The sequence below is a fragment of the Kribbella sp. NPDC023855 genome (assembly GCF_040639475.1).
Taxonomy (GTDB): domain Bacteria; phylum Actinomycetota; class Actinomycetes; order Propionibacteriales; family Kribbellaceae; genus Kribbella.
The window spans coordinates 57,672-114,835 of sequence record NZ_JBFAAA010000014.1 but is presented as its reverse complement, the minus strand read 5'-3'; the positions used below and the strand labels follow the sequence as shown (position 1 = coordinate 114,835).

50 protein-coding genes and 1 pseudogene (2 of these 51 cut by a window edge) are annotated in these 57,164 nt (G+C 68.6%); 21 read left to right on the top strand and 30 right to left on the bottom strand.

Translation table 11 applies throughout. From position 1 onward, the window contains the following. Positions 1–624: the 3' portion of a hypothetical protein gene (locus AB0F51_RS34275; protein ID WP_360286785.1), read on the top strand. 756 nt of this gene lie to the left of the window's left edge; only the last 624 of its 1,380 coding nucleotides appear in the window; the start codon falls outside the window, past its left edge; its stop codon occupies positions 622–624. A 75-nt stretch (positions 625–699) separates the two neighbouring features. Then, positions 700–1,785, top strand: a complete 1,086-nt coding sequence (locus tag AB0F51_RS34270; protein ID WP_360286782.1) for an epoxide hydrolase family protein — start codon at positions 700–702, stop codon at positions 1,783–1,785. A gap of 33 nt (positions 1,786–1,818) precedes the next feature. Here AB0F51_RS34270 and AB0F51_RS34265 read toward each other — a convergent pair whose 3' ends face one another. From AB0F51_RS34265 to AB0F51_RS34255, 3 genes are all read right to left on the bottom strand, one after another. Further along, entirely contained in the window at positions 1,819–2,127 is a 309-nt protein-coding gene (locus tag AB0F51_RS34265; protein WP_360286780.1) for a hypothetical protein, read from the bottom strand. After that, positions 2,124–3,713 carry a citramalate synthase gene (gene cimA, locus AB0F51_RS34260; RefSeq protein WP_360286778.1) on the bottom strand — a complete coding sequence of 530 codons (1,590 nt, stop codon included), beginning with the start codon at positions 3,711–3,713 and terminating at the stop codon, positions 2,124–2,126. The genes AB0F51_RS34265 and cimA overlap by 4 nt, the downstream gene beginning before the upstream one ends. A 219-nt stretch (positions 3,714–3,932) precedes the next feature. Then, positions 3,933–4,334 (bottom strand): hypothetical protein, encoded by a 402-nt coding sequence (locus AB0F51_RS34255; protein ID WP_360286776.1) that lies wholly within the window; start codon positions 4,332–4,334, stop codon positions 3,933–3,935. Positions 4,335–4,435: 101 nt separating this feature from the next. On the opposite strand from AB0F51_RS34255, the gene AB0F51_RS34250 reads away from it, so the two are divergent. Next, a complete protein-coding gene (locus AB0F51_RS34250; RefSeq protein WP_360286773.1) occupies positions 4,436–4,957 on the top strand; it encodes a hypothetical protein in 522 nt (173 codons plus the stop codon). Between the two features lie 61 nt (positions 4,958–5,018). Here the strand turns inward: AB0F51_RS34250 and AB0F51_RS34245 are convergent, their stop codons facing one another. From AB0F51_RS34245 to AB0F51_RS34235, 3 genes are all read right to left on the bottom strand, one after another. Next, a complete protein-coding gene (locus AB0F51_RS34245; RefSeq protein ID WP_360286771.1) occupies positions 5,019–6,110 on the bottom strand; it encodes a branched-chain amino acid aminotransferase in 1,092 nt (363 codons plus the stop codon). 111 nt (positions 6,111–6,221) lie between these two features. Next, on the bottom strand, positions 6,222–7,271 hold the full coding sequence (locus tag AB0F51_RS34240) for a 3-isopropylmalate dehydrogenase (RefSeq protein WP_360286768.1): 1,050 nt from the start codon (positions 7,269–7,271) through the stop codon (positions 6,222–6,224). Next, positions 7,268–7,420: a hypothetical protein gene (locus AB0F51_RS34235; protein WP_360286765.1), complete on the bottom strand. Its 153-nt coding sequence runs from the start codon at positions 7,418–7,420 to the stop codon at positions 7,268–7,270. Before AB0F51_RS34235 ends, AB0F51_RS34240 begins: the two co-directional genes overlap by 4 nt. 258 nt (positions 7,421–7,678) lie before the next feature. Between AB0F51_RS34235 and AB0F51_RS34230 the strand changes: the two genes are divergently transcribed. From AB0F51_RS34230 to AB0F51_RS34220, 3 genes are all read left to right on the top strand, one after another. Then, complete coding sequence (locus AB0F51_RS34230; protein ID WP_360286763.1) at positions 7,679–8,245, top strand: class I SAM-dependent methyltransferase; 567 nt, start codon at positions 7,679–7,681, stop codon at positions 8,243–8,245. Between the two features lie 91 nt (positions 8,246–8,336). Beyond that, positions 8,337–8,861 carry a SigE family RNA polymerase sigma factor gene (locus AB0F51_RS34225; RefSeq protein ID WP_360286760.1) on the top strand — a complete coding sequence of 175 codons (525 nt, stop codon included), beginning with the start codon at positions 8,337–8,339 and terminating at the stop codon, positions 8,859–8,861. After that, positions 8,858–9,991, top strand: a complete 1,134-nt coding sequence (locus tag AB0F51_RS34220) for a hypothetical protein (protein ID WP_360286758.1) — start codon at positions 8,858–8,860, stop codon at positions 9,989–9,991. The genes AB0F51_RS34225 and AB0F51_RS34220 overlap by 4 nt, the downstream gene beginning before the upstream one ends. Before the next feature lie 191 nt (positions 9,992–10,182). Here AB0F51_RS34220 and serA read toward each other — a convergent pair whose 3' ends face one another. From serA to AB0F51_RS34170, 10 genes and pseudogenes are all read right to left on the bottom strand, one after another. Beyond that, complete coding sequence (gene serA, locus AB0F51_RS34215) at positions 10,183–11,781, bottom strand: phosphoglycerate dehydrogenase (RefSeq protein WP_360286755.1); 1,599 nt, start codon at positions 11,779–11,781, stop codon at positions 10,183–10,185. 112 nt (positions 11,782–11,893) lie between these two features. Next, on the bottom strand, positions 11,894–13,018 hold the full coding sequence (locus tag AB0F51_RS34210) for a trypsin-like peptidase domain-containing protein (protein ID WP_360286752.1): 1,125 nt from the start codon (positions 13,016–13,018) through the stop codon (positions 11,894–11,896). A gap of 200 nt (positions 13,019–13,218) precedes the next feature. After that, positions 13,219–14,286, bottom strand: a complete 1,068-nt coding sequence (gene ilvC / locus AB0F51_RS34205; RefSeq protein WP_360287030.1) for a ketol-acid reductoisomerase — start codon at positions 14,284–14,286, stop codon at positions 13,219–13,221. Positions 14,287–14,448: 162 nt separating this feature from the next. Then, positions 14,449–14,952: pseudogene (ilvN, locus tag AB0F51_RS34200) on the bottom strand (acetolactate synthase small subunit); the annotation flags it as partial. Continuing rightward, positions 14,952–16,700 carry an acetolactate synthase large subunit gene (locus AB0F51_RS34195; protein ID WP_360286750.1) on the bottom strand — a complete coding sequence of 583 codons (1,749 nt, stop codon included), beginning with the start codon at positions 16,698–16,700 and terminating at the stop codon, positions 14,952–14,954. The gene AB0F51_RS34195 and the pseudogene ilvN, both read right to left, overlap by 1 nt. Before the next feature lie 319 nt (positions 16,701–17,019). Then, complete coding sequence (ilvD, locus tag AB0F51_RS34190; RefSeq protein WP_360286748.1) at positions 17,020–18,696, bottom strand: dihydroxy-acid dehydratase; 1,677 nt, start codon at positions 18,694–18,696, stop codon at positions 17,020–17,022. Between the two features lie 106 nt (positions 18,697–18,802). Next, entirely contained in the window at positions 18,803–19,087 is a 285-nt protein-coding gene (locus tag AB0F51_RS34185; protein ID WP_360286745.1) for a ubiquitin-like small modifier protein 1, read from the bottom strand. Beyond that, positions 19,087–20,178 (bottom strand): exo-alpha-sialidase, encoded by a 1,092-nt coding sequence (locus AB0F51_RS34180; protein WP_360286743.1) that lies wholly within the window; start codon positions 20,176–20,178, stop codon positions 19,087–19,089. The genes AB0F51_RS34185 and AB0F51_RS34180 overlap by 1 nt, the downstream gene beginning before the upstream one ends. Before the next feature lie 52 nt (positions 20,179–20,230). Continuing rightward, a complete protein-coding gene (locus AB0F51_RS34175; protein WP_360286741.1) occupies positions 20,231–21,160 on the bottom strand; it encodes a 2-hydroxyacid dehydrogenase in 930 nt (309 codons plus the stop codon). A gap of 49 nt (positions 21,161–21,209) precedes the next feature. Beyond that, a complete protein-coding gene (locus AB0F51_RS34170; RefSeq protein WP_360286739.1) occupies positions 21,210–21,746 on the bottom strand; it encodes a TIGR03086 family metal-binding protein in 537 nt (178 codons plus the stop codon). A 326-nt stretch (positions 21,747–22,072) separates the two neighbouring features. Here AB0F51_RS34170 and AB0F51_RS34165 point away from each other — a divergent pair, with 326 nt between their 5' ends. Both AB0F51_RS34165 and AB0F51_RS34160 read left to right on the top strand, forming a co-directional pair. Then, the gene (locus AB0F51_RS34165) at positions 22,073–23,314 is read left to right on the top strand and encodes an FAD-binding oxidoreductase (RefSeq protein ID WP_360286737.1); all 1,242 of its coding nucleotides are present in this window, start codon (positions 22,073–22,075) and stop codon (positions 23,312–23,314) included. Continuing rightward, positions 23,311–24,600 carry a cyclopropane-fatty-acyl-phospholipid synthase family protein gene (locus AB0F51_RS34160; RefSeq protein WP_360286733.1) on the top strand — a complete coding sequence of 430 codons (1,290 nt, stop codon included), beginning with the start codon at positions 23,311–23,313 and terminating at the stop codon, positions 24,598–24,600. The genes AB0F51_RS34165 and AB0F51_RS34160 overlap by 4 nt, the downstream gene beginning before the upstream one ends. A gap of 80 nt (positions 24,601–24,680) precedes the next feature. Here AB0F51_RS34160 and AB0F51_RS34155 read toward each other — a convergent pair whose 3' ends face one another. Beyond that, on the bottom strand, positions 24,681–25,421 hold the full coding sequence (locus tag AB0F51_RS34155; RefSeq protein ID WP_360286731.1) for a peptide deformylase: 741 nt from the start codon (positions 25,419–25,421) through the stop codon (positions 24,681–24,683). A gap of 149 nt (positions 25,422–25,570) precedes the next feature. Here AB0F51_RS34155 and AB0F51_RS34150 point away from each other — a divergent pair, with 149 nt between their 5' ends. Beyond that, a complete protein-coding gene (locus AB0F51_RS34150; RefSeq protein ID WP_360286728.1) occupies positions 25,571–26,704 on the top strand; it encodes a PQQ-dependent sugar dehydrogenase in 1,134 nt (377 codons plus the stop codon). A gap of 291 nt (positions 26,705–26,995) precedes the next feature. Here AB0F51_RS34150 and gatB read toward each other — a convergent pair whose 3' ends face one another. From gatB to gatC, 3 genes are read right to left on the bottom strand one after another with little or no spacing between them, the layout of a single operon-like run. Further along, positions 26,996–28,498: an Asp-tRNA(Asn)/Glu-tRNA(Gln) amidotransferase subunit GatB gene (gatB, locus tag AB0F51_RS34145; protein ID WP_360286725.1), complete on the bottom strand. Its 1,503-nt coding sequence runs from the start codon at positions 28,496–28,498 to the stop codon at positions 26,996–26,998. Beyond that, positions 28,495–30,000 carry an Asp-tRNA(Asn)/Glu-tRNA(Gln) amidotransferase subunit GatA gene (gatA, locus tag AB0F51_RS34140; protein WP_360286722.1) on the bottom strand — a complete coding sequence of 502 codons (1,506 nt, stop codon included), beginning with the start codon at positions 29,998–30,000 and terminating at the stop codon, positions 28,495–28,497. Before gatA ends, gatB begins: the two co-directional genes overlap by 4 nt. Then, positions 30,000–30,299 (bottom strand): Asp-tRNA(Asn)/Glu-tRNA(Gln) amidotransferase subunit GatC, encoded by a 300-nt coding sequence (gene gatC, locus AB0F51_RS34135; RefSeq protein WP_360286719.1) that lies wholly within the window; start codon positions 30,297–30,299, stop codon positions 30,000–30,002. The genes gatA and gatC overlap by 1 nt, the downstream gene beginning before the upstream one ends. 233 nt (positions 30,300–30,532) lie before the next feature. Between gatC and AB0F51_RS34130 the strand changes: the two genes are divergently transcribed. Next, positions 30,533–31,177, top strand: a complete 645-nt coding sequence (locus AB0F51_RS34130) for an amino acid-binding protein (RefSeq protein ID WP_360286716.1) — start codon at positions 30,533–30,535, stop codon at positions 31,175–31,177. A gap of 116 nt (positions 31,178–31,293) precedes the next feature. Here the strand turns inward: AB0F51_RS34130 and AB0F51_RS34125 are convergent, their stop codons facing one another. The 8 genes from AB0F51_RS34125 to AB0F51_RS34090 all read right to left on the bottom strand — a co-directional run bounded on the left by AB0F51_RS34125 (position 31,294) and on the right by AB0F51_RS34090 (position 39,475). Next, the gene (locus AB0F51_RS34125) at positions 31,294–31,515 is read right to left on the bottom strand and encodes a hypothetical protein (protein WP_360286714.1); all 222 of its coding nucleotides are present in this window, start codon (positions 31,513–31,515) and stop codon (positions 31,294–31,296) included. 6 nt (positions 31,516–31,521) lie between these two features. Beyond that, positions 31,522–32,991 (bottom strand): PT domain-containing protein, encoded by a 1,470-nt coding sequence (locus tag AB0F51_RS34120; RefSeq protein WP_360286711.1) that lies wholly within the window; start codon positions 32,989–32,991, stop codon positions 31,522–31,524. An 81-nt stretch (positions 32,992–33,072) separates the two neighbouring features. Then, positions 33,073–35,202 (bottom strand): NAD-dependent DNA ligase LigA, encoded by a 2,130-nt coding sequence (ligA, locus tag AB0F51_RS34115; protein WP_360286709.1) that lies wholly within the window; start codon positions 35,200–35,202, stop codon positions 33,073–33,075. Positions 35,203–35,234: 32 nt separating this feature from the next. Continuing rightward, positions 35,235–36,242: a methionine synthase vitamin-B12 independent gene (locus tag AB0F51_RS34110; protein ID WP_360286706.1), complete on the bottom strand. Its 1,008-nt coding sequence runs from the start codon at positions 36,240–36,242 to the stop codon at positions 35,235–35,237. Next, positions 36,239–36,475 (bottom strand): DUF1272 domain-containing protein, encoded by a 237-nt coding sequence (locus AB0F51_RS34105; protein ID WP_360287027.1) that lies wholly within the window; start codon positions 36,473–36,475, stop codon positions 36,239–36,241. Before AB0F51_RS34105 ends, AB0F51_RS34110 begins: the two co-directional genes overlap by 4 nt. A gap of 14 nt (positions 36,476–36,489) precedes the next feature. Further along, positions 36,490–37,578, bottom strand: coding sequence for a tRNA 2-thiouridine(34) synthase MnmA (gene mnmA / locus AB0F51_RS34100; protein ID WP_360286703.1), 1,089 nt, complete (start codon positions 37,576–37,578; stop codon positions 36,490–36,492). Then, positions 37,578–38,780, bottom strand: a complete 1,203-nt coding sequence (locus AB0F51_RS34095) for a cysteine desulfurase family protein (protein ID WP_360286699.1) — start codon at positions 38,778–38,780, stop codon at positions 37,578–37,580. Before AB0F51_RS34095 ends, mnmA begins: the two co-directional genes overlap by 1 nt. 38 nt (positions 38,781–38,818) lie before the next feature. Beyond that, positions 38,819–39,475 carry a hypothetical protein gene (locus AB0F51_RS34090; protein ID WP_360286697.1) on the bottom strand — a complete coding sequence of 219 codons (657 nt, stop codon included), beginning with the start codon at positions 39,473–39,475 and terminating at the stop codon, positions 38,819–38,821. Between the two features lie 98 nt (positions 39,476–39,573). Here AB0F51_RS34090 and AB0F51_RS34085 point away from each other — a divergent pair, with 98 nt between their 5' ends. From AB0F51_RS34085 to AB0F51_RS34040, 10 genes are all read left to right on the top strand, one after another. Further along, positions 39,574–40,974 (top strand): serine hydrolase domain-containing protein, encoded by a 1,401-nt coding sequence (locus AB0F51_RS34085; RefSeq protein ID WP_360286694.1) that lies wholly within the window; start codon positions 39,574–39,576, stop codon positions 40,972–40,974. Positions 40,975–41,000: 26 nt separating this feature from the next. Then, a complete protein-coding gene (locus AB0F51_RS34080) occupies positions 41,001–42,608 on the top strand; it encodes an ABC transporter substrate-binding protein (protein WP_360286691.1) in 1,608 nt (535 codons plus the stop codon). A 112-nt stretch (positions 42,609–42,720) separates the two neighbouring features. Next, positions 42,721–43,671, top strand: coding sequence for an ABC transporter permease (locus AB0F51_RS34075; RefSeq protein ID WP_360287025.1), 951 nt, complete (start codon positions 42,721–42,723; stop codon positions 43,669–43,671). Next, the gene (locus tag AB0F51_RS34070) at positions 43,671–45,584 is read left to right on the top strand and encodes a dipeptide/oligopeptide/nickel ABC transporter permease/ATP-binding protein (RefSeq protein ID WP_360286688.1); all 1,914 of its coding nucleotides are present in this window, start codon (positions 43,671–43,673) and stop codon (positions 45,582–45,584) included. The genes AB0F51_RS34075 and AB0F51_RS34070 overlap by 1 nt, the downstream gene beginning before the upstream one ends. After that, positions 45,581–46,585: an ABC transporter ATP-binding protein gene (locus AB0F51_RS34065; protein ID WP_360286685.1), complete on the top strand. Its 1,005-nt coding sequence runs from the start codon at positions 45,581–45,583 to the stop codon at positions 46,583–46,585. The genes AB0F51_RS34070 and AB0F51_RS34065 overlap by 4 nt, the downstream gene beginning before the upstream one ends. Positions 46,586–46,623: 38 nt before the next feature. Beyond that, a complete protein-coding gene (locus AB0F51_RS34060) occupies positions 46,624–49,974 on the top strand; it encodes a serine hydrolase (RefSeq protein ID WP_360286682.1) in 3,351 nt (1,116 codons plus the stop codon). Continuing rightward, a complete protein-coding gene (locus AB0F51_RS34055) occupies positions 49,974–51,095 on the top strand; it encodes a M20 family metallopeptidase (RefSeq protein ID WP_360286679.1) in 1,122 nt (373 codons plus the stop codon). Before AB0F51_RS34060 ends, AB0F51_RS34055 begins: the two co-directional genes overlap by 1 nt. After that, entirely contained in the window at positions 51,092–52,024 is a 933-nt protein-coding gene (locus AB0F51_RS34050) for a GNAT family N-acetyltransferase (protein WP_360286676.1), read from the top strand. Before AB0F51_RS34055 ends, AB0F51_RS34050 begins: the two co-directional genes overlap by 4 nt. Beyond that, positions 52,024–53,127 (top strand): o-succinylbenzoate synthase, encoded by a 1,104-nt coding sequence (gene menC, locus AB0F51_RS34045; RefSeq protein WP_360286673.1) that lies wholly within the window; start codon positions 52,024–52,026, stop codon positions 53,125–53,127. The genes AB0F51_RS34050 and menC overlap by 1 nt, the downstream gene beginning before the upstream one ends. Before the next feature lie 88 nt (positions 53,128–53,215). After that, positions 53,216–54,865, top strand: coding sequence for a helix-turn-helix domain-containing protein (locus tag AB0F51_RS34040; protein ID WP_360286670.1), 1,650 nt, complete (start codon positions 53,216–53,218; stop codon positions 54,863–54,865). A gap of 146 nt (positions 54,866–55,011) precedes the next feature. Here the strand turns inward: AB0F51_RS34040 and AB0F51_RS34035 are convergent, their stop codons facing one another. Both AB0F51_RS34035 and AB0F51_RS34030 read right to left on the bottom strand, forming a co-directional pair. Further along, the gene (locus tag AB0F51_RS34035) at positions 55,012–55,968 is read right to left on the bottom strand and encodes an electron transfer flavoprotein subunit alpha/FixB family protein (protein WP_360286667.1); all 957 of its coding nucleotides are present in this window, start codon (positions 55,966–55,968) and stop codon (positions 55,012–55,014) included. Between the two features lie 14 nt (positions 55,969–55,982). After that, positions 55,983–56,777, bottom strand: coding sequence for an electron transfer flavoprotein subunit beta/FixA family protein (locus AB0F51_RS34030; protein WP_360286664.1), 795 nt, complete (start codon positions 56,775–56,777; stop codon positions 55,983–55,985). A gap of 302 nt (positions 56,778–57,079) precedes the next feature. Between AB0F51_RS34030 and AB0F51_RS34025 the strand changes: the two genes are divergently transcribed. Continuing rightward, on the top strand, positions 57,080–57,164 hold the beginning of the coding sequence (locus AB0F51_RS34025; RefSeq protein WP_360286661.1) for a class I SAM-dependent methyltransferase. Its footprint extends 650 nt past the window's final position; 85 of the gene's 735 nt are visible here — the first part of the coding sequence; its start codon is at positions 57,080–57,082; the stop codon falls past the right edge of the window.

The window sequence follows — 57,164 nt, the reverse complement described above, 5'->3', positions numbered from 1 at the left end:
GTGGCCGCGACACTGCGGGCCACGGGCAACGACTTCGTTGTCGCGGGCAAGAGCTTCATCGATTTCGGCTACGTCAAGGACGGACGCCGGCTGGCCAAGGGCACTCCGCTTGCGGGCGGTCGGCCCTGGCAGGCCGAGTTCGAACGCTCCAACGGCCTGGAGGTACTGGAGGCCGTCGACGGCAAAGCGCGGGCGCTGTACGACAGGCAGGCCGTCTTCGTCGAGCCGGAGACCGGCGAGGTGCGCGAGGTGCCACTCGTCGACCGCTGGTCCGTGAACTGGTACGACGGCCGCGTCGGCGGACGCTACGTCGCGGTCGAGCAGCGCGATCATGACCGCAAGGTCGAGGCCTGGGCAGTGGCCGACACCGTCACCGGCAAGCTGGTCGATCTGAAGGGACGCGGCCAGACGGTCGAGTTGACCATCGCGCAGTACTCCGGCGACACGGCGATCTCCTGCACCACGGTGATCGACGCGGTAGGGGCCGAGAGCAACCGCTACACCTGGATCACCGACGGCACCGATCACGGCGAACTCACCATCTCCGACGCCAACCAACTGGTCGAATTCGCCGGCACCGCAGCCCAGCTGGGCAACCGCATCGCCGTACTCCGGGACAACTAGCCAGCTTCCGAACTTATTGTTGGCGCGACCAACGACTCTCGTCTATTGTTGGTCGCACCAACGATAGGAGCTGTCATGATCGAGCCGTTCACCATCGACGTTCCGCAGGCCGACCTCGACGACCTGACCGATCGCCTTGCCCGGACGCGCTGGCCGGACGAGTTGCCCGGGGTCGGCTGGGACTACGGCATCCCGCTCGCCCGGGTCAAGGAGCTTGCCGAGTACTGGCGCACGACGTACGAATGGCGCAAGCAGGAAGCCCGGCTGAACGAGCTACCGCAGTACACGACCGAGATCGACGGGCAGCGGGTTCACTTCGTGCATGTCCGGTCAGCTCGCGAGGACGCACTGCCGCTGATCCTGAGCCACGGCTGGCCGGGGTCGTACCTGGAGTTCCTCGACGTGATCGAGCCATTGTCGGCCGAGTTCCACCTGGTGATCCCGTCGATCCCGGGCTTCGGCTTCTCCGGGCCGACACACGAGACGGGCTGGGGTGTCGGCCGGGTCGCCCGGGCCTGGGCCGTGCTGATGGAGCGACTCGGCTACGACCGGTACGGCGCGCACGGCGGCGACTTCGGGTCGGGGATCTCCCGCGCGCTGGCCGTCGCGGCACCGGAGAGCGTGGTCGGGGCGCACGTGACCTATCTGCCCGGCCCGCCACCGCCGGGCGTCACGTTCGAGCTCGACGAGGAGGACACCCGGCGACTGGCCCGGATCAAGGAGCTGATCGCCAACCGTCCGGCGTACCAGGCTCTGCAGGCGACGCGACCGCAGACGATCGCGTACGCGCTGACCGACTCCCCCGTCGGCCAGCTCGCCTGGATCGCGGAGAAGTTCACCGAGTGGACGGACCCGGAATCGGACATCTCGATCGACCATCTGCTGACGACCGTCTCGCTCTACTGGTTGACCGCCACCGCGGGGTCGGCGGCCCGGCTGACCAAGGAGACCGCCGGCGGCGCCTCACCGGTCTGTGCGGCACCCCTCGGCATCGTCGTCCTGCCGCACGACATCACCAAGGCCGTCCGGGCTCACACCGAGTATGTGCACAACGTGGTCCGATGGACCGAGTTCGAGCACGGCGGCCACTTCTCCGCACTCGAGGTCCCCCAAGCCCTGGCCGCCGACATCACCGCCTTCTTCCGCCAACTCGAGAGCTAGATGCGGCTGCGCAGGCCGGTGAGGCCCGCGACTTCAGCTGGACAGCTGCCCTGGCACTGGACCTCGAGCGGAGCTGACCTCGAGCACCCCGATGATCTTGTCGAGGCGGGCGGCGACCCGGCCGGCGTCGAAGCCGTTGCCTTCGACAACGATGCGGAGGGTGCCGGTGTCCAGGCAGAGGGTGAGCTCGCGGACGTCGTAGGGGTTGAGCTGGACGGCGATCCGGGCCAGCAGGCCGCGGGTCTCCACCACCTGGGCGGTGAAGACGGTCTGGATCCGCTCCGGTACGACGTACGTGGGATCGGGTGCCGTGCGGGGCGCGAGGGTTGCCAGGGCTGTCATCGGACGACCTCCTTGTGGCGAAGCAGGCCGTAGGTGACGCCGTCCACCAGCGCCTCCCAGGATGCCTCGACGATGTTGTGACCGACGCCGACGGTGAGCCACGAGCCCTCGCCGTCGGTGGTCTCGATCAGGACCCTGATCACCGCGTCGGTGCCATGGCCCTGGTCGAGGATGCGGACCTTGTAGTCGACCAGCTCGAACTTCTTCACCACCGGGTAGGCGCGCTCGATCGCGGTCCGCAGCGCGTGGTCGAGCGCGTTCACCGGGCCGTTGCCCTCACCGGTGACGATCTCGCGGTCGCCACCCGCGACGAGCTTCACGGTCGCCTCGGAGACCGCCTCGGCGTCGGCCCGCGACTCGGTGATCACTCGCCACGACTCGACATCGAAGAAGCTCACCCGGCGCCCGTCGACCTCCTCGGTCAGCAGCAGCTCGAAGGACGCGTCCGCCGCCTCGAAGGTGTAGCCGCGGGACTCCATCTCCTTGACCCGGTCGGTGACCCGGCTGACCAGGTCGCGGTTGTTGCCGAGGTCGAAGCCGAGCTCGCGGCCCTTCAGCTCGACGCTGGCCCGGCCGGCCATCTCCGAGACAAGCATCCTCATGTCGTTGCCCACCAAGGCTGGATCCGTGTGCTGGTAGAGATCGGGATCCACCTTGATGGCACTGGCGTGCAGTCCCGCCTTGTGGGCGAAAGCAGACACACCGACGTACGGCTGCCGGGTCGACGGCGGCACGTTCGTCACTTCGGCGATCGCGTGAGCGATCCGGTACGACTCGGCCAGCCGGCCGGGCGGGAGCAGTCGCATCCCCCGCTTGAGTTCGAGGTTGGCCACGACCGCGAGCAGATCGGCGTTGCCGGTGCGTTCGCCGTACCCGTTGATCGTGCCCTGGACGTGGGAGCAACCGGCCTCGACGGCGGCGATCGAGTTCGCCACCGCGCAGCCGCCGTCGTTGTGGGCGTGGATGCCGAGCCGCGCGCCGGTCGTCTCCAGGACGTCGCGGACGATGTCCTGCAGCTCGCGGGGCAGCGTGCCGCCGTTGGTGTCGCAGAGCGCGACCACATCCGCGCCGGCCTCGGCGGAGACCCGTACGACCTCCAGCGCATAAGCGCGGTTGGAGCGGTAGCCGTCGAAGAAGTGCTCGGTGTCGAGGAAGACCCGCAAGCCGTGCTCGCGGAGGTGCTTGACGGTGTCGGCGACCATCCGCAGGTTCTCGTCCAGCGTGGTCCGCAGCGCCCGCTCGACGTGCGCATCGTGGCTCTTGGCAACCAACGTGACGACTCCGGCGCCCGAGTCGCGCAGCGCGGCGACCTGCTGGTCGTCGGCGGCCGGCGTACCGGGCTTGCAGGTCGCGCCGAACGCGGCGAAGGTCGCGTGCCGCAGGGTCAGTTCCGTTCGCGCACGCTGGAAGAACTCGGTGTCCTTGGGCACCGCGCCCGGCCAGCCGCCCTCGATGAAGCTCACACCCAGGTCGTCGAGGTGGTGGGCGATGGCGATCTTGTCGGCCACGGACAACGCCAGACCCTCCTGCTGCGCGCCGTCGCGCAGAGTGGTGTCGTAGACGTGGAACTCGTCGCTAGTGCTCACGAAATCGCCTTCCGAGGTACGGGCTTCAGGCAAACAAAAAACCTCCCGCAAAGTGCGAGAGGTCTGCGCGCTCAGGTACTGCCGGCTGAGCGCGCCTAGTTGATAATGATCTGGTAGCTCTTCATGACATTTCGCAGTCTGCCACACGATCTCGGCGGCACGGCCGATCGTCTCGAAAAGCGAACATCCAGTACTACGGAGCGTGGCGGAGTACTGGAATCAGGCGGTGAGCGACCAGCCCGGGTCGTCCCAGGCCGTGTAGAAGTCCTCCCGGCTGAGCTCCCGCAGACCCCACTCGTCCCGGTTCAGGGCCTGCTCGGTCAGCGCGCCGTCCTCGTCCTCGAGCCGCTGCCACCAGTACCGCAGTACGGTGCCGTCCTCGCCGACCTGCAACTGCCGGACGACGACCCACTCGCGCTCGTGCCAGACCGCCTCGAACAGCCAGTCCGTCCCGTACTCGTCGGCGCGCGCCCCGAAGGTCCGGGCGCCGGTACCCCGGTCGAGGTCGCGGATCAGCTCGACCGACGCGCGATACGCCTGCACGGTCTCCGGCTGCCAGCCACGCTGCTCGGCCAGCTCCGCGTAGTACGCCTCGACTTCGTCCGGAAAGCTGCTGCTCATGCCCTCGCCCTCAGTGTGGAAACGGTTCCCCGACCCTATCCAACCGGTGGGCCCGGCGGCTGAGAGGATCCTGTGAAGTCCAGCCAGGCCGAGAGGAAACGATGAGCCAGTCCGACGACGTCGCCCGCCGCGACGCCTTCGAAGACGACGTCCGTACTGCGTTGTACCGCCCGAACGGCGAGCTGCGAAGGCTGCAGTTCCGCCTGATGGGCTTCGCCCTGGCCGTCGGGCTGCTGGTGACGCTGGCACCGACCTGGTTCCTGGCCGAGGGCCGCTCCGGGAGGACCATCGAGAGCTACAGCGGTATCAGCCTGAGCCTGTTCGGCTTCACCATCGGCGACCCTGCCCCGGTGAGTGGTCTCGCCATCGCGCTGATGCTGGGCTACCTGTTGCTTGTCCTCGTTCTCCTGCTGCTCCCACCCGGCCACATCAGCGTCGTGATCCTCGGGACCGCGGGCCTGCTGGCCACCTTCCTTGCCGTCGTGAACCTGCAGGCGTCGGACGAGGACGGGCGATCGGCCTCCGTCGAGGCCCACTGGACCGGCGCACCGATGGTCGCCATCTTTCTCTGGCTCGCCCTGATCACCAACGCGGCCATCGCCAACAAGACCCTCAGCGACTGAGCGCACAACAAAACAGCGCCCGGAGAGCCGTGGGGTTCTCCGGGCGCTTTGCTGGGATGTTTCAGCAGACCTTGGTCATCCAGCCGTGGGGGTCGGCGGCCCGGCCGTACTGGAGGTCGAGGAGGGCGGTGCGGATGGCGGCGGTGACCTTGCCGCCCTCGCCGTCGGCTACCTGGGTCTCGCCGCCGCGCCACTTCAGTGAGGCGACCGGCGTGATCACCGCGGCCGTGCCGCAGGCGAACACCTCCTGGATCCGCCCGGAAGCGGCACCTTCGCGCCACTCGTCGATCGAGATCTTGCGCTCGGTGACGGTGTGGCCGAGATCGGTGACCAGCTTCAGGATCGAGTCGCGGGTGATGCCCTCGAGGATCGTGCCGGACAGCTCCGGCGTGACCACCGAGCCGTCGTCGAGGACGAAGTACAGGTTCATCCCGCCGAGCTCTTCGACCCACTTCTTCTCGACCGCGTCGAGGAAGGCGACCTGGTCGCAGCCGTTCTCGATCGCCTCGGCCTGCGCGAGCAGTGACGAGGCGTAGTTGCCGCCGGTCTTGGCCGCGCCGGTGCCGCCAGGGGCCGCCCGGGTGTACTCCTCGCTGAGCCAGATCCGGACCGGCTTCACGCCTTTGGCGAAGTACGAGCCGGCCGGGGAGGCGATCGCGCAGTACGTCACCTGGGCCGACGGCCGGACGCCGAGGAACGGGTCCGAGCCGAACATGAACGGCCGCAGGTACAAGGAGGTCTCACCGCCGCTGGGAACCCAGGCCTTGTCCAGCTCGATCAGCTTGTGCAGCGAGTCCAGGAAGGCCCGCTCGGGCAGCTCCGGCAGCGCGAGCCGCTGGGCGGAGCGGTTGAACCGCGCCGCGTTCGCCTCCGGCCGGAACAGGTGGATCGAGTCGTCGGGGTGCCGGTAGGCCTTCATCCCCTCGAAGATGGTCTGGGCGTAGTGGAACACCGAGGTCGCGGGAGACAGCTCCAGCGGCCCGAAGGCGGTGATCCTCGCGTCGTGCCAGCCGTTCTCCGCGGTCCAGGTGGCGATCGCCATGTGGTCGGAGAAGTGTTGCCCGAACCCTGGGTTCGCCAGGATCTGGGCGCGCTGGTCGTCGCTGGCCGGTTGGGTGTTTGGCTCAACGGTGAACTGCAAATCCGCGCTCATAGCGGCACCGTACCTCTTGACGAAGTGGTCAGGCGAGCGTGCCGAAGCCGCTCGCCGCGGCTCCGGCGCCGGGTGGCGCCGGCCGGGCGGGCGTCGTACGAGTCCATCAGCTCAGCCGGCCGCGCGCTTCGCGATCGCGTCACCGATCTCGGCGGTGGTCCGCGGGGCGCCGGTGCGCTCCTCGATGTCGGCCGTCACGGCGGCCTCGATCGCGGCCGCCGCCTCGGTCAGGCCGAGGTGGTCGCACAGCAGGGCGGTGGACAGGATCGCTGCCGTCGGGTCCGCCTTCTGCTGGCCGGCGATGTCCGGAGCCGAACCGTGCACGGGCTCGAACATGCTCGGCGCGGTCTTGTCCGGGTTGATGTTGGCGCTCGCGGCCAGCCCGATGCCGCCGCTGATCGCCGCGGCCAGGTCGGTGATGATGTCGCCGAACAGGTTGTCGGTGACGATCACGTCGAACCGGGCCGGGTCGGTGACCAGGAAGATGGTCGCCGCGTCCACGTGCAGGTAGTCGACCGTCACGTCCGGGAACTCGGTCGCGACCGCGTCCACGGTCCGCTTCCACAGGTGACCGGCGTACACGAGCACGTTGGTCTTGTGCACCAGCGTCAGCTTCTTGCGCGGCCGCGCCTGGGCCCGGGCGAACGCGTCCCGGACCACCCGCTCCACGCCGTACGCGGTGTTGACGGAGACCTCGGTGGCGATCTCGGCCGGCGTACCGACGCGGAGGGCGCCGCCGTTGCCCGTGTACGGACCCTCGGTGCCCTCGCGGACGACGACGAAGTCGACCTCACCCGGGTTCGCCAGCGGGGAGCCGACGGACGGGTAGATCTTCGACGGCCGCAGGTTGACGTAGTGGTCCAGGGTGAACCGCAGCTTCAGCAGCAGGTTCCGCTCCAGTACGCCGGACGGAACCGTCGGGTCGCCGATCGCACCGAGCAGGATCGCGTCGTGGCCGCGGATGCTCTCCAGCTCGGCGTCCGGCAGCGTGTCGCCGGTGGCGTGCCAGCGCTTCGCGCCCAGGTCGTACTCCGTGCGCTCGAACGTGACGCCGAAGTTCGCGCTGACCGCGTCGAGCACCTTGAGCGCCTCGACGGTGACCTCGGGACCGATCCCGTCGCCACCGACAACAGCCAGCTTGAAAGACTTGTTGCTGCTCACTTCTTGGGTTCTCCCCCGTTGTCGCGGCGGTTCATGGCCTCTTGGACTGGCTGGTTCTCGGTCCGGCGTGGCGCGGGGCGGCGACGGCGGGCGGCTTTGCGCTCGCGTCCGTCGACAACCTGCCAGTTGGCCGGATACATGTCGTACATGCTGTCTCCCGTTTGGTCTGGTGCTTGTCACAAACGGCCGACGACTGGCACTACCGGGCGGGAGGTACGCCGAAACCCGCGCCGGGGAGGTCGGCCTTAGCGGACCCCGGCGCGGCAGCGAATAAGGCGTACCACGAACTGCATGATGGGTCCGAAGATACTCTGACGTCCGACTATCTCGCCACAATGCGGGCACTCTGTCCCGCGATGTGAGATGTCAGTGACACGGCTGAGCCAATGCTGTGCAACTCTCAGGCGGTGAGTGCTCCCCCAGAACTGCCACCGCTGGTTTCCGCGGCCCTCAGCCTGTCCGGCCGGCGCGGATTCGTCAGCGCGACCCGCAACGAGACCGGCCGGCTGCTCGCCACCTTGGCGGCGTCACGGACCGGAACCCTCGGCGAGGTCGGCACCGGTTGCGGCGTCGGCTCGGCCTGGCTGCGCCACGGCGCGACCGACGAGACCAAGATCGTCACCGCCGAGAGCGACCCCCAGCTGGCCCAGGTGGTCAAGGAACTCTTCGCCGACGACGGCCGGATCGAGGTCCTGTCGGCGGACTGGACGGCCCTGATCGAACGCGGCCCGTTCTCGCTGCTGTTCGTCGACGCGCGCGAGGCCAAGCTCTCGGCCCGCGACGTGATCGCCGAGGCGGTCGAGCCCGGCGGGTTCGTCGTACTGGACGACTTCACTCCGTCCGCCGTCTGGCCGCCGATGTACGAGGGCCGCGTCGACACCCTGCGCCAGGAATGGCTCCAGGACAAGCGCTTCACCACCGTCGAGATCATGGTCGCCACCGACGCCGCGGTCCTGCTCGCCACCCGGCGCTGAAACTGTCCGCACCGCCCTGCCAACACTTCGGCGACCCCGAAGCGTCAGGGAGGCAGAACGGCGCGAGGGGCGCCGGGCGGAAAGGACTCAGATGGCCATCGGGCGTGAATTCGAGGAGTTCACGGTCAGCAGACAGCGAGCCTTGTTCAGGTATGCCTATCTGCTGGTCGGCGAGCGGGGACTCGCCGAGGACCTGTTACAGGAGTCCCTGACCAGGACGTACGTGCGCTGGAACAAGCTGCGCGACTCGGCCAACGCCGAGGCCTACACCCGCCGGGTGATGACGAACACGGCGATCAGCTGGTACCGGCGCAGGTCGTGGCGCGAACGCCCCCACGACACGCTGCCGGCCAGCCTGGCGACGCGGTCCGACGACGGGTCCGGCGAAGTGACCGCGCGGATCTGGCTGTGGGCCGAGCTCGGCAAGCTGCCGCCGCAGCAACGCGCAGTACTGGTGCTGCGGTACTACGAGGACCTGACGCAGGCCGAGACCGCACGCGTGCTCGGCTGCACCGAAGGCACGGTGAAGAGCCAAGCCTCCCGTGCCCTGAAGAAACTGCGCGCGGGCCTCGGTCCTGACGCGCTCCTGATCGTGGAAAGCGTGGTGACGGCATGACCGGCCTGCTCAAGGAGACCTTCGCCGAGGAAGCCGAAGCCATCGGCGACCCGAACCTCGACCTGGACGCGATCGTTGCGATCGGCAACCGACGGATCAAGCGCCGGCGTCTGGCGGTGCTGATCACCGCGGTTGCCGCGGGCGCTGCCATGGTCGCCGGCGGCGTGACAGTGGTGCAGCAGTTGGGCGGCGGCTCGGAGGCACCGGTGGTCAGCGCCGAGCTGGGTTTCAAGGAACGCCGGCCGTCATGGGCCGACGGCAACGAGATCCACTTCGGATCCGAGGTACTGCGCGTCCGGTCCGCGATCAGCTCGTTCGTCCAGACCGATGTGGGGTTCGCCTACGCGGGTGCCGACGGTTCCGTCTACCGGGTGGTTGGACGAGGCACCCAACTGATTGGCAAGGGCAACAACACTCATCTGCTCGCCGTGGATCCGGACCGGGCGCTCGTCGGCTGGGTCGACGCGACGCCGAAGGTCCCCGAGTTCGTCCTGTATGACCTGGCCGGCGACCGCGAGGTGGCCCGCACGGCAACCGGCAACAAGGCCGGCGCCGCGACCGCCGACGTACCGGTCCGGGTCGCCGCGATCGACGACGGCGTGGCGTACTTCGGCGCCTCGGACGGCCTGCGCCGCTGGACCATCGCGACCGGCAAGAGCGAACTGATCAAACCCAAGGCAGCCCCGACCTTCGTCCAGGCCGCCGACGCCGGACAGATCGTGTGGGAGCACACCGCGGCCGGCAAGGACACCGAGCTGGCCATCGGCCCGGACGTCAACGCACCGGCCGTCCAACACATCGCCGGCTGGCGAGGAAACCTCTCCCCCCAGGCCCGCTACCTGCTCACCGACAAAGCAGACGTCGTCCGCCTGGCCAACCTGCAAACCGGCCACACCGCAACCGTGACCATCCCCGACTACCAACTGATAGTCCCCACCCAATGGCAAGGCACCAACACCTTCTACGCCGCAGGCTTCCGCCCCGAAGAATCCGCCCCCCTGGACCTCCTCACCTGCACCATCACCCCAGACAACACCACCACCTGCAAGGTGGCAGTCCCCCACTTCGCTCCCCCAATCACCAACAACTCCACAACCCAATTCCCGGTAGGCGTCCCCATCCAGCAGTAGCCGCGCAGTACCCCGGAAATGCAGGTGGGCCCGAGCGCGCTCCCGGGTGGGAGGGCTCGGGCCCTGGCCGGCCGCCATGCGCCTGCGGGCGGCAGGCCGGATTCTGCGATCAGTTCTCGTGGGAGAAGGATCCGTTCCAGTGTGCCTTCACCCCGGGGTCATCAGCCAGTCCCGGGGTGCATCGAAAGGCTTCAGACCTCGAGGTCGACCGCGCGGGCGGTGTCGGCCTGTACTGCGGTGGCGATGTCGTCGAGGACCGTGGTCGGGATGGTGGAGTCGACGCTCAAGGCGACCAGGGCCTTGCCGCCCTTGCGGTCGCGGCTGACCTGCATACCGGCGATGTTGATGTCGGACTCACCAAGGATCCGGCCAACGGCGCCGACGATGCCCGGCCGGTCCTCGTAGCTGAGGAACGCCAGGTGCGCCGCGAGCTCGACCTCGAGGTCGAAGCCGTCGATCTCGACCAGCCGCTCGGACTGCTTGACGCCGACCAGCGTGCCGGACACGGACACCTGGCCACCGTCGGCCAGCGTGCCGCGGAGGGTGATCAGGTTGCGGTGTTCCGGGCTGTCGTGGTCGGTGAGGAGGCGGACCTCGAGGCCGCGCTCGGCCGCGAGCAGCGGGGCGTTCACGTAGGAGACGTTGTCCTCGACGACGTCGGCGAACACACCCTTCAGCGCGGCCAGCTCAAGCACCTTCACGTCGTACTGCGTGATCTCGCCGCGGACCTCGACGTCGAGCTGCTGGGCGACTCCACCGGCGAGGGCGGTGAAGATGCGGCCGAGCTTCTCGGTCAGCGAGATGCCGGGCCGGACGTCCTCGGCGATCACGCCGCCCTGGACGTTGACCGCGTCGGGCACGAGTTCGCCGGACAGCGCGAGCCGGACGGACTTGGCGACCGCGATACCGGCCTTCTCCTGCGCCTCGTCGGTGGACGCGCCCAGGTGCGGCGTGGCGACCACGTTCTCGAACTCGAACAACGGCGAGTCGGTGCACGGCTCCTTGGCGAACACGTCCAGCCCGGCCGCGGCGACCCGGCCTTCCTTCAGCGCGGAGTACAGCGCCTGCTCGTCGACGATGCCACCACGGGCCGCGTTGACGATGATGACCTCGGGCTTGACCTTGTGCAGCTGCTCGTCACCGATCAGGCCGATCGTCTCCGGCGTCTTCGGCAGGTGCACGGAGATGAAGTCGGACGCGGCCAGCAGCTCGTCCAGCGACGCGAGCCGGACGCCCATCTGGGCGGCGCGGCCGGCCTGCACGTACGGGTCGTAGGCGATCACGTTCATGCCGAAGGCGGCCAGCCGCTGGGCGACCAGGACGCCGATCTTGCCCAGGCCGACGATGCCGACGGTCTTCTCGTACAGCTCGACACCGGAGTACTTCGAGCGCTTCCACTCGCCGTTCTTCAGCGACTGGTCGGCGGCCGGCACCCGGCGGGCCGCGGCCAGCAGCAGCGCGACGGCAAGCTCGGCGGCGCTGACGATGTTGGAGGTCGGCGCGTTGACCACCATCACGCCGGCCTGGGTGGCGGCCTTGACGTCGACGTTGTCCAGGCCGACCCCGGCGCGGGCGACGACCTTCAGCTTCTTGGCGGCGGCCAGCGCCTCGGCGTCCACCTTGGTGGCGCTGCGGATCAGGATGGCGTCGACGTCGGCGATGGCCGGGATCAGCTCGGCGCGGTCGGCGCCGTTGGCGTGCCGGATCTCGAAGTCGGGGCCGAGGGCCTCGACGGTAGCCGGGGAGAGTTCTTCGGCGATCAGGACGACGGGTCGGGCTGCGACTGTCATGGAGACATCTCCTGCGGAAGCGGTTGGGTGCTCGAAAAGTCAGAGCACAGCGCTGTGCCCGCTGGTGACGATGTTACCTGGTCGCGGATCCGGCCGCCCGCTGGGTCTCATCTCAGTCGCAGGCACGCAGCGGCTGGACGGCGGGCGCCGAGTCGATCACCAGCCGGCCGTTCTCGCGGACCATCCGGTACCGCTTGTCGAGCCGGTGGCAGGTCTGGCCCTGGGCCCCCGGACTGTTCGGCGAGAACAGCGCGGTGTACGTCATCCGGGCGTTCACCTCGGCGCCGGGCTGGGTCACCTCGATGATCCGGGCCCCGAACAGGTACGACGTCTGGTGGTTGTCGCGGTCCCGCTTCTCGGTGAGGTGGCGGGCCAGCCCCTTCGAGTAGAACTGCTGGACCGCCGCGAAGTCGTGCTTGTTCGTCGCGGTCAGGTAGTCGCCCAGCAACTTCTGGACCTCGCCCGCCAGCGGCGTGTTGGCCACCGCCAGCTCGGGGACGATCGCGAGCTGCGGGCCCCGCGAGCGTGGGCACTTGCCGCCCGGCTCCGGGGTGAGGCCTACCTGCCCGGGACCGGCGTACTGACGGAGTTTCTCGAGCGGGACGATCTTGGCGGTGGGCACCGTGTCGCCGGTGATCAGGCCCACCACGCGGCCCTTGTTGTCCAGGGCCGGAGCGCCGAGCTTCGTCGCGTTCAGCAGCGTCCGAAGCGGCTTCGGCTCCTCCGCGGGGCCGAGCAACTGGATCGTCTGCAACCCGTTGGCGATGAAGGCCACGACCGCCCGCTCGGCAGCAGCCGGCGGATCCTTCGGGGCGAGCTGAGCCTTCCCGGGCAGTTGACCGACCATCCGCAGTACGGCGACGCCGTCCGCGCTGCTGCCGAGCACATTGGCCGGGCGTACCTCACCGGTGTTGGTCACCAGCGCGACGGACATCGGCTGCTTGATCGAGGAGGACGCGGTCAGCACCAGCCCGTCGTCGAGCAGTACGCCGCTGGCGATGCCAGTGCCCTCGCAAGTCGTCGCAAGCACCTTGACGATGCTGGGGCCGGCCTTCTCGAGCACCTCCGCGGTGTCGAGGGTCAGGCTGTTCTGACGCACCAGCCATCCGGCGCCCGCGCCCAGAACGAGCGCGAACACGACCAGCGGCAGCACGAACCGCAGCCGGAACTTCGGCGGCAACGGCGGCTCGGCCGTCGTGGCAGCGGCAGGCCGTCGCGGGGCCTCGATCGAGGTCAACTGCGAAGGCAGTCCGGGCGGGACGCGTCGGGGCGGCCTCGGCAGCTCACTCCTGCCGCTGTCCACCATCGACTACCCCCTGCTCACCTGCCTCGGACTGTCCGTTCCGATTGTCTCAAACACAAAGCCGACGTCCGGGCCACCACGAGGCGACCCGGACGTCTTCTTTGCTGCGAGCGGCTGGACAGCCGGTACTACGGTCAGCGGGCGGAGGTGCCCTCGACGTAGTCGTCGTCGTGCGACTTGACCCACGCCATCAGACCGCGGAGCTCCTTGCCGACGGCCTCGATCGGGTGCTCCTCGCTCTTCTTGCGGAACTCGGCGAACTCGGGCGCGCCGGCGTCCTGGTCGGCGATGAAGCGCGCCGCGAAGGTGCCGTCCTTGATGTCGGCCAGTACGTCGACCATCCGCTGCTTCACCGACGCGTCGATGACCCGCGGGCCGGACACGTAGTCGCCGTACTCCGCGGTGTCGGAGACCGACCAGCGCTGCTTGGCGATGCCGCCTTCGTAGATCAGGTCGACGATCAGCTTGAGCTCGTGCAGGCACTCGAAGTACGCGACCTCGGGCTGGTAGCCGGCCTCGGTGAGCACCTCGAACCCGGACTGGATCAGCGCGGAGACACCACCGCAGAGCACGGCCTGCTCACCGAACAGGTCGGTCTCGGTCTCCTCGGTGAAGGTGGTCTTGATCCCGCCGGCCCGCAGGCCGCCGATGCCCTTGGCGTAGGACAGCGCGAGGTCCCAGGCCTTGCCGGAGGCGTCCTGCTCGACCGCGACGAGCACGGGAACGCCGCGGCCCTCGCTGAACTCACGGCGGACCAGGTGACCGGGGCCCTTCGGGGCGACCATGAAGACGTCCACACCGGCCGGCGGCTTGATGTAGCCGAACCGGATGTTGAAGCCGTGACCGAAGACGAGCGCGTCGCCGTCCACCAGGTTCGGCTCGATGGCCTCCTTGTACAGGGAGCGCTGCGCCGGGTCCGGGGCGAGCACGACGATGACGTCGGCCTCCTCGCACGCCTCGAACGGGGTGAGCACCCGCAGGCCCTGCGCCTCGGCCTTGGCCCGGCTCTTGGAACCCTCCGGCAGGCCGACGCGGACGTCGACGCCGGAGTCGCGCAGGGACAGCGCATGGGCGTGGCCCTGGCTGCCGAAGCCGAGCACGGCCACGTTGCGGCCCTGGATCACCGACAGGTCGGCGTTGTCGTCGTAGAACATTTCTGCTGCCACTTGGAGCTCGTCTCCTTGGTTTTGCTGTTTTGAGATAGGGGGTCAGGCCTGGCGGGCCGGGGCGGGACGGTGGCCCGGCGGCGGCGCCGGCACCGGGTGGGACGCTGAGTTGTTCGCGGCTGCGCCCGCAGTACCGGCGGGGCGGGCCTGCAGGGCCGGTGCTCCGGAGGCCACGTGCGGCGGCGGGACCGGGACCGGGCGCAGGGTGCGGTCGGAGATGGAGCGGCTGCCCCGGCCGATCGCGACCATGCCGGACTGGACCAGCTCGCGGACGCCGAAGGGTTCCAGCACCCGGAGCATGGCTTCGAGCTTCTCGGGATTGCCGGTGGCCTCGATGGTGATCGCGTCCGGAGCGACGTCCACCACTTTCGCACGGAACAGCTGGACGGTCTCCAGCACCTGCCCCCTGCTCAGGGTGTCCGCCTTGACCTTCACCAGCAGCAGTTCGCGCTGCACGGTGGCGGTCGGCTCGAGCTCGACGATCTTGATCACGTTCACCAGCTTGTTCAGCTGCTTGGTGATCTGTTCCAGCGGCTGCTCGTCCACGCTGACCGCGATCGTCATCCGGGACACCTCGGGGTGCTCGGTCGGGCCCACAGCGAGTGAGTCGATGTTGAAGCCGCGGCGCGAGATGAGCGCGGCGACGCGAGCCAGCACACCGTGCTTGTTCTCGACCAGGATGCTCAGGGTGTGTTTCGACATTACAGCTCCTCCCCGTCCCACTTCGGCGCCATGTCGCGGGCGATCTGGATGTCGTCGTTACTGGTGCCGGCGGCAACCATCGGCCAGACCATCGCGTCGCGGTGCACGACGAAGTCGACCACCACCGGCTGGTCGGTGACCGACATCGCCTTGTCGATGGTGGCGTCGACCGACTCCTTGTCCGAGCAGCGCAGCCCGACGCCGCCCATCGCCTCGGCCAGCTTGGCGAAGTCGGGGATCCGGGCCGAGTGCAGGTCGGTGTTGGAGTACCGCTTGTCGTAGAACAGGGTCTGCCACTGCCGGACCATGCCCAGCGACTGGTTGTTGATCACCGCGACCTTGATCGGGATGCCCTCCAGCGCGCAGGTGACCAGTTCCTGGTTCGTCATCTGGAAGCAGCCGTCACCGTCGATCGCCCAGACGGTCTTGTCGGGCCGCGCGACCTTCGCCCCCATCGCCGCGGGCACGGAGTACCCCATCGTGCCGAGGCCGCCGGAGTTCAGCCAGTGCAGCGGCTTCTCGAACGGCAGGTAGTGCGCCGCCCACATCTGGTGCTGGCCGACGCCGCTGGTGTAGATCGCGTCCGGTCCGGCGATCTGGCCGATCCGCTGGATCACGTACTGCGGGGAGAGGCTGCCGTCCTCCGGTTCGTCGTACCCGACCGGGTATTTCGCCTTGACCGAGTCGAGCAGGCCGCGCCAGGCGGAGTAGTCCGGGGTCCGGCCGCTGCTCGCGATCTCGCTGTTCAGCGCGGCGATCAGGTCGACGATGACCTCTTTGCAGTCACCCACGATCGGCACGTCGGCGTGCCGGTTCTTGCCGATCTCGGCCGGGTCGATGTCCGCGTGGATCACCTTCGCCTCAGGGGCGAACGAGTCCAGCTTGCCGGTCACCCGGTCGTCGAACCGTGCGCCCAGGCAGATCAGCAGGTCGGACCGCTGCAGCGCGCCGACGGCCGAGACCGAGCCGTGCATGCCCGGCATGCCGAAGTGCAGTTCGTGCGAGTCGGGCAACGCGCCGCGCGCCATCAGGGTGGTGACCACCGGGATGCCGTGCTGCTCGGCGAGCTGCTTCAGCTCGGCGTACGCCTTCGCCCGGATCACGCCGCCGCCGACGTACAGGACGGGCTTTTCCGCGGCGGCGATCATCCGGGCCGCCTCCCGCACCTGCTTGGGGTGCGGGCGGGTCACCGGGCGGTAGCCGGGCAGCGAGAGCTCGGTCGGCCAGCGGAAGTCGACCTTGGCCTGCATCGCGTCCTTGGTCACGTCGACCAGCACCGGGCCGGGGCGACCGGTGGAGGCGATGTGGAAGGCCTCGGCGATCGTGCTGGCGATGTCGTTGGGGTCGTTGACCAGGAAGTTGTGCTTGGTGATCGGCATCGTGATGCCGCGGATGTCGGCCTCCTGGAAGGCGTCCGTCCCGATCGCGGCACTGGCCACCTGACCGGTGATCGCGACCATCGGCACCGAGTCCATGTACGCGTCGGCGATCGGTGTCACCAGGTTGGTCGCGCCCGGGCCGGAGGTCGCCATGCAGACGCCGGTCTTGCCGGTCGCCGAGGCGTAGCCCTGGGCGGCGTGGCCGGCGCCCTGCTCGTGACGTACCAGGATGTGGCGGATCTGGGTCGAGTCGAGCATCGGGTCGTACGCCGGAAGGATCGCGCCGCCCGGAATGCCGAAGACGGTGTCCACTCCGGCATGTTCCAGTGCGCGGATCAGAGCCTGTGCTCCGGTCAGCTGCTCACTCATGGTGCCTTCCCTCGGTCGTCACTGCTGGGAGATCGTCACTGCTACACAAAAGAAAACGCCCCCTCCGCCGGGTGGGCTGAGGGGGCGCGCTCGACTCGGGGGTCGCGTCAGTCGGCGCGCCGCACAAGTACGAGAAGAATCGATCGCATGCAGTCACCATTGCCGACTCCCCTCGACCCGGTCAAGCCCGGTCCAGTTCCATCTCGACATCCGAGATCACTGTCTTACGTACAGCCTCAGTCTAAGACCTGCCGATCGGGGCGACGGACGGGCACCTTGCGGCGGGCCGTAGGCGCCCACGACGGTTTGGCGGGAACCTCTAGATGCAGACGGCTCCCTGGGAGGCGGAGGTGACGAGGCGGCGGTACTTGCCGAGCACGCCCTTGGTGATCGCGGGCTCCTTGGGGATCCAGCCTTCACTGCGACGCTCAAGCTCCTCGGGCTCGACGTGCAGCTCGAGGGTCCGGTTCTTGACGTCCAGGGTGATCCGGTCGCCGTCGCGGACGAACGCGATCGGTCCGCCGTCGACGGCCTCGGGCGCGACGTGGCCGACACACAGGCCCGTCGTACCGCCGGAGAAGCGTCCGTCCGTCAGCAACAGCACGTCCTTGCCGAGTCCAGCACCCTTGATCGCGCCGGTGACGGCGAGCATCTCGCGCATCCCCGGGCCACCCTTCGGACCTTCATAGCGGATCACGACGACGTCGCCGGCCTTGAGCGAACCAATGGCGTCCATCGCACCGCGCTCGCCGTCGAACACCCGCGCAGTACCTTCGAAGACGTCCGAGTCGAAGCCGGCGCTCTTCACGACCGCGCCCTCGGGGGCCAGCGAGCCGTGCAGGATGGTGATCCCGCCGGTGCCGTGGATCGGCTTGTCCAGCGCGCGGATGATCGTTCCGTCGACGTCCGGCGGGGCGATGTCGGCGAGGTTCTCGGCCATCGTCTTGCCGGTCACCGTCAGGCAGTCGCCGTGCAGCAGACCGGCATCGAGCAGCGCCCGCATCACGACCGGGATGCCGCCGACCCGGTCGACATCGGTCATCACGTACCGGCCGAACGGCTTCAGGTCGCCCAGGTGCGGGACCTTGTCGCCGACCCGGTTGAAGTCGTCGAGGGTCAGGTCGACCTCGGCCTCGCGGGCGATCGCCAGCAGGTGCAGTACGGCATTGGTCGAGCCACCGAGCGCCATCACCACGGCGATCGCGTTCTCGAACGCCTCCTTGGTGAGGATCTGGCGCGCCGTGATCCCTTGCCTCAGCAGGTTGACGACCGCCTCACCGGACCGGCGGGCAAAGCCGTCTCTTCTTCTGTCCACCGCGGGCGGAGCCGCCGAACCGGGCAGCGACATCCCGAGCGCCTCGGCCGCGGACGCCATCGTGTTCGCGGTGTACATGCCACCGCACGCACCCTCACCGGGACAGATCGCCCGCTCGACGGCGTCGACCTCGTCGCGCGTGATCAGGCCGCGGACACAGGCACCGACCGCCTCGAACGCATCGATGATGGTGACTTCCTTGTCACCCAGCTTGCCCGGCATGATCGAACCGGCGTACAGGAAGACGCTGGCGAGATCCAGGCGGGCGGCGGCCATCAGCATGCCCGGCAGCGACTTGTCGCAGCCGGCCAGCAGGACCGAGCCGTCGAGCCGCTCGGCCTCCATCACCGTCTCGACCGAGTCGGCGATGATCTCGCGGCTGACCAGCGAGTAGTGCATGCCGACGTGGCCCATCGAGATGCCGTCCGACACGCTGATCGTGCCGAACTCCAGCGGATACCCGCCGGCCGCGTGCACGCCGTCCTTGACCGCCTTCGCAAGGCGGTCCAGCGACAGGTTGCACGGCGTGATCTCGTTCCAGCTCGAGGCGACCCCGATCTGCGGCTTGACCCAGTCGTCGTCACCCATCCCGACGGCGCGCAACATACCCCGCGAGGCAGTCGCCTCCAGGCCGTCCGTGACTGTGCGGCTCCGCGGCTTGATATCAGGCGTGTTCGGCATACCGCTCACTGTAAGAGCGCCCGCCCGGCAAGACTCCCGACCCCCTGTCCAGTACCTTTTGCAGTCAACGAATTACCACAGGCGGCACATCTTGGTAATTGCGATGTCAACCTCCCGCGACGCTGGGGAGGATGAGGAGTTCGTCGCCGTCGGACAGCTTGGTGTCGAGGGCGTTGAGGTCGCGGATGTTGTCGTTGCCGAGGAAGACGTTGACGTGCCGGCGCAACCCACCCTGGTCGTCGGTCAGCCGCCGGCGCAATGCCGGATGCTCCGCTTCCAACGCGGCGAACACCGCACCGACGGTCGGCTCGTCCGGTACGTCGATCTCCACCCGCTCCGCTCCCCCGGCGAACGGCCTCAACACCGTCGGAAGCTTCACGTGCACAGACATCAGTCCACCACCGCGGCGCGCACAGTCAGTACGTCGGGAAGATGGCGCGCCACCTCGGCCCAGGTGTCACCGGCATCGGCGCTCGCGTAGACGCAGCCGTCCCGGGTCCCGACGTACACGCCGGCCGGGGCCGCCTGGTCCACGCACAGCGCGTCTCGCAGTACGGGCGCGTACGACGGGACGTCGGGCAGGCCGGTTGTCAGCGCTTCCCAGGTCGAGCCGGCATCGCGGGAGCGGTAGACCCGGCACTTCGCGTCGGTGGGGATCCGGTTGCCGTCGGCGATCAGCGGGAAGACGTAGACCGTCTCCGGCTCGTGCGGGTGCACCACGATCGGGAAGCCGAAGTCCGAGGGCAGGCCGTCCGCGATCGACTTCCAGATCGCACCGCCGTCGTCGGAGCGGTAAACCCCATGGTGGTTCTGCGCGAAAAGCCGCTCCGGTACGTCGGGATGCGCCGCCAGCTTGTGGACGCACTGACCGAACTCGGGATCCGGATCGGGCATGAAGTACGCCTTGATCCCGTTGTTCGCCGGTTTCCACGACTCACCGCCGTCCGCGGTCTGGTAGACCCCGCCGGTCGACATCGCCACGCTCATGCGTTGTGGATCGGTGGGATGCGGAAGCACAGTGTGGATCGCCTGGCCGCCGAAGCCGGCACCCCAGTCCTTGCGGTGCGGGTGATCCCAGAGCGCGCGGACCAGCTCGAACCGGACTCCCCCGTCGGTCGACTTCCACAGGGAGGACGGCTGCGCACCGGCGTACACGACTCCGGGCTGGTCGGCCGGCCCCGGCTGGATCTGCCAGACACGTTCGAGCGACGCGTCGGCGTCGGCCGGGAACCCGATCGAGCCCTCTGGTGGCTCGTCCCACGTCTTGCCGAGGTCGTCGGAGTGGAAGACCGCCGGACCCCAGTGCTCGCTGGTGCCGCCGGCGAACAGGCGCGGCCGGTCGCCGCGGGTGTCGATGCCGACGGAGTAGACCCCCTGCATCTCGAACTGCGGGCCGTCGAGCGTCCATTCCCGGCGCTCGGCATCGCTGCGGCCGATCCAGAGACCCTTCTTGGTTCCGATCAGCAGTACGGCGTTGGACATCTTTGTCCTCCTCCATCGTCGGCACGGCCGGCCCGCCGCGCCACAGGTTTGGTTAGCGCGGCGGCCCCGCGACTACGTTGATCAGCGGTTCGCCGTTGGCGTAGCGCTCGAGCTGGGCCCGCACCAGCCGGGCGACCCGCGGCGAGAACGCCGTCGAGGCACCACCGCGGTGCGGATTGATCAGGACATTCGGAGCCGACCACAGCGGATGGCCGGCGGGCAGCGGTTCGGGGTCGGTCACGTCCAGCGCGGCGCGGATCCGCTCAGTGGAGAGCTCGGCGACCAGCGCGTCGGTGTCGACGATGACGCCCCGCGCCATGTTGATCAGCAAGGCGCCGTCCTTCAACTGGGCCAGGAACTTGGCATCGACCATCCCCCGCGTCTCATCGGTCGCGGGTGTGAGCAGCACGACGACATCCGCGCGTGGCAGCAGCTCGGGCAGGTCAGTGATCGGGTGGACGCCGTCGCGCGGCCGCCGTGCGACCCGGATGACGTCGCACTCGAACCCGTCCAGCCGCCGCTCCAGCGCCTCACCGATCGAGCCGTAGCCGAGGATCAGCACGGTCCGGTCGGCCAGCGAATCGTCCAGCTCCTGGTACGACGACGGCCACTCCCCGCGTTCCTGGTTCTTCACCGCGCGCGGCAACCGCCGGTACGACGCCAGGATCAGCCCGACCGCGAGCTCAGCCGTCGAGGCGTCGTGGACACCCCGCGCGTTGCACAAGGTGACTCCCTCCCGCAGGTGCGGCAGCACGTTCTCGAAGCCGGCCGTCTGGGTCTGGACAACCTTCAGCGCCGGCATCTCGGCGATCACCTCGACGACCTCCGACGAGCCCATGTAACTGGGCACGTAGAACTCGATCGCGTCCAGCGCGGGACGCTCGCCACCGGCGTAGTACCGCGCATCGATCCCTGCCGGGAGACCGCCGAGAAAGTCCTCGGGGTCCTTCCACGGCAGCAAGGTCTTCACCAAATCAGCCATGCTCCGCAACTTACTCGCACCTCAGGACAGTTTCGTACTACGACTTCGGCTACGGCTGTCGCCCGGTGATCCCCACCAGCCGATCCATCAGCGGCGCCTCGGCCGGGACCTCGATCGGAGCCGCCCACAGCTCGGGAACTGGCGGCTGGGCGAGGAATCCGGCCACGTGCTCGTAACAGGCCTGGACTGTTTCGGCGGGCAGTTCGTAAGGCACTCCGGTCGCCTTCGACAGGTCCCAGCCGTGCACCACGACCTCGGTCAGCGCGATCCGGCCCCAGGTCTCGTTCGGGAGCTTCAGACCGCCCTGGTCGGTCTCCCCCGCCCAGGCCTCCGGGTCGTCCCAGGCCTTGCCCAGAACCAGCAGCCGTTGCCCGAGGACTTCCCGCCACTCTCCGTCGAAAGCCAGCGCGGTGCCGGTGACTTCAGCGCCGGCGGCCTCCGCGAAACCGCGGGCGCTTTCGTCCACATGTTCGAGCAGATCCCGCACGGTGTACTTCGTGCACGGCGTGCTGTTGCCGAGCTGCTCGTCGGTGATACGGACGACGAGCTCGCTCACGTGGTGACAGGCTGGTTGCAGATCGATCATCGAGTTCTCCTTGTCCGGGTCTCTCCTCCGGTACGTCGGAGCCCTGGGCGCCACCTCGACATCGGGCGGAAGAATTGTTTCCACCCGGGTAAGACCACTGGCTCTGTGGTTCTGAAGTGCACTTCAGGTGCAGTGGGAGTGCAGTGAGAATTCGTGCCGGAGACGGCTTCCCGTCGTACTCTGAACAGGTGCCTTCGACATCGGATCTGGCCCCGACTCTCGATCACGATCAGGCCGTAGGACGGCTGAGATCGTCTTATCAGCGCATCCCGGCGGGAGTTCCGGTCCGCCTCGCGAAGCGTAGTTCGAACCTGTTCCGGCCCAGGATGGCGGTAGAAACTCCCGGCCTGGACGTGTCCGGACTGACCGGGGTGATCTCGGTGGACCCGGCCGGCCGGACCGCCGACGTCCAGGGCATGTGCACCTACGAAGACCTGGTCGCCGCGACCCTGCCCCACGGGCTGGTGCCGATGGTGGTCCCGCAGTTGCGCACGATCACGCTGGGTGGCGCCGTGACCGGCCTCGGGATCGAGTCCTCGTCGTACCGGGCCGGTCTGCCACACGAGTCGGTGCTGGAGATGGACATCCTGACCGGCGCGGGCGAGATCGTCACCGCCCGGCCCGACGGCGAGCATGCCGAGCTGTTCCGCACCTTCCCGAACTCGTACGGCTCCCTCGGCTACGCCACCAGGCTCCGGATCGAGCTCGACCGCATCTCGCCGTACGTCGCGTTGCGGCACGTGCGGCTCGGCCTGGACGAGCTGGGCCCGGCGATCGAGTCGATCGTTGCCGATGGCACGTATGGCGGTGAGCCGGTGCACTTCGTCGACGGCGTCGCGTTCGCCCCCGACGAGGCCTATCTGACCTTGGGGCGGAACAGCGATACCGCGGTACAGGTCAGTGACTACACCGGGCAGCAGATCTTCTACCGGTCGATTCAGCAGCGAACGACCGATGCTCTGACGGCACACGACTATCTGTGGCGCTGGGACACCGACTGGTTCTGGTGCTCGGCGGCCTTCGGCGCTCAAAACCCTTATGTACGGCGGATCTGGCCGCGCCGGCTGCGGCGCAGCGACATCTACCACAAGATCATCGGCTTCGAGAACCGTCATCAGGTGGCTGCCCGGCTCAATCGGCGGCGCGGCAACCCTGACCGCGAGCGGGTGGTCCAGGACGTCGAGATCCCGGCCTCGCGGCTGGCCGGGTTCCTCCGCTGGTTCGACGCCGAGGTGGGGATGCAGCCGGTCTGGCTGTGCCCACTGCGACTGCGATCTTCTGAGCCGTGGCCGTTGTACCCACTGGCCGCGGGTGAGACCTATGTGAACGTCGGCTTCTGGGGCACCGTGCCGATCGCGCCGGGCGCCGAGGACGGGGACGTGAACCGGCGGATCGAGGCGGCCGTCGCCGACTTCGACGGCCACAAGTCCTTGTACTCCGACGCCTACTACGACCGGGAGACCTTCGACCGGCTCTACAACGTCCCGGCCCTGACGAAGGTGAAGGAACGCTACGACCCCGATGCCCGGCTCACCGGGCTCTACGAGAAGGCGGTGACGCGCCGATGACGGCAACGATCCCGACGCAGGTATCGATCGCAGGAGCGCTCACGGCGGTGGCCCCGGAAGGCCTGCCCTTCCGTTTCACCGCCTACGACGGCAGTGCGACCGGTCCCGAGGACTCGCCGATCCACATGCACCTGGCGACCGAGCGCGGTCTGTCGTACGTGCTGACGGCTCCCGGCGACCTGGGCATGGTGCGCGCCTACGTCCAGGGTGACCTGGAGATCGAGGGCAGCCATCCCGGCAACCCGTACGACCTGATGAAGATGATGCTCAACCAGCTCCATTTCGAGCGCCCGACCCCGGCGGAAGCGTTGCGCATCGTCCGCGGCCTCGGCTGGAGCCACCTCAAGCCGCCACCGCCACCACCGCAGGAGCACCTGCCCAAGTGGCGCCGCACCTTCGAGGGCCTGCGCCACTCGAAGGCCCGCGACAAGGCCGCGATCCACCACCACTACGACGTCTCGAACACCTTCTACGAGTACATCCTCGGCCCGTCGATGACCTACACCTGCGCCGTCTACCCGACCGCCGACGCGACGCTCGAGCAGGCGCAGTACGAGAAGTACGACCTGGTCGCCCGCAAGCTCGACCTCAAGGCCGGCCAGCGCCTGCTGGACGTCGGCTGCGGCTGGGGCGGCATGGTCCGGCACGCCGCCCGCGAGTACGGCGTGAAGGCGCTGGGCGTCACCCTGTCGGCCGCGCAGGCCGAGTGGGCCCAAGCTGCGATCAAGCGCGACGGGCTGGAAGACCTGGCCGAGGTCCGCTTCTCCGACTACCGCGACGTCTCGGAGCGCGAGTTCGACGCGATCAGCTCGATCGGCCTCACCGAACACATCGGCGTGCGCAACTACCCGTCGTACTTCGGCTTCCTGCTCGACCGCCTGAAGCCAGGCGGCCGCCTGCTGAACCACTCGATCACCCGCCCGGACAACCGCTACCGCTCGACGGGCGCCTTCATCGACCGCTACATCTTCCCCGACGGCGAACTCATCGGCTCCGGCCGCATCATCACCGACGCCCAGGACGCCGGCTTCGAAGTACGCCACGAAGAAAACCTCCGCGAGCACTACGCGCTCACCCTCAAGGCCTGGTCCGAAAACCTGGTAGCCCACTGGGACGAAGCAGTAGCCGAAGTCGGCTACCCCACAGCCAAGGTCTGGGGCTTGTACCTAGCCGCCTGCCGAGTCGGCTTCGAACGCAACAACACCCAACTCCACCAAGTCCTAGCAGTAAAACTGGACGACCAAGCCAACGCCCACTTCCCCCTCCGCCCAACCTGGGGTAGCTGAGAGCAAGAGGCTCCAGCGATGGCATCCGCTGGAGCCTCTTGTCGTGCCTGACGGCAGGCGGCCGACGGCCGGCCGCCGAGTCAGGCTTGGTCGAGGTGGAAGTGGAGGGTTTGGGCGGCTCGGGTGGGGATGGGGTCGTTCCAGGTGGACAGGTAGTTCTGGGTGGTGGAGAGGGAGCGGGGTTCCAGTTTGTCCACGTAGACGGTGCCGCGGAGGTGGTCGGTTTCGTGCTGGACGATGCGGGCCTGCCAGCCGGTGAAGTGTTTGTGGTGCCGGTGGCCGGTGGCGTCGGTGTAGGTCGCGTGGACGGCGTACGGGCGGTTCACAACGCCGGTGTAGCCGGGCATGCTGAGGCAGCCCTCGTAGAAGCCGCGGCGTTTGCGGCCGTCGGGACGGTAGTCCGGGTTGATGGCCGTGAAGAACTCCAGCGGATACCGGTGACGCGCCTCGGCGACCTCTGGTGACACCGCGGCAGGATCTTCCAGTACTGCGATGCGCACCGGTACGCCGATTTGCGGGGCAGCCAGGCCCACGCCAGGTGCTGCTTTCATCGTCCGGCGCATCAGGGCGATGAAGTCGGTCAGTACGTCGTCGTCGACCTGGCCGTCGAACGGTTCCGCGACCTGACGTAGTACGGGATCGCCGAGCGACACGATCGGGGCGACGCCGTCGGAGTACTTCTCGACGAGTTCCGTGATCAGGGTTTTGACGGTGTGCGCATCGTTCATGGTCTCGCGGCCAACTCCTGCAGCTGTCTGGGCACCAGCGGCCAGCGGCAGGGCCGCAGTACCGGCTAGCAAGGTACGCCTGGTGATACTCACAAGCCCTCCAACGGCCGATCCGTTTCGGGCGCCTATTCTCCCCGACGGAGGGGTTCGTGCGGCGGACCCATAACGTGGGGCGCGATGCGGCGTTGGAGTGGTCGATACCTTGGAGGTCCGGGGGTCGCTCTGGGAGACGGATGGTGCTCATGGGTAAGGGAGTTCGGGCCGGGCTGTTGGTGGCCACGGTCGCGCTGGTCGGCGGTTGTTCTGATGCGGGCGGAGACGCCCAGCCGTCGGTGTCGACCTCCACGCCCGCCGGGCAAACTGCGCGGCCAACGGGCGGGCAGCCGTCCAGTACTGCGCCCAGCCGGCCGGTGAAGCTCGCCGCTGCCGGGGTGGTGGCGAGTGGCCTGGAGGTGCCGTGGGGATTGGCGTTTCTGCCCGACAAGAGCGCCCTGGTGACCGAGCGGGACTCCGGCAAGGTCAAGCGGATCGTGGGCAACCAGGTCAGCGAGGTCGGGACCGTGCCGGACGTGGACCCGTCGTCGGAAGGCGGGTTGCTCGGGATCGCGGTCGATCCGCAGTACCCGAAGCGGCCTTTTGTCTACGTCTACTACTCGAGCAGCGATGACAACCGGATCGCGCGGCTGAACTACAGCGACGGCAAGCTCGGCGAGGCCACGGTGATCGTGGAAGGGATCCCGCAGGCGGCTGTGCACAACGGCGGACGGATCAAGTTCGGACCGGACGGCTTCCTGTACGTCGGCACAGGAGACGGCGCTGACCGGCCGAACTCGCAGAACGACGACTCCCTCGGGGGCAAGGTCCTGCGGATCACCACCGACGGGAAGGCCGCGCCGGGCAATCCGGACGGACGGCTGTGGATCTCCAAGGGGCACCGGAACGTGCAGGGCCTGGCGTTCGACGGGCAGCAGCTGTACGCCGCGGAGTTCGGGCAGAACACCTGGGACGAGCTGAACGCGATCACCGCGGGCGCGAACTACGGCTGGCCGGCCGCCGAAGGCATCAGCCAGCTCGACGGCATGGTCGACCCGATCGCCCAGTGGCAAACCGCGGACGCCTCGCCGAGCGGAATCGCCTTTGCCCAAGGCAACATCTTCATGGCCGGCCTGCGCGGCGAACGCCTCTGGGCCACCCCGGTCGCCAACGGCAAACGCACCGGCGAGCCAGTAGCCTTCTTCACCGGCCAATACGGCCGCCTCCGCACAGTCGAAACCGCCCCCGACGGCTCCCTCTGGCTAACCACCTCCAACACCGACGGCCGAGGCGAAACCCGCCCCAACGACGACAAGATCCTGCGAGTCACGATCACCAACTAGCTGAGCTCAGAAGGACGCTGGGCTGAGCTAAGCGCTGAGGCTCGGGTCAGGGAAGGTGTGGTGGGCCTTGGGGTGGCGCCGGCGGGGCGCCCGGGCTGGACGGGACGAGGCTGGGCCCGGCGCCATGGTGGCGGCCGGGCTGGACCGGACGAGGCTGGGCCCGGCGCCATGGTGGCGGCCGGGCTGGACCGGACGAGGCTGGGCCCGGCGCCATGGTGGCGGCCGGGCTGGAGGGGACGAGGCTGGGCCCGGCGCCGTGGTGGCGGCCGGGCCCAGGTGCGGATCGCTGCGTCAGATGCCGAGTTTGGTGTTGACCAGTTCTCGGACCTTGGCGGCGTCGGCTTGGCCTCGCATGTCTTTCATGACGGCGCCGATCAGGGCGCCGGCTGCGGCGGGCTTGCCGGACTTGACCTTGTCGACCACGTCCGGGTTGGCCGCGATGGCGCGGTCGACCGCTTCGGTGAGGGCGGAGTCGTCGGAGACCAGTTTCAGGCCGCGCTTCTCGATGATCTCGGCGGTGCTGCCCTCGCCCTTGACCAGGCCGTCGAAGACCTGGCGGGCGAGCTTGTCGTTCAGCTCACCGGAGTCGACCAGCTTCTGGACCTCGGCGATCTCGGCCGGGCCGACGCCGAGCGCGTCGACGTCCTTGCCAGCCTCGTTCGCCGCGCGGGCCAGCTCACCCAGCCACCACTTCTTCGCGGCGGCCGGCGCCACACCCAGCGCAACGGTCTGCTCGATCAGGGTCTGCACGCCGCCGTTGACGACGTCCCGCATCTCCAGATCGGTGAAACCCCACTCGGTCTGCAGCCTCAACCGCTTGGCCGGCGGTGCCTCGGGCAGCGTCGCGCGGATCTCCTCGACCCACTCGCGCGCCGGTGCGACCGGCACCAGGTCGGGCTCCGGGAAGTACCGGTAGTCGTCGGCGTCCGACTTCTCCCGGCCCGAGGTGGTGATCCCGGTGTCCTCGTGCCAGTGCCGGGTCTCCTGCAAAATCTTGCCCCCGGCAACCAAAATGGCGGCCTGCCGGGTGATTTCGTAGGTGATCGCACGCTCGACCGAACGGAACGAGTTCACGTTCTTCGTCTCGGTCCTGGTGCCCAACGACGTGGACCCCGACGGCTTCAGCGACACGTTCGCGTCACACCGCAGCGATCCCTGGTCCATCCGTACGTCGGACACGTCCAGCGCGAGCAGCAGATCGCGCAGCATGCTCACATAAGCACGAGCGACAGCAGCCGCCTTGGCCGGCGGCACCTCGATCGTCTTGGTGACGATCTCGATCAGCGGGATGCCGGCCCGGTTGTAGTCGACCAGCGAGTGCGACGCACCGTGGATGCGACCGGTCGCGCCACCCACGTGGGTGGACTTGCCGGTGTCCTCCTCCATGTGCGCGCGCTCGATCTCGATCCGGTACGTCTCCCCGTCGACGACGACCTCGGTCCACCCGTTGGCGGCGATCGGCTCGTCGTACTGCGAGGTCTGGAAGTTCTTCGGCATGTCCGGGTAGAAGTAGTTCTTCCGGGCGAACCGGCACCACTCGGCGATCTCGCAGTTCAGCGCCAGGCCGATCTTGATCGCGGACTCGACCGCGCGCGCGTTCACCACCGGCAGCGCGCCCGGCAGGCCGAGGCAGACCGGGCAGGTCTGCGTGTTCGGCGGCGCGCCGAACTCGGTCGGGCAACCACAGAACATCTTCGACTTGGTGTTCAGCTCGACGTGGACCTCCAGGCCCATCACCGGGTCGAACTTCGCCAAAGCGTCATCGATGGACAGCACATCAGCAACGACAGTCATCGGGTGACCTCCAGCTCCGGAGCCTTCGACATCAGCACGCCACCCCACTGGTCGGCGAACGCCGACTCGAGCGCGGCGCCGACCAGGTAGCACAGGTCGTCGCGCATCACCGGCGCCATCACGTGGAAGCCGACCGGCAGGCCGTCCTCGTCGGCCAGGCCGATCGGGAAGGACCCGGCCGCGTTACCGGCCAGGTTCGACGGGATCGTGCAGAGGTCGTTCTTGTACATGGCGATCGGGTCGTTCACCCGGTCGCCGATCGCGAACGCGGTGGTCGGCGTCGAGGGTGACACCAGCACGTCGACCTGCTCGTAGGCCTGGGTGAAGTCCCGCGCGATCAACGTGCGGACCTTCTGCGCCTGGCCGTAGTACGCGTCGTAGTACCCGCTGGACAGGGCGTGCGTGCCGAGCATGATCCGGCGCTTGACCTCGGGGCCGAATCCGGCCTCGCGGGTCAGCCGCATCACCTGCTCGGCGTCGTTCAGACCGTCGTCGCCGACCCGCAGGCCGAACCGCATCGCGTCGAACTTGGCCAGGTTGGACGAGGCCTCGCTCGGCAGGATCAGGTAGTACGCCGGCAGCGCGTACTGGAAGTGCGGGCAGGACACCTCGACCACCTCGGCGCCGAGCTTGGTGAGCAGCTCGACCGCCTCGTGGAAGCGCGCCTCGACACCCGGCTGGTACCCCTCGCCGCCGAGCTCCTTGACCACGCCGACCCGCAGCCCGGTCACGTCACCGCGACGAGCCGCGTCGACCACGGCCGGTACCGGCTGGTTGATCGAGGTCGAGTCCATCGGGTCGTAGCCGGCGATCGCCTCGTGCAGCAGCGCCGCGTCGAGCGTCGTCCGTGCACACGGACCGGGCGTGTCCAGGCTGGACGCCAACGCGATCAGCCCGTACCGCGAGGTGCCGCCGTACGTCGGCTTGACGCCCACGGTGCCCGTGAACGCGGCCGGCTGACGGATCGAGCCGCCCGTGTCGGTGCCGATCGCGAGCGGGGCCTGGTACGCCGAGATGGCGGCCGACGAGCCACCACCCGAGCCACCCGGGATCCGGTTGAGGTCCCACGGGTTGTGGGTCGTCCCGTACGCCGAGTTCTCGGTCGACGAGCCCATCGCGAACTCGTCCATGTTGGTCTTGCCGAGGATCACGATGCCGGCCGCCTTCAGCCGCTTCACCACGGTCGAGTCGTACGGCGGCTTCCAGCCCTCGAGGATCTTCGAACCGGCCGTGGTCGGTACGCCGTCCTGGGTCAGCACGTCCTTCAGCGCCAGCGGTACGCCGGCCAGCGGGCCGAGCTCGTCACCCTTGGCCCGGCGGGTGTCGACGTCGGCCGCCTGGGCGAGCGCGCCCTCGGTGTCGACGTGCAGGAATGCGTGCACGGCCTGGTCGGTCGCGCCGATCCGGTCCAGGTGCGCCTGGGTGATCTCCACCGAGCTCACCTCGCCGGAGCTCATCAGCTCGGCCAGCTCGACAGCGGTCTTCCGCGTCAGATCACTCATCACGCCTCCTCGCTCAAGATCCGCGGCACCCGGAAACGCTGCTCCTCCGCGGCGGGGGCGCCGGACAGCGCCTGCTCCGGCGTCAGGCAGGGGACGTTCACGTCCTCGCGCATCACATTCGTGATCGGCAGGGCGTGGGACGTCGGCGGGATGTCCTCGGCGGCCACGTCGCTGACCTGCGCGACCAGGCCGATGATCTGGTCGAGCTGCGGAGCGAGGTGGTCGAGCTCGTCGTCGGAGAGCTCGATCCGCGCCAGTCGCGCCAGATGCGCGACCTGTTCGCGGGTAATCGATGCCATGTTGGATTCCAATGGTCTACAGCGAGTTGCCGGCAGGGTGCGGTCAGCGCGACCCGCGTCTGCCTACGGACCGGCCTATCCTAGTGTGCGGTGATGACGGGTGTATTTCCGGTTTCGGGCGACCGCGGAGATCACCAGGTGAGAGGGCCCGGCGTGTCCCTGGGTTCCGCTCTGTAACATTGGCCGCGACAGGGCGTAACTTGCGTGGTATTCGGCTGGGAGATGATCGTTCGGTGTTCCTGCTGCGATTGATCATCCCGGACCGTCCCGGTTCGCTGGGCACCGTCGCAACGGCCCTCGGCGAGGTGAGCGCCGACATCCACGCGATCGAAATCGTGGAACACCGCCGCGAGAACGGCACCGCCGTCGACGACATCGTGGTCGACCTGCCACCGGGTGTGCTGCCCGACCGGCTCGTCTCGGCCTGCAACAGCGTGCCCGACGTCGAAGTGATCTGGTTCTCCCGGTACGGCGCCGGCGGCGGGCTGCACATGGACCTCGAAGCCGTCGAGCAGATGACGTCGGCACCGGCCGAAGCGGTCGACATCCTGGTCGAGCAGGCACCCGCGGTGCTGCATGCCGACTGGGCCGCGTTGCTGGACGGCACCGGCAGCGAGATCAAGGTCGCGCTGGAGACCAGCGCGACGCCGGAGTTCGGCGACCTCGGTGACCAGTGGCTGCCACTGGAGAAGGCGACGACACTGACCGCTCCGGACCACAAGGGTCTGGCCGAGTCGGTCCTGGTCGCGGCGCCGCTGGAGTCGAACCGCCGGGTGCTGGTGATCGGCCGCCGCGGTGGTCCCGAGTTCCTCGGCTCCGAGGTAGCCCGCCTGAGCTACCTGGCCAGCCTCGCCGTCACGATCCGCGCCACCGCCTGAGCTACCTGGCCAGCCTCGCCGTCACCATCCGCGCCACCGCCTGACTCTCCGTAACAACAGCGCTTTCGACACAACGCAGAAGGGGCCTCCCGTGATGGGAGGCCCCTTCTGTTTGATCAGTTGTACTGGAAGTACCAGAGGGCCCACAGCCCGGCGATCACCAGCAGGATGACCGCTCCGACGATGGCGACGACGAGCACCGCCTGGGTGTTGTCCTCGCCCTCGGGGAGGTCGAACTGGGTCGGCCCCCACGGGCCGCCGCTTTCGACCCGGTGGAGCGACTCCGGCGGCGGCTTGGCCACCGGAGTCTGCTCACGCTTCGCCGGGCTGAACCTCATCACACCTCACACGTAGAACGACTCGTACTTGATCGTGACGGTCTGCGACGCGTACGACTCGCCGCCGCTCCCGGTCAGCTGGACGCGCCAGCCGGCCACATATCCAGCGTACGGCTTGCCGTCCTTGTGGGCGTCGACGAACGCCTTCAGCGCCGCGGCGTCCGGGCCCTTCAGCGCGCCGAACGCGTCGGCGATGACGGTCGGCATGGCCGCCTTGACCTCTTCGGGGCTGCCGGACGCGCCGATGTCGAGGATCCGGATCCCGCTGTTGCCGCCGATCCCGAAGATCCGCTGCGAGCCGGACCGGCCGAGATCCTTACGGCACGACGAGCTGCAGGTGTACTGCTTGGCCCGCAGCGCCGCGGTCAGCTGCGCTTCGGTGGTCTCGAACTCCTTGCGCGGCAGGTCGAAGGAGTCCGCACCGGACTTGCCGCCGAGGATCTGCACGGTCTCGCCGCTGTTCCGCAGGCTGAACTCGCCCCAGGTGCTGCCGACCTTGGTGCTGCGCTGTCCGTTCTTCACGGCCTGCTGGATCTTCGCCACCTCGCTGCCGCCAAAGGTGTCGTTGCCGATCGCCTGCAGCGCCGCGTCGAAGACGACGGCCGCATTGTTGACGTTCTCGTCGTTCGTCGACTTGATCAGTACGCCGATGATGGTGCCGTCGGGCTGGAACTGGAAGATCGCCTCGGCCTCGCTGGCTTCCTCGAACTTGAAGCAGCCGCGGTGCGCACCCTGCGCGCCGTTGAACAGGTCGCTGCACTGGTAGCCGGCGCCCTGCAACTTGTCGGTCGCGGCCTTCGCCTGACCCTTCGCCTCACCCAGACCGCTGGTCGGGTTGTTGTTCGGCTCGCCCGTGGGCTGGCCGGTCGGTTCACCGGTCGGTTCGCCGGTGGGCTGACCGGTCGGTTCACCCGTCGGCTGGGTGGCCGGCGGCGGAGTCGTCGTGTCGTCGTCACCACCCATGGCGCGGACGCCGAGGAAGACCAGCAGGGCGATCAGTACGACACCGATCACGCCACCGCCGATCACCAGCGGCAGCTTGTCCTTGGGGATGCCGCCCTTCTTCGGGCCACCGGGACCACCGACGCCGGCCTGCCAAGGCTGGGTCTGCTGCTGGTGCCAGCCGCCCTGCGACTGCTGGCCCGGCTGACCCCACGGCTGCTGCTGGTAACCACCCGGCTGCTGACCTTGGTGAGGAGGCTGACCGGGGCGCTGGCCCCAACCGCCACCAGGCTGACCGTCCTGCGCAGGCTGACCGCCCTGGGCAGGCGGCTGGCCCCAGCCACCCTGCTGCGGAGGCTGTCCTGCTCCAGGCTGCGGCTGGGCCGGCGGCTGACCCCAGCCACCTCCGCCCTGACCAGGCTGCTGTCCCCAGCCTCCCTGACCCGGTTGCCCCCCAGGCTGCCCCCCTTGTTGCCCGCCCGGCTGGCCCCCCGGCTGCCCAGGACCCCACGGTCCTTGTGGCGGCGTCGTCATATGCGCTCCTTAGAAACCCACGTGTAGAGGATGCAAACTAACAGTCCGACGTTCCGGATCGGCCAGCGGATCCATTCGTTGTCAGGCATTGTCCGGTTCGGGGTTCGTCGCGACCGCCGCGGCCGCCTCCGGCCCGCCGGTCAGCAGTACTTCGAAACCGGCCGCGTCGAGAATCGGTACACCGAGCTGAACCGCCTTGTCGTACTTCGATCCCGGCGAATCGCCGACCACCACGAACGAGGTCTTCTTCGACACCGAGCCGGCCACTTTGCCGCCGCGGGACACGATCGCCTCGGTCGCCTCGTCGCGGCTGTAGCCCTCGACGGTGCCGGTGACCACGACAGACTGTCCCACCAGGGTCTGCTCGACCGTTGGTCCAGACCGGATCTGCCGCAGCTCGACGCCGGCTTCCTTCCACTTGCGGACGATTTCCTGGTGCCAGTCGACCTCGAACCACTCGATCACCGCGTGCGCGATGGTCGGACCGACGCCCTCGATCTGCGACAGCTCCTCCTCGGAGGCCGCCTGGATCGCGTCGATGTCGTCGTACGCCGCGGCCAGCGCCGCCGCCGCGGTCGGGCCGACGTGCCGGATCGAGAGCGCCACCAGGCCGCGGGACAACTGCTGGGTCTTGGCCTGTTCGAGGTTGGCGAGCAGCTTCTGCGCGTTGGCCGACAGCGCGCCGGCCTTGGTGGTGAAGAAGGAACTGCCGGCCAGCGCCTCCTCGGTCAGGTCGAACAGGTCGCCCTCGTCGGTGATCAGGCCACTGCTGATCAGCGCGTCGGCGGCCTTGAACCCGAGCACCTCGATATCGAAGGCGGACCGCCCGGCCAGATGGAACAGCCGCTCGCGCAACTGTGCCGGGCAGGACTGCGAGTTGGGGCAGCGGATGTCCACGTCCCCTTCCTTCATCGGCCGCAACGTCGTCCCGCAGGACGGGCACTCCGTCGGCATCACCCACGGCACGGCGTCCTCGGGTCGCAGCTCGACGACCGGCCCGAGAATCTCGGGGATCACGTCGCCTGCCTTCCGCAGTACGACGGTGTCGCCCGGGTAGACGCCCTTGCGCTCGACCTCTTTGGCGTTGTGCAGCGTCGCGAACTCGACCGTCGATCCGGCCACCCGGACCGGCTCCATCACCCCGTACGGCGTGACCCGGCCGGTGCGCCCGACGTTCACCTCGATGGCGAGCAGCTTGGTGGTGACCTCTTCCGGCGGGTACTTGTACGCGATCGCCCAGCGCGGTGCACTCGAGGTGGAACCGAGCGCGCGTTGCAGGTCGACCTCGTCCACCTTCACCACGACACCGTCGATCTCGTGGTCGACGGAGTGCCGGTTCTCGCCGTAGTACGCGATGAACTCGTTGACCTCGTCGAGTGTGCTGACTCGGCGGGCCCGGTCGCTGACCGGCAGGCCCCAGGCCTTCAGCTGCTCGTACGCCTCGGAGAGCCGGCTGATGTGGTGGCCATCGACCTTGCCGAGACCGTGCACGACGAAGCGCAACGGGCGGCTCGCGGACACGCGCGGATCCTTCTGCCGCAGGGATCCGGCGGCACCGTTGCGTGGGTTGGAGAACGGGTCCTTGCCGGCCTCGACCAGTTGCGCGTTCAGCTCGGTGAAGTCCTCGACCCGGAAGTACACCTCGCCGCGCACCTCCAGGAACTTGGGCGGCTCGGAGGTGGTGAGCTCGTTCGGGATGGACGCGATGGTGCGGACGTTCAGCGTGACGTCCTCGCCGGCGCGGCCGTCGCCGCGGGTGGCGCCGCTGACCAGCCGGCCGTTCTCGTAGACCAGGTCGAGCGCCAGGCCGTCCACCTTGAGCTCGCACAGGAACCCGGAGTCGTGGATCTGCTGGACGGTGACCTCGCGCTCGAGCCGCTTCGCCCAGGCCTCCATCTGCTCGGCGGAGAAGGCGTTCGCCAGGCTCTCCATCCGTTGCGGGTGCTGGACCGCGGTGAACAGCGTCGAGATCGGGACGCCGACCTTCTGGGTCGGCGAGTCCGGGGTGCGCAGTTCGGCGTACTGCTCCTCGATCGCCTCCAGCTCGTGCATCAGCGCGTCGAAGTCCGCGTCGGAGATGGTCGAGGTCGCCATGTAGTAGCGGAACCGGTGCTCCTCGATCTCCCGGCTCAGCGCGGCGTGACGCTCGCGCACGTCCGGCGGCGCGGCGGGCTGGTCGGCGGCACTGGTCTCCGGGATCTCCGTACTCATGAAGGAGAACTTACCGCCCGGCACCGACCTTTTTAGGCTTCTGCGGTATCTCCGACGACCTCGGCTGTCCGGCGAAGAAGCTCAAGCCGGGCGCGCGCGTCGCTTGGTGATGGCGAGCCTGCGAGACCACACGCTGGGGTGATGACCACGTCCGCCAAGGCTGTCTGGGTGAGGCCGATCTCGTGCCAGCGGCGAGTCAGAGTCGCCGCAGCCTTCTCAGGCTGGGGAATTGGGCCAGTAGTCGGTACTACGCCCGCATACAAAACCGTGTCAGCCTCTACGGCAAACGCGATCTGCTCCCAAGCCGCATCGGTGAGTAAGGCAACGTCTACCGCGACTCCCCCGGCACCGGCCTTCCGGAACACCTCAATAGGCGGCCGTGCCGCGCAGCAGTGCACCACAGTGAGTGCAGGCGCTGCTGCCTCGATCACCCGGCTCATGAGGTCTACAGCACCAGGCCCATCCACAGACCGATGCTTGCCCCACCCACTGGCAGTAGGAACAGCCCCAGCCAGTACTGCGGGCAGCCCCGGCTCGTCGATCTGTACTACGAGGTCCGCGCCCGGCACGCGTCGCCGTACGTCGGCCACGTGGTCCTGCAGCCCATACGCCAGCGCCTCGGCCAGATCGCGCCGGGCACCGTAGTCGGCGAGCACCTTGTCACCGCGAGGCAACTCCACAGTGGCGGCGAGTGTCCACGGCCCGGTCACCTGCAGCTTCAGTGGACCCGTGTAGCCGTCTGCAAGCTCCTCCAGTACGTCCAGGTCTTCCAGCAGCAACGAGCGAGCGCGCCGCTGGTCAAGGCTCGCTCGCGGGTCGTTGCCGCCCGTCAGCCGCCACCCGGCGGGCTGCAGGTCCATCGCCAAGGACGTGATCAGCCCAGCCGAGCGGCTCAGCATGTCGCCGTACGGGCGGGCCGGTAGCTCCGGCAGGAACGGGATGGTGACCGCTCCCAGCACGTACTTCGTCCACTCGCGCAGGTCCTCGCCAGGCAGCGAGCCCGTCGCCGTGGTCGCCGCTGGGCCGAAAGGACTGCTCACGTGGTGTTCCTGTTCCGCTGGAAGTATCTGGTCACGCGGCCGGGTGCCCGCGCGGCGATCTGGGCCGCGCCGGTGGTTCGCTTCGGCCGGCTGACCAGCTCACCGCCGCAGTTCGGGCAGGTGGCCGACATGGCCGCCGAACAGGCCGGGCAGAAGGTGCACTCGTAGCTGCAGATCACCGCGGCGTCGGCATGGCCCAGGCTGCTGCCGCACCGCTCACAGGTGTCCTTCATCCGCAGCACGGCCGTCACACCTTCTGCGGAACGCGCTCGACGGTGTCGATGGTGGCCGAGCCGATCACCCGGGTGCCGTCGTACAGGACGACCGCCTGGCCCGGCGCGACGGCGTCCGCGGGCTCGTCGAAGGAGACCAGCACCTGGTCGCCCTCGAGCCGCGCGGTGACCGCGATCTCCTCGCCGTGCGCGCGCAACTGCGCCTTCACGTGCAGGGTCCCGGTCGGCACCGGGCCGCACCAGCGCGGCTTCGACGCGGTCAGCCGCTCGACCGCGAGCTCGGCGCGCGAGCCGACCGTGACGGTGCGGTCGACCGGGCTGATGTCCAGGACGAAACGGGGCTTGCCGTCCGCGGCCGGCGTGCCGATCTTCAGGCCCTTGCGCTGGCCGACGGTGAAGCCGTGGGTGCCCTTGTGCTCACCCAACTTGTTGCCCTGGGCATCGACAATGTCACCGGGTGCCTCGCCCAGCTGCTTGCTGAGGAAGCCCGGGGTGTTGCCGTCGGCAATGAAGCAGATGTCGTGGCTGTCCGGCTTGTCGGCGACGGACAGCCCGCGGCGCTCGGCCTCGGCGCGGATCTCGGTCTTCGGGGTGTCGCCGAGCGGGAAGAACGCGTGCCGGAGCTGCTCCTGGGTGAGCACACCGAGCACGTAGGACTGGTCCTTGCCCTGGTCCACTGCACGGTGCAGCTCGCGGCCGGCCGGCGTCTCGACGATCTGCGCGTAGTGCCCGGTGGCGACGGCGTCGAAGTCCAGCGCCAGGGCCCGCTCGAGTACTGCGCTGAACTTGACCTTCTCGTTGCAGCGCAGGCAGGGGTTCGGCGTACGGCCGGCCGCGTACTCCGCGACGAAGTCCTCGACCACGTCGGCGTGGAACCGCTCGGCCAGGTCCCAGACGTAGAACGGGATGCCGATCACGTCGGCGGCGCGCCGGGCGTCGCGGGAGTCCTCGACCGTGCAGCAGCCGCGCGCTCCACTGCGGTACGACTGCGGGTTGCGGCTCAGCGCCAGGTGCACACCGACCACGTCGTGCCCGGCTTCGGCCATCCGCGCCGCCGCGACGGCGGAGTCGACCCCACCGGACATGGCTGCGAGTACCCGCATCAGTTGTTCCTTCCCACGTTCTGCAATCCGGCGGACATCGCCCGCTCGACGACGGGCCCGATGCTGTCCAGTACGGCGTCCACGTCGGCCCGGGTGGACGTGTGCCCCAAGGTGAAGCGCAGCGACCCGCGCGCCCGCTGGTCGTCGTACCCCATCGCCAGCAGCACGTGGCTCGGTTCGGCCACGCCGGCGTTGCAGGCGGATCCGGTCGAGACCTCGATCCCCCGCGCGTCGAGCAGCAGAAGCAGCGAGTCGCCCTCGCAGTCCTTGAACGACAAGTGTGCGTTACCGGGCAAGCGTCGTACCGGGTCTCCGGACAGCATCGCGCCGGGCACGGTACTCGTGATGCCCTCGATCAGGTGGTCGCGGAGGGCAGTGAGGCGCTGCCCGAGCTCGTCCTGGTGCTTGACCGCGTGCTCGACCGCGACCGCGAACCCCGCCGCTGCCGGGGTGTCGAGCGTGCCGGACCGGACGTCGCGCTCCTGGCCGCCGCCGTGCACGATCGGTACCAGCTTGGTCTCCTTGCGGACGACCAGCGCGCCGATGCCGAACGGGCCGCCGACCTTGTGGCCGGACACCGTCATCGCGTCGACCCCGAGCCCGGCGAAGTCCACCGGAACCTGCCCGACCGCCTGGACGGCGTCGGTGTGCACGGGGATGGAGTGCTCCTTGGCCAGGGCCGCGATCTCCCGGACCGGCTGCAGGGTGCCGACCTCGTTGTTGGCCATCATCAACGTGACGAACGCCACGGACTCCGGGTCGGTCTCGATCGCCCGCTGGACGTCGTCGGGCCGGACCCGGCCCAGCTCGTCGACCGGCAGCCACTCGATCTCAGCCCCCTCGTGCTGAGCGAGCCAGACGGCCGGATCCAGTACTGCGTGGTGCTCGATCCCGCTCAGCAGGATCCGGCGGCGACGCGGATCCTCGGCGAGCCGAGCCCACCACAGTCCCTTGAGCGCGAGGTTGTCCGCCTCGGTCCCGCCGGAGGTGAAGACCACCTCGCTCGGCTGGGCGCCCAGCGCCTCCGCGATCGTCTCCCGCGACTCCTCGACCGTACGCCGGGCAGCGCGGCCCGACCCGTGCAGCGAGGAGGCGTTGCCGGTGCGCCCGAGGTGGGCGGTCATCGCCTCGATCGCCGCGGGCAGCATCGGAGTCGTCGCGGCGTGATCGAGGTAGACCGTACGACGGCCAGGAGAGGTCATAACACCTTCAAGGGTAAGTCCTCCCCCGATGTTCCCGATCAGCCGCCGCGAATCTGCTCCAGCCAGGCGTGGTCCGGGTGCAGGTGGTGGACCATGTCGGCGAGCCAGCCGCGCTTCGCGGCCGGCAGGAGCGGAAGGACGGCGGCCAGGTCCTGCCGGTCCTTGGGCCGGTCCAGGCGGGCCTTGTAGGCGACGGCCATCTCGGGATTGAGGTAGCGAATGCCGTCTTCGGCGACCCAGGTGACCTCGTCGAGCGCGAAGTCGAGCGACGGGTCCCGCCGGAACACCCAGCGGCCGTCCCGGTCCGGGTTCAGCACCACGTCGTACTTCCAGGGCGCCAGGGCGTGTTCCCGCAGCCAGACCTGGTCCGCCGAATCGGGCATCACCGGATTGTCCGGGGAGAGCGGGAAGATCGACCGGCTGCCCGCCGACCACACGTGGTACCGGCCGTCGGCGTACCTCACCAGCTCCTGCACGTGCTTGCGCCAGAACGACACGTCGAGGTCTTCATGCGGCCGCGAGACTCCGGTGAACGCCTCGACGGCCCAGCCGCCGGCGACCCACCAGTCGAGTCCGAGTCCGCCGAAGAACTCCTTGGCCTCGGCCAGCGTGGCCGGCTCCACCGGGCCGTAGAGCCGCTGGAAGGCGAGCTCTTCCGGTTCCAGGCCCTCGGCGTACCAGTACCTCTTCTCCATCCCCCGATCCTGACACCTCGTCCGGCCGGACGAAATCGGGACGCTCAGTCGTCGGCTGGGACGAATACTCGCGGCGCCGGCCGCCCTAGCGTCGGCACATGGCGACCCTGAGCGAAATCCAGACGTGGCTCCAAGACCGGCTGCCGGCGTTGCTCGCCGAGCACGAGGTCCCCGGTACGGCGGTGGGCGTGCTGTACGGCGGTGAGGTGGTCGACCACGCGGCCGGTGTCCTGAGCAAGGCCACCGAGGTCGAGACGACCCCCGACTCGGTGTTCCAGATCGGCTCGATCACGAAGGTCTGGACGACGACCCTGGTGATGCAGCTGGTGGACGAGGGCAAGGTCGACCTCGATCGGCCGCTGCGCGAGTACCTGCCGGAGTTCGTCCTCGGCGACGAAACGGCCGCCGCCGCCATCACCGTGCGTCAACTGCTCTGCCACACGTCCGGTTTCGAGGGCGACATCTTCAACGAGACCGGCAAGGGCGACGACGCCATCGAGAAGTTCGTCCCCACGCTGGCCGGAGTCGAGCAACTCTTCCCGCCCGGTGAGCTGTTCTCCTACAACAACGCGGCCTTCGCCGTTCTGGGCCGCCTGATCGAAGTACTGCGCGACAAGACCTTCGACACCGCCTTGCGTGACCATCTCTTCACCCCACTCGGGCTGGCCCACGCGGCCGCCGACCCGTACGACGCGATCCTGCACCGCGCAGCAGTCGGCCACGTCCGGCCGACTCCCGACGCAGCGCCGGTACCGGCACCTGTCTGGGCGATGACCCGATCCATGGCCGCCGCCGGCTCGATGCTGGCGATGTCCCCGCGCGACCTGCTCGCCTTCGCCAAGCTCCACCTCGACTCCGGTACTGCGGCCGACGGTACTGCGGTCCTGAGCCCGGCGAGCGTCAAGGCGATGCAGCAGGCGCAGGTCCAGTTGCCGGCACTCGGCATGATGGGCGACTCGTGGGGGCTCGGCTGGGAGCTCTTCGACTGGAACGGCACGGCCGTGATCGGCCACGACGGCGGAACGATCGGCCAGAGCGCGTTCCTGCGCGTAGTACCGGAGCATGGCCTGGCGGTTGCCGTCCTGACCAATGGCGGCGACACGATCGAGGTGTACAAGACCGTCATCGGCCATGTGGTCAAGGAGCTCGCCAACCTCGAGCTGCCCGCGTTGCCCACTCCACCCGCCACGCCTGTGCCGATCGATGTCGACCGAATTCTCGGCACCTACAGCTGCGAGGTCGCTGACCTCACCGTCCGGCAGGACGACGACGGCCGGGTCTGGCTCGACCAGACACCCAAGGGAATCTTCGCCGAGCTCGGTCCGGCACCCGAACCGGTTGAACTGGTCGGCCGGAGCGAGGACAGCCTGATCGCCGTGAAGGCGGTCAACGGAGTCCACAATCCGCACGTATTCGTGGGGAACGATTCGGCCGGTCGCGCCCTCTTCCTGCACAGCGGCCGGGCCGTCCGCCGCGCCCCTGACCAGACCTCAGCCTGATCCGCCCCTTCCCACCCGGAGGCATCATGAGATCCGCACTCACCGTCGCGGCGGCCGGCGTACTGGTCACCGGACTGGCCTTGTCCGCGTGCAGTTCGGGCGACCAGAGCACCACCGGCACCGGCGCCGGTGCCGGTCAGCCGGTCGAGGGCCGGACGCTGACCATGGCCCTGAATGCCGACCCCGGCAACCTGGACCCGCAGTTCACCTCGCTGTCGGTCACCCAGCAGGTCGACATGTTCCTGTACGACACGCTGGTCAGCACCGATGCGAGCGGCAAGCAGGTGGCCGGGCTCGCGGAGAAGTGGGAAGGCACGACGACCACCGCGAAGTACACGCTGCGCAAGGGCATCACCTGCGCGGACGGCAGCCCGCTGACGGCGAGCACGGTGGCGGAGAACATCAACTTCGTCGGCAACCCGGCGAACAAGTCGACCCGGATCGGCGTCTTCGTTCCACCCGGCGCGAAAGCCACCGGCGACGACGCGGCGGGGACAGTAAGCGTCACTGTGCCTGCTCCCGATGCCTTCCTGGTCGGCAACATCGGTGGCCTGCACCTGGTCTGCAGCAAGGGCATGAAGGATCGCAACCTGCTCAAGCAGGGCTCGGATGGCACTGGCATGTACACCGTCGCCGAGGCGGTGCCGGGTGACCACTACACGCTGACCCGCCGCAAGGAGTACGCGTGGGGTCCAGGTGACTTCAAGGCCGGGCAGCCGGGTCTGCCGGACAAGGTGGTGCTCAAGGTCATTGCCAACGAGACCACGGCGGCCAACCTGCTGGTCGCCGGCCAGGTCAACATCGTCCGCCTCGCAGGGCCGGACAAGCAGCGGCTGGAAGCGCAGAAGATCTTCCAGCACAGCGCGGGCGCTCCGCTCGGCGAGCTCTGGTTCAACCAGAAGGCCGGGCTGCCGACCGCTGACCTGGCCGTCCGGAAGGCTCTGGTCCAGGGCCTCGATCTGAGCCAGCTCGGCAAGGTCATCACCGGCGGATCCGGTTCGCCGACCACCAGCATGGTTGCCCCCGGCATGGGTCCCTGCACCGAGGACACGGTTGCGGGCAACCTGCCCGGCCATGACCTGGAGGCTGCCAAGGCCGCATTGGACGCGGCCGGTTGGAAGGCGGGTGCGGGCGGCATCCGGGAGAAGGGTGGCAGCAAGCTCTCGCTGGTCTTCTACTACCCGACCGGCCTCGGCTCGACGCTGCAATCCGGCTCTGAGTTGCTGCAGAAGGCCTGGAACGAGCTGGGCATCGACGTCTCACTGAAGGCTGTTTCCACCGCCGAGATCAGCACAGTCATCCTGGCCGGCCAGGGCACCTGGCACGCCGGGCTGATCCCGCTGACGGTTTCCCTGCCCAGTCAGCTCGTCTCGTTCCTGTCCGGTCCGACTCCCCCGAACGGGAGCAACTTCGCCGCGATCAAGAACCCGGCGTACGACGCCGCGGTCAAGAAGGCATCGTCGATCGCAGGCACGGACGGCTGCCCGGACTGGGCAGCAGCCGAGCGCGCTCTGTTCGAACAAGTCAACGTGGTCCCCTTCGTCAACTCCACCATCCCCACCTTCGCCAAGGGCGCCACCTACGACCTCATCCAAGGCAGCGTCGTCCCCTCCTCCATCCGGATGCTGGGCTAACCCGATGACCACAACCGTGGGCGTTGCCGGCCCGGCAGGTGGGTCTGGGGCTGGATCAGGTGGCGGCCCGGGCTCCTGGGGTGGCGCGGGGGTTGGGGCTGCGGCTGGGTTTGTGGGGCATCCGTGGGTGCGGTTTGGGGTGCGGCGGGTTGGGCGGCTGGTGGTGTCGGTGTTGACGTTGGTCAGTGCTGCTTTTCTGATGATTCATCTGATTCCGGGTGATCCGGTGCAGTCGGCGTTGGGGCCGGCGGCGCCGAAGAGTCTGGTTGATGCTCAGCGCGAGTCGCTCGGGCTCAACGATCCGTTGTGGGAGCAGTACCGCCATTTCCTCCAGAACCTCTTCACCGGCAACCTCGGCACCTCGATCACCACCGGTCTGCCGGTCTCGGACGTGATCCGCGACCGTCTACCCGCAACGGTCGAGCTAGCCGTCGCCGCCTTCCTAGTGGCAGTACTGATCGCACTACCAGTCGGCCTGGCCATGGGAGTCCTCACCCGCGCCGGCCGTCGCCCACGCACCGAATTGAGCTTCACCTCGACCACAGTGATCCTGGCCGCCATCCCGGAGTTCCTCCTGGCCGTCGGACTCGTCTACGTCTTCGCAGTGAAGCTCCACTGGCTCCCCGTCGCCGGACGCGGCAACCTCACGTCGTACGTGCTGCCCGTGCTCTCACTTGCTGTAGGTCCTGGAGCAGTCCTGGCGCGCATCTGCCGAGTAGAGCTGCTAGCAGTGCTGCAGACCGACTACCTCCGCACAGCACGCGCCAAGCGCCTTCCTGCCGTAGCTGTCTACCTAAGGCACGCCCTGCCCAACGCAGTAACGGCCACGATCACCCTGGGCGGCCTACTGCTAGGCGGGATGGTCGCAGGGACAGTACTGGTCGAGAACGTCTTCGGCTGGCCCGGACTCGGCAGCACGATCGTCTCCTCGATCCTGGCCAAGGACTACCCGCTAGTGCAGGGCGTAGTACTCGTCTACGGCGTCGGCGTCCTCCTGGTGAACCTGGTAGTCGACGTAACCCTTGCCCTGCTGGATCCGCGCTCCACGATCAGGGAGAGCTGATGAGAGCAAGATGGATCGCAGTACTCCGTACGCCGGTCGGCGCGGGCGCAGGCGTACTCCTCCTCCTGGTACTTCTCCTAGCCGCCTTCGCCCCGGTGCTCTGGTCCGGCCAAGCCAACGCGATCGACACCGAGCACCTCCTGCAAGGCTCATCGTCAGCGCACTGGCTCGGCACGGACAGCCTCGGCCGCGACATCTTCTACCGAGTACTCGTCGCCTCCCGTACGTCGATCCTGCTGGCCCTGCTGGCCACGGCGATCGCCGTGATCACCGGACTCGCGCTCGGTTGTGCACCGACGATGATGGGCCGGCGTGCCGGCCGGGTGACGACGGCAGTGGTGAACATCGCGGTCGCCTTCCCCGGCCTGTTGCTCGCGCTGTTCTTCGCGGTCATCTTCGGAGTGGGCGCCAAGGGCGCAGTACTGGCGATCGGTTTCGCGGGGGCGCCGGCGTTCGCGCGGCTGACCCAGACCCTGGTCGCCGGGATCGCCGAGCGGGACTTCGTCGCCGCCGCGCGGATCGCCGGGGTCGGCCGGTTCCGGACGCTGCTGCGGCACATCCTGCCGAACATCGCCGAGCCGCTCGTGGTCAACGCCACGATCGGCGCCGGCGGCGCCTTGCTCGCTTTCGCGGGCTTGTCGTTCCTCGGCCTGGGCGTTCAGCCGCCGGCCTATGACTGGGGCCGACTGATGGGCGAGGGCCTCAACGGCATCTACGTCCATCCAGCCGCGGCGCTCGCGCCCGGAGTCGCGGTGGTCATCGCCGGGCTGGCTTTCAACCTCTTCGGTGAGGCTGTAGCGAAGGGCTTCGGTGTACCGGTGCTGAAGGGCGCTCGGGTCCGCGATCGGGTGCCGGAGGCGACGCCCGCAGCACCGACCGACGATGACGCCGTGTTGGTCGTGAAGGACCTGTGCGTCAGCTTTCCCGGACCGATCACCCCGGTGCGGGGCGTCAGCTTCACGGTCGGGAAGGGTGAGATCGTCGGAGTGGTCGGCGAGTCCGGCTCCGGCAAGAGTCTCACCGCGCTAGCTGTCGCCCAGTTGATCGAGCCGCCCGGCCAGGTGCGGGCGTCCGAACTGTCGTTCCTCGGTGCGCCCCTCCTCGGACGGGTAGCGGGTCGCGGGACGGCGGCCGCGCGGCGACGCCTGCTGGGTACGTCGTTCGCGATGGTCTTCCAGGACCCGATGACATCGTTCAACCCGACCAAGCGGATCGGCGTCCAGCTGGCCGAAGGTGCCCGCGAGCACCAAGGCCTCTCCCGGCGCCAGGCGATGGCTCGCGCGATCGATCGGTTGCGCGCGGTCCGGGTCCCGGCGGCCGAGCGGCGAGCGCGTCAGTACCCGCACGAGTTCTCCGGTGGGATGCGGCAGCGAGCGATGATCGGCATGGGCCTGATGGGCACCCCGGCGCTGATCGTCGCCGACGAACCGACCACCGCGCTCGACGTCACCGTGCAACGACAGGTCCTGCGTCTGCTCGAGACGATCCGGACCGAGGACGAGGTCGCCGTCCTGCTGATCAGCCACGACATCACCGTCGTCGCGCAGGTCTGCGATCGCGTGCTGGTGATGTACGCCGGCCGCATCGTCGAGGACCTGCCGTCCACCGAGCTCGCGACCGGGGCACGCCATCCCTACACGCGCGCGTTGCTGGCCGCAGTACCGGATCTCGAGACGCCGCTCGACGAACCGCTGGCGGTGATTGCGGGGCGCCCGGTGGATCCGGCGCAGATGCCGAGCGGCTGTGCGTTTGCGGCGCGGTGTGAGTTCGCCGGGGATCGCTGCCGGGACGAAGATCCGGCGCTGGTCAGCCACGGCCCGGGTCATCAGGTGGCTTGCTGGAACCCGCAGGGAACGGCCGGCTGGCAAGCTCGATATGTCGGCGGCGAAACGATCCGGACGGGGCAGCGATGAGCGAACTGCGTTTCGAAGGAGTCTCGGTCCGGTTCGGTACCGGCAGCCGGGCGCTGACCGCCGTCGACGGGGTCGACCTGACCGTTCCGTCCGGCCAGGTGGTCGGGCTGGTCGGCGAGTCCGGCTCGGGCAAGTCGACCCTGGCGAGGGCGGCGGTCGGCCTGACCGAGCCATCGTCCGGGCGGATCCTGCTGGAGGGCGTACCGCTGAAGCATCGCGCCGGGCAACGGCGTCCGCTGCAGATGGTGTTCCAGGACCCGTACTCGTCCCTCGACCCCCGGATGACCGTCGGCGACTCGATCGCCGAGTCCGTACCCCGGTCCGTTGGCAACGGCCGCCGCAGGGGTCAGCACCGGGGCCGTCGTGAGGAAGTTGCCCGGCTGCTCGAACTGGTCGGTCTCGACGCCGACCGGGCGCTGGCCTATCCGGGTGCGTTGTCCGGCGGCCAGCGGCAGCGAGTCGCGATCGCCCGTGCCCTCGCCGGCAAGCCCGACGTGATCATCGCCGACGAGATCACCTCGGCCCTCGACGTCTCGATCCAGGGCACGGTGCTCAACCTCGTCCGCGAACTGCAACGGGAACTGCACCTGTCGATGCTGTTCATCTCCCACAACCTGGCCGTCGTGCGGTACGTGAGCGACTTCATCGCGGTCATGTATCTCGGCCGCATCGTCGAGTTCGGCCCGGCTCGCGACGTACTGGGCAACCCTCAACACCCTTACACCAAAGAGCTTCTCGCGGCCGCTCCTCGCCGCGGCACGACTGCTCTGCAACCGCCCGACCCCGCGTTGCGAGTCGTCGCCGACGCAGAGCCGGCCGATCCGCACCACCCGCCGGCCGGTTGCCGGTTCCACCCGCGCTGTCCGATCGGGCCGCTGGTCCGTACCGATCGCGAGCACTGCCTGACCACCGATCCCACCACCGAGGCTCAGCATCGTCTCCACAGCACCGCCTGCCACCACGCGGCCGGTGCACTTCAGACGGTCGAGCTCAGCCAGTGAGCCATCCATTTGCTGGTCCGTCCAAGGAGGACTCCACCGTGACCCGACGTCTGCGCATCGACGACCTGACCGAGTTCGCAGTACCGGAGCAGCCGGCGCTGTCCCCGGACGCCACTACGGTCGCCTACGTACTGCGGACCACCGATGTGAAGGGCGACCGCGTACTGCGGAACCTGTGGCGGGTGCCGGCGTCCGGTGGCGAGCCGCAGCAGCTCACCCGGGGTGATGCCGACAGCACACCGGTCTGGTCGCCTGACGGGACCCAGCTCGCCTTCCTGCGCGCCAAGGACGGCCCGGCGCAGCTCTGGTTGCTTCCGGCCGCAGGTGGCGAGCCTGAGCAGCTCACCACGCTGCCGCTCGGGGCTGGGATGCTGCAGTGGAGTCCTGACGGCACTCGAATCGCCTTCAGCGCAGCGGTCGACACGGCTGCTCAGGACGGAGAGGACGAGGCCGCGGGTGAGGCACGCAGTCATGCGCCGATCGTCAGCGAGCGGCTGGACTATCAGGCCGACGGAGCCGGCTGGCTGCGCACGATCCGCAAGCACGTGCACCTGCTGGACGTCGAGTCGAAGAAGTGCAGGCAGGCCACCGAAGGCGACTGGCACGCGGGTGACCCGGCCTGGTCGCCTGACGGCACCAAGCTGGCATTCGGAGCCGCCACTGCACCCGACGCCGACCTGAGCCCGACAGCACCGGCGTACGTGCTCGACGTCACGGACGAGAAGGCCAAACCGCAGCAGGTCGGTCTGGCCGAGGGACTGTCCGGTCCGATCGTCTGGACACCTGGTGGCGAGTCCCTGCTGATCGTCGGCAACCTCACTGGCCCGGTGGGACATGCGGGCCTCCTGCGACTCACGCTGTCCACTGGTGAGGTGGAGAACCTGGCAGCACCGCTCGACCGCAACGTGATGCCCGGCGGACCGGCGTACCCGGGTGCCCTTCCCGCCTTGATCGAAGACGGCCGCACGGTCCTCTTCTGCATCCGCGACCGCGGCTGCACCCACCTGTACTCCGTTCCGCTGGCTGGTGGCACACCTCAGCGGGTGCTGGGCGAGCCGGGTCAGAACGTCGCGGGCCTCACCGTCGCGGGCGGTGTCGCGACCGTCGCGCTGACCACCCCGACGTCGTACGGCGAGATCGTCGCGCTGGACCTGGCGACTGGCGAGTCGACGACTCTGACGAAGTACGGCGAAAAGTTTGCTGACGTGGAGCACTTCCTCCGGGAGGAGCGCGAGTTCACGATCTCGGACGGGACCGTAGTGTCGGGCTGGCTGATCCGCGACCCCGCGGCCAGTGGGGCGCAGCCGCTGCTGCTGGACATCCATGGCGGCCCGCACAACGCGTGGAATGGTGCTGCCGACGAGGTGCATCTGTACCACCAGGAGCTCGCGTCGCGCGGCTGGACCGTGCTGCTGGTGAATCCGCGCGCCAGCGACGGCTATGGCGAGGAGTTCTTCAACGGCGCGCTCGGCAACTGGGGTACGGCGGACGCGAAGGACTTCCTCGAGCCGCTCGACGAATTGGTTGCCGAGGGCATCGCCGATCCGGAGCGGCTCGCCGTCGCGGGGTACAGCTACGGCGGCTACATGACCTGCTACCTGACCAGCCGGGACAACCGGTTCGCGGCGGCCGTCACGGGCGGTGTGGTCAGCGACCTGACCAGCATGTCCGGCAGCGCCGACATGGGCCACTTCCTCCGGGCGTACGAGCTCAACAACACCGGGGACGTGACCGACATGTCGCCGCTGAGCAAGGTCGGCCAGGTGCGGACACCGACTCTGATCCTGCAGGGCGACGCCGACGTGCGTTGTCCCGTCGGACAGGCCCAGCAGTGGCACACCGCGCTGCGCGAACAAGGCGTGCCGACGCAACTGGTCCTCTACCCGGAGGCCAGTCACCTGTTCATCGTCGAGGGCAGGCCGTCCCACCGCCTCGACTTCAACCGCCGCATCCTCGACTGGGTCGAGCAGTACGCCGGTGACGCGACCGGCCCGCGTCGCGCCTGCATCGACGTCGCGCACTGGCAACGCCGGCTCAGCACGCTCGCCGCCAGGCACGGCGTACCGGGGGCAACGCTGGGCATCCTGCGGGTACGGCCCGGGGCGGATGACGAGTTGGTGGAGGCTGCGACCGGCGTACTGAACAAGGACACCGGCGTCGAGACGACAGCCGATTCACTGTTCCAGATCGGGTCGATGTCGAAGGTGTGGACCGCGACACTCGCGCTGCAACTGGTCGACGAAGGGCTGCTCGACCTGGACGCGCCGATCATCCAGGTGCTGCCGGAGTTGCAGCTCGGCGATCCTGATGTCGCCAAGCAGGTGACGATGCGGCAACTGCTCACCCACACCAGCGGGATCGACGGCGACGTGTTCACCGACACCGGGCGGGGTGACGACTGCCTGGAGAAGTACGTCGACGGGCTGGCCGAGGTCGGGCAGAACCATCCGCTCGGCGCCACCTGGTCGTACTGCAACTCCGGCTTCTCGCTGGCCGGCCGGGTGATCGAGAAGCTCACCGGCAAGACCTGGGACCAGGCCCTTCGCGAGCGGATCATCGTGCCGCTCGGACTCGAGCACACGGTCACGTTGCCCGAGGAGGCGCTGCTGCATCGGGCAGCGGTCGGGCATGTCGGCGAGGGTGATGAGGAGCCGTCGCGTGCGCCGGTGTGGGGTCTGCCGCGCTCGCTTGGGCCGGCTGGGTTGATCACGTCGAGCGCTGCTGACGCGTTGGGCTTCGCTCGTTTGCATCTGAAGGGCGGCGTGGCGCCGGATGGCACGCGGGTGCTTCGCGAGGAGACCGTGGCGTTGATGGCTGAGCAGCACGCCGAGCTGCCGGACAAGTACTCGCTGGGCGACTCATGGGGGCTGGGCTGGATCCGGTTCGGCTGGAACGGTCACCGGCTGATCGGGCATGACGGCAACACCATCGGCCAGGCCGCCTTCCTGCGCGTCCTGCCCGATCAGGGACTGGCCGTTACGCTGCTGACCAACGGTGGCAACGCACGTGATCTCTACGAAGACCTGTACCGCGAGATCTTCGGCGAGCTGGCGGATGTCGAGATGCCGTCGCCGCTGACCGCGCCCGACGAGCCGCCGACTGTTGAGTTGCACCGGCATGTTGGTCGGTACGAGCGCGCAAGCACACTGCAGGAGGTCCTCGTCGAGGACGGGCAGTTGGTACTGCGGATGACGCTCACCGGTCCGTTGGCCGAGTTGATGCCGGAGCCGACGCACTCCTTCCCGATGATCCCAGTCGACGAGAGCGGCGACCTGTTCGTCGTACGGCAACCTGGGTCGCTGACTTGGTCGCCGGTGACGTTCTACTCGCTGGCTACTGGTGAGAAGTACATGCATTTCGGTGTTCGAGCCACGCCGAAGGTGGGCTGATGAGCGAACTGGTGGAGTCGATGCGCGCCGCTTTGCCGCGGATGCTGGCGGATCTGGAGACGTTGGTGACGTGTGAGTCGCCGTCGTCCGACCTCGCGGCGGTGGCCGGCAGCGCAGACGTGGTGGCCCGGCTCGGAACTGAGTTGCTCGGCAGCGCACCGGAGTACGTGGTGGTCGATGGGCGTACGCATCTGCGTTGGCGGCTCGGCGACGGGCCGCGACGAGTGCTGGTGCTCGGGCATCACGACACGGTGTGGCCTGTTGGCTCGCTGGTCACGCATCCGTTTGGGGTCGAGGACGGCGTACTGCGGGGGCCTGGTTGCTTCGACATGAAGACCGGTCTGGTGATGGCCTTTCACGCGATCGCGGCCTTGCCCTCTGCTGCAGGGGTGACGTTGCTTGTGACCGGTGATGAGGAGTTGGGATCGCCGTCGTCACGTGGATTGATTGAGGCGGAGGCGGCTGGGTGCGTCGCTGCGCTGGTCTTGGAGGCTTCTGCGGCCGGGGCTCTGAAGCTCGAGCGAAAGGGTGTTTCCAACTACGAGATCCGGGTCACCGGCCGTGCCTCGCATGCTGGGCTCGAGCCGGAGCTCGGGGTAAACGCCAGCATCGAGGCGGCCCATCAGGTGCTCGCGGTGAGCCAACTCGGTGATGCCGCACTCGGGACGACCGTGACGCCGACCGTTCTGACGTCCGGTACTACGCGGAACACCGTGCCCGCTGCTGCTGGTTTCTTTGTCGACGTGCGGGCGCGAAGTATCGCCGAGCAGGAGCGCGTGCACGCGGCGTTGCAAGCGCTGACACCGGTGCTGCCCGGCGCTTCGCTGGAACTGATCGGTTCGCCGAACCGGCCGCCGCTGGAGCGGAAGATGTCCGAAGACCTCTACCGCCGAGCCTCGACACTCGCCGCCGAACTCGGGTTGGAGCCACTGCGCGAGATCTCGGTCGGCGGCGGCTCCGACGGCAACTTCACCGCCGGCATCGGTACTCCGACCCTGGACGGCTTGGGTGCCGTCGGCGGCGGCGCTCACGCCGACGACGAGCACGTCGTGGTCGCCGAGATCGCGCCCCGGACAGCGCTCTTGACGGCACTGATCGCCGACCTGTTGGACAGACCATGAGCAGTCCAGAGATCACCGGGCTGATCGACGTGAGCACCTCGGTCGACGACGCGATCGGGGACGGTCTGGCCGCTGCGGCCTCCGCCGGAGTACGGGTTCGAGGGCTGCACGAACTGGCTGATCTCGATGCGGTCTATCGCTTGTACGACTCCATCTGGCGACCGGATCCGATGAATCCGCCGATCACGACGGAGCTGCTGCGGGCGTTGACGAAGGCGGGCAACTACGTCAGCGGGGCCTTTGACGGTGACGAGCTGATCGGGGCTTGTGTCGGGTTCTTCTCGCCGCCGCTTGAGCGGGCGATGCACAGTCATGTGGCCGGGGTGTCCGGGGCGGCTCGGGGGCGGAGTGTGGGATTTGCGCTGAAGTTGCATCAGCGGGCTTGGGCGCTGCAGCGGGGGGTGGAGGCGATCTCGTGGACCTTTGATCCGTTGATCCGGCGGAACGCGTACTTCAACGTGACGAAGCTGGCGGCGCGGCCGACGGAGTACCTGACGAACTTCTACGGGTTCATGCAGGACGGGATCAACGGCGGCGACGACAGCGATCGCCTGCTGGTCCGCTGGCAACTCGACGCTCCCGACGTCGGAGCAGCCGCCGCTCGCCGACCGGCTGTTACTGCCGTGGATCGGTTGCCACGGGCAACTGTCGCACTGGGCTTCGCAGACGACGGCGGGCCGTCGACTTCCCCTGCATTGGGTGCACGCGACGGGACAGTACTGGTCGGCGTACCGGCTGATGTGGAGAAGTTGCGGCAGACCGATCCGGGGGTGGCGAAGTCGTGGCGGGCCGCGCTGCGTGAGGTGCTGGGTGGGTTGCTGGCCGACGGTGCCCGGGTGACCGGGTTCGACCGGGCCGGGTGGTACGTGCTCGAACAATCTGTGCGTCAACAATCTGTGCGCGACGATGCTGAGAAAGGGCTGGCGTGATGAAGCTGACCGGAGTCGAGTTGCGGCGGATCTCGCTGCCGTTGGTGTCGCCGTTCCGGACCTCGTTCGGGACCGAGACGACCAGGGACGCGCTGCTGGTGCGCGCGGTCAGCACCGAGGCAGAGGGCTGGGGCGAGTGCGTCGCGATGTCCGGGCCGCTGTACTCCTCGGAGTACGTGGACGTGGCGATCGACGTACTGCGGCGGTTCTTCGTGCCCGCGTTGGGCGCGGTCGAGCGGCTCTCCGCTGTCGAGGTGGCGCCGGCGCTGACCAAGTTCCATGGGCATCGGATGGCGAAGGCGGCGTTGGAGACCGCAGTACTGGATGCTGAGTTGCGCGCCGAAGGGCGACCGCTGGCGCGCGAACTCGGGGCTGTGCACGACCGCGTGCCGTGTGGGGTTTCGGTCGGCATCATGGACTCGATCGGGGAACTCCTGGATGCGGTCGAGGACTATCTCGACGAGGGCTATCTGCGGATCAAGCTCAAGATCCAGCCCGGGTGGGATGTGGAGCCGGTGGCCGCGGTCCGCGAACGCTTCGGCGATGTTTTGCTGCAGGTCGACGCCAACACGGCGTACTCGGTGTCGGACGCGAGGCACCTGGCGCGACTCGACCCCTTCGACCTGTTGCTGATCGAGCAGCCGCTTGACGAGGAGGACATCCTCGGCCACGCGGAACTGGCTCGCCACCTCAAGACCCCTGTCTGCCTGGACGAGTCGATCACCTCAGCCCGCGCGGCCGCGGCGGCGATCAGCCTGGGCGCGTGCTCGATCGTGAACGTCAAACCCGGCCGCGTCGGCGGCTACCTCGAGTCGCGCCGCATCCACGACGTCTGCGTAGCCCACGGCATCCCCGTCTGGTGCGGCGGCATGCTGGAAACCGGCCTCGGCCGAGCCGCCAACGTAGCCCTTGCAGCCCTCCCCGGCTTCACCCTCCCCGGCGACACCTCCGCCTCCACCCGCTACTACGCCACAGACATCACCACCCCCTTCACCCTGGCCGAAGGCCACCTCCCCGTCCCCACCGCCCCCGGCATAGGCATCGACCCCCTCCCCGACGTACTGGAGGCTGTCACCACCTCAACCGAGTGGCTACCTTTGTAGAACCGGACCAATCGGCGGGCTGATTCTGTTCACCTCGACGAACCAGGGCGGTGGTCTGGCTTCTAGCTTCGGAGAGGTGCTGCCTTCCGTGACGAACCGACCCCGCGCGAGCCTCGGGCGTGTCCTCGACGACCTCGGCGCCACCCTGCTCGAACTCGTGCACGGCGATCCCGACCAGCGGGCCGAGATCGGTGGCGTCGTCATCCACGATCCGCTCGACGAGCCGGTTTTGCCGCGGCACAGTCTCGTCCTCGGCGTCGGCCTGCAGGAGCCGTCGCTGATCGCCTGGACCCTGCGCGATCTCGGCCGCCAGCAAGCGGCCGGGCTCGTCGTCCGCTCCCCCATCGCCGCGCACGAGTCGATCACCACCGCCGTGGCCGAGTCCGGCGTCGCCCTGCTCGGTCTGACTCGAGGTGCGTCCTGGGACCAGCTCGCCGTCCTGCTCCGCTCGCTCCTCGCCGAAGGAGATGTCGGCGTCGCCGAGCCCGAAACACTGGGCGGCATGCCTTCCGGTGACCTGTTCGCCCTCGCCAACGCGGCCGCCTCGCTGCTCGACGCGCCGGTCACGATCGAGGACCGCAGCTCCCGGGTGCTCGCCTTCTCCGGCAGGCAGGACGAGGCAGACCCGGCCCGCGTCGAAACCGTCCTCGGCCGCCAGGTGCCGCAGCGCTACTCCCGCATGCTTTCCGAGCGCGGCATCTTCCGCGAGCTGTACCGAACCGATCGGCCGGTCTACGTCCCACCGCTGCCGATCGTCGAAGGCGAGTTGACACTCCCCCGGGTCGCGGTCGCCGTCCGCGCCGGCGACGAGATCCTCGGGTCGATCTGGGCTGCCGTCCGCGACCCCCTCACCGAGGAACGCTCACAGGCCTTCTCCGACGCAGCCAAACTCGTCGCACTCCACATGCTCCGCATCCGCGCCGGCGCCGACGTCGAACGCCGCCTCCGCGCCGACCTGGTCAGTACTGCGCTCGAAGGCGGCGCCGGAGCCCGCGATGCGCTCGACCGTCTCGGCCTGGCCGACCAGCCGGTCGTAGTACTGGCGTTGGCTGTGCCGGTGTCCGATGAGTCGCTGGTCGGGGAAGCCGGGCTCGCGACCGAGCGTCAGCGTCTGGCCGATGCTTTCGCGATGCATTTGGGTGCTGTCCATCCACGGTCCGCGTCCGCGTTGGTGGGCGGCATCGCGTACGGCCTGATGCCCGTCCGGGCCGATCGCGCCGACGGTGAGGAACGCGCGGTCCGCATCGCCAAGGACTTCCTCGACCGGATCGGCGAACGCGTCACGGCCACCATCGGCGTCGGACCCGTCGTACGGGAAACCTCCCGGCTCCCCCACGCCCGCGCCGGCGCCGACCGCGCTCTGCGTGTGTTGCGAACCGGCAACGGCTCCCAACGCGTCGCCCGTCTCGCCGACGTCCACGTCGAAACCCTGCTGCTTGAACTGCGCGACCTGATCGAAGCCCGCGGCGACCAGCCGACCGGCCCGATCGCCCGTCTGGTCGCCTACGACCGCGACCACAACACCAACCTGGTCGAAACCCTCCGAGCCTGGCTGGACGCCTTCGGCGACGTCATCGCCGCAGCCGCAGCCGTCTACGTCCACCCCAACACCTTCCGCTACCGCCTCCGCCGCCTGGCCGAAGTAGGCGCCCTGGACCTCACCGACCCCAACACCCGCTTCGCCGCCATGCTCCAACTCCGAGTAATCCACCCACCCCACCGAACCCCCACACCATGACTCTTACGTTCGAAGAGCTGGTCGTCTGCGGTGGCTCTTCTCGGACGGATAGAAAGCTGCGGGAGAAAGGGGTAGGCCCGGCCTGCTTTGGGGGGTGAGCGGGCCGGGCCTGGGGGGAGGTCGGGAGGTGACCTCAGTTGGGTGGGTTAGGACTTGCGCTTGGTTACTTCTTCGGTGGTGGCGGGGAGGACCTTGTGGAGGTCGCCCACTACGCCGAAGTCGACCAGTTCGAAGATGGGGGCTTCTTCGTCCTTGTTGATGGCGACGATGGTCTTCGAGGTTTGCATGCCGGCTCGGTGCTGGATGGCGCCGGAGATGCCGGCCGCGATGTAGAGCTGCGGCGAGACGGTCTTGCCGGTCTGGCCGACTTGGTAGGCGTGCGGGTACCAGCCCGAGTCGACGGCGGCGCGGGATGCGCCAACCGCTGCGCCGAGGGAGTCGGCGAAGGCTTCGATCGGGCCGAAGTCGCCGCCGGTACCGCGGCCGCCGGAGACGATGATCGCGGCTTCGGTGAGCTCGGGGCGGCCGGTCGCCTCGCGGGGCTTCGAGTCGGTGATGCGGGCCGTCTTGGCGGCGTCGGAGATCGTCACGTCGAACTCCTCCACCTCCGGTGAGGTCTCGGCCGCTTCCGGGGTCGCCGCGTTCGGCTTGACCGTGATGATCGGCGTGCCGTGGGTGACCTTGGCCTGGACCGAGTAGTTGCCGGCGAACACCGACTGCGTGGTCACCGGACCGCCGTCGCCCGCCTGGACGTCGACGGCGTCGGTGATCAGACCCGACTCGAGCTTGACCGCCAGCCGGGCGGCGATCTCCTTGCCCTCGGCGCTCGACGAGATCAGGATGGCGCTCGGCTCGACCTTGGCCGCGACCTGGTGCAGCGCCTCGGCCTTGGGAGCCACCAGGTACTGCGTGAGCTCGGCGTCGGTCAGCGCGATCACCTTGGTCGCGCCGTACTGGCCGAGGGCAGGCAGTGCGTCCTGGACGCTGTCGCCGATGTAGACGGCCACCGGCTCGCCGAGCCGGCGCGCGATGGTGAGGAGTTCCGCGGTCGTCTTGCGGACCTTGCCACCGGTGTGGTCAACGAGAACGAGAACGTTCGACATGAACTGGTCGCCCCTCAGAGGAACTTGTTGGTGGACAGGAACTCGACGAGCTGGGCAGCACCGCTGCCGTCCTCGTCCTTGACGATCGTGCCGGCGGTCCGCGGCGGCCGCGCGGTCACCTCGATCACCTTGGTCCACGCCGAGGCGGCGCCGACCTGGTCGGGCGAGATCTCCAGGTCGGCCAGCGACCAGGTCTCGACCGGCTTCTTCTTCGCGGCCATGATGCCCTTGAACGACGGGTACCGCGGTTCGCCGGACTGGTCGCTGACGCTCAGCACGAGCGGGAGCTTGCCCTCGACGGTGTCGCTGGCGGTGTCGCCGTCGCGGCGGATCCGCACGGTGTCGCCCTCGACGGTGACCGACGAGCCCAGCGTGACGCCAGGGAGGCCGAGCCGCTCCGACACCATCGCCGGTACGACGCCCATCGAGCCGTCGGTGGAGGCCATCCCGAAGACGATCAGGTCGGCCTCGAGCTTGCTCAGCGCCCTGGCCAGAATCAGTGAGGTGGCGGTCGCGTCGGAACCGTGGATGCCTTCGTCGTTCACGTGGACACCGGCGTCGGCGCCCATCTGGAGACCCTTCTTGATGGCGTCGGCCGCCTGCTCCGGGCCGACCGTGAGGATGGTCACAGAGCCCTCGGAGCCGTCCCCGCCGTTTTCTTTCACGGTCAGCGCGGTCTCGACGGCGTACTCGTCCAGTTCGGACAGCAGCCCGTCGACACCGGCGCGGTCCACCGTGTTGTCCTCGGAGCGGAAGCGGCGGTCCGCCGTGGCATCCGGCACGAACTTCGCGCAGACGACGATCTTCATAGCGTGTGGGACCCCTTCTGGTTAACGGTCTCTCCCAGCCTGCCACGGATGTTACTCGCGAGAAACATAAGACGCGTGCGAGTCCCATCACAGTCCAGTGGGCGCAACGCACGTACCCACCAGCACCAAGTGTCCTGAGTTGGAGGTTCCTGCGCATCTCCGGCACCCAGGCACGCACCTCGCGGCGTTGGAGAAACATCCACGATGCTCCGCATCGAGGACGTTCCTCCGCCTTGCGATGCACGCACCTGGACACCGGAGCTGCTGCAGGAACCTCCAACTCAGGACACTAGTGTGACCGGGTGACCGAGACGTTACCGCTCACCGGTGAGAGAACAGCCCCCGGGATCTGGCACGAGAACTACTGGTTCGCGCGCCATGAGGCCG

Excerpts from the sequence above, each read along its gene's own strand:
- AB0F51_RS34270 (WP_360286782.1), top strand. The coding sequence starts at position 700 with ATGATCGAGCCGTTCACCATCGACGTTCCGCAGGCCGACCTCGACGAC.
- AB0F51_RS34265 (WP_360286780.1), bottom strand. The coding sequence starts at position 2,127 with ATGACAGCCCTGGCAACCCTCGCGCCCCGCACGGCACCCGATCCCACG.
- AB0F51_RS34255 (WP_360286776.1), bottom strand. The coding sequence starts at position 4,334 with ATGAGCAGCAGCTTTCCGGACGAAGTCGAGGCGTACTACGCGGAGCTG.
- AB0F51_RS34250 (WP_360286773.1), top strand. The coding sequence starts at position 4,436 with ATGAGCCAGTCCGACGACGTCGCCCGCCGCGACGCCTTCGAAGACGAC.
- AB0F51_RS34245 (WP_360286771.1), bottom strand. The coding sequence starts at position 6,110 with ATGAGCGCGGATTTGCAGTTCACCGTTGAGCCAAACACCCAACCGGCC.
- AB0F51_RS34235 (WP_360286765.1), bottom strand. The coding sequence starts at position 7,420 with ATGTACGACATGTATCCGGCCAACTGGCAGGTTGTCGACGGACGCGAG.
- AB0F51_RS34225 (WP_360286760.1), top strand. The coding sequence starts at position 8,337 with ATGGCCATCGGGCGTGAATTCGAGGAGTTCACGGTCAGCAGACAGCGA.
- AB0F51_RS34220 (WP_360286758.1), top strand. The coding sequence starts at position 8,858 with ATGACCGGCCTGCTCAAGGAGACCTTCGCCGAGGAAGCCGAAGCCATC.
- serA (WP_360286755.1), bottom strand. The coding sequence starts at position 11,781 with ATGACAGTCGCAGCCCGACCCGTCGTCCTGATCGCCGAAGAACTCTCC.
- AB0F51_RS34195 (WP_360286750.1), bottom strand. The coding sequence starts at position 16,700 with ATGAGTGAGCAGCTGACCGGAGCACAGGCTCTGATCCGCGCACTGGAA.
- ilvD (WP_360286748.1), bottom strand. The coding sequence starts at position 18,696 with ATGCCGAACACGCCTGATATCAAGCCGCGGAGCCGCACAGTCACGGAC.
- AB0F51_RS34185 (WP_360286745.1), bottom strand. The coding sequence starts at position 19,087 with ATGTCTGTGCACGTGAAGCTTCCGACGGTGTTGAGGCCGTTCGCCGGG.
- AB0F51_RS34180 (WP_360286743.1), bottom strand. The coding sequence starts at position 20,178 with ATGTCCAACGCCGTACTGCTGATCGGAACCAAGAAGGGTCTCTGGATC.
- AB0F51_RS34175 (WP_360286741.1), bottom strand. The coding sequence starts at position 21,160 with ATGGCTGATTTGGTGAAGACCTTGCTGCCGTGGAAGGACCCCGAGGAC.
- AB0F51_RS34170 (WP_360286739.1), bottom strand. The coding sequence starts at position 21,746 with ATGATCGATCTGCAACCAGCCTGTCACCACGTGAGCGAGCTCGTCGTC.
- AB0F51_RS34165 (WP_360286737.1), top strand. The coding sequence starts at position 22,073 with ATGGCGGTAGAAACTCCCGGCCTGGACGTGTCCGGACTGACCGGGGTG.
- AB0F51_RS34160 (WP_360286733.1), top strand. The coding sequence starts at position 23,311 with ATGACGGCAACGATCCCGACGCAGGTATCGATCGCAGGAGCGCTCACG.
- AB0F51_RS34150 (WP_360286728.1), top strand. The coding sequence starts at position 25,571 with ATGGGTAAGGGAGTTCGGGCCGGGCTGTTGGTGGCCACGGTCGCGCTG.
- gatB (WP_360286725.1), bottom strand. The coding sequence starts at position 28,498 with ATGACTGTCGTTGCTGATGTGCTGTCCATCGATGACGCTTTGGCGAAG.
- gatA (WP_360286722.1), bottom strand. The coding sequence starts at position 30,000 with ATGAGTGATCTGACGCGGAAGACCGCTGTCGAGCTGGCCGAGCTGATG.
- gatC (WP_360286719.1), bottom strand. The coding sequence starts at position 30,299 with ATGGCATCGATTACCCGCGAACAGGTCGCGCATCTGGCGCGACTGGCG.
- AB0F51_RS34125 (WP_360286714.1), bottom strand. The coding sequence starts at position 31,515 with ATGAGGTTCAGCCCGGCGAAGCGTGAGCAGACTCCGGTGGCCAAGCCG.
- AB0F51_RS34120 (WP_360286711.1), bottom strand. The coding sequence starts at position 32,991 with ATGACGACGCCGCCACAAGGACCGTGGGGTCCTGGGCAGCCGGGGGGC.
- ligA (WP_360286709.1), bottom strand. The coding sequence starts at position 35,202 with ATGAGTACGGAGATCCCGGAGACCAGTGCCGCCGACCAGCCCGCCGCG.
- AB0F51_RS34105 (WP_360287027.1), bottom strand. The coding sequence starts at position 36,475 with ATGAAGGACACCTGTGAGCGGTGCGGCAGCAGCCTGGGCCATGCCGAC.
- mnmA (WP_360286703.1), bottom strand. The coding sequence starts at position 37,578 with ATGCGGGTACTCGCAGCCATGTCCGGTGGGGTCGACTCCGCCGTCGCG.
- AB0F51_RS34095 (WP_360286699.1), bottom strand. The coding sequence starts at position 38,780 with ATGACCTCTCCTGGCCGTCGTACGGTCTACCTCGATCACGCCGCGACG.
- AB0F51_RS34090 (WP_360286697.1), bottom strand. The coding sequence starts at position 39,475 with ATGGAGAAGAGGTACTGGTACGCCGAGGGCCTGGAACCGGAAGAGCTC.
- AB0F51_RS34085 (WP_360286694.1), top strand. The coding sequence starts at position 39,574 with ATGGCGACCCTGAGCGAAATCCAGACGTGGCTCCAAGACCGGCTGCCG.
- AB0F51_RS34080 (WP_360286691.1), top strand. The coding sequence starts at position 41,001 with ATGAGATCCGCACTCACCGTCGCGGCGGCCGGCGTACTGGTCACCGGA.
- AB0F51_RS34070 (WP_360286688.1), top strand. The coding sequence starts at position 43,671 with ATGAGAGCAAGATGGATCGCAGTACTCCGTACGCCGGTCGGCGCGGGC.
- AB0F51_RS34065 (WP_360286685.1), top strand. The coding sequence starts at position 45,581 with ATGAGCGAACTGCGTTTCGAAGGAGTCTCGGTCCGGTTCGGTACCGGC.
- AB0F51_RS34055 (WP_360286679.1), top strand. The coding sequence starts at position 49,974 with ATGAGCGAACTGGTGGAGTCGATGCGCGCCGCTTTGCCGCGGATGCTG.
- AB0F51_RS34050 (WP_360286676.1), top strand. The coding sequence starts at position 51,092 with ATGAGCAGTCCAGAGATCACCGGGCTGATCGACGTGAGCACCTCGGTC.
- menC (WP_360286673.1), top strand. The coding sequence starts at position 52,024 with ATGAAGCTGACCGGAGTCGAGTTGCGGCGGATCTCGCTGCCGTTGGTG.
- AB0F51_RS34035 (WP_360286667.1), bottom strand. The coding sequence starts at position 55,968 with ATGTCGAACGTTCTCGTTCTCGTTGACCACACCGGTGGCAAGGTCCGC.
- AB0F51_RS34030 (WP_360286664.1), bottom strand. The coding sequence starts at position 56,777 with ATGAAGATCGTCGTCTGCGCGAAGTTCGTGCCGGATGCCACGGCGGAC.